At 71.6% G+C, this 57,671-nt stretch carries 47 protein-coding genes (1 of these 47 running past the window's edge); 34 read left to right on the top strand and 13 right to left on the bottom strand.

Features of this window, described 5'->3' with window-relative positions; all coding sequences use genetic code 11:
- Positions 1-154 precede the first annotated feature (154 nt).
- The 3 genes from rplM to glmM are packed head-to-tail and all read left to right on the top strand — an operon-like array spanning position 155 to position 2,510.
- Positions 155-601: a 50S ribosomal protein L13 gene (rplM, locus tag ASG05_RS08220; RefSeq protein ID WP_056259687.1), complete on the top strand. Its 447-nt coding sequence runs from the start codon at positions 155-157 to the stop codon at positions 599-601.
- Between the two features lie 32 nt (positions 602-633).
- A complete protein-coding gene (gene rpsI, locus ASG05_RS08215) occupies positions 634-1,119 on the top strand; it encodes a 30S ribosomal protein S9 (protein ID WP_082059799.1) in 486 nt (161 codons plus the stop codon).
- A gap of 29 nt (positions 1,120-1,148) precedes the next feature.
- Positions 1,149-2,510: a phosphoglucosamine mutase gene (gene glmM / locus ASG05_RS08210; RefSeq protein ID WP_056259686.1), complete on the top strand. Its 1,362-nt coding sequence runs from the start codon at positions 1,149-1,151 to the stop codon at positions 2,508-2,510.
- A 157-nt stretch (positions 2,511-2,667) separates the two neighbouring features.
- Here the strand turns inward: glmM and coaA are convergent, their stop codons facing one another.
- Complete coding sequence (gene coaA, locus ASG05_RS08205) at positions 2,668-3,624, bottom strand: type I pantothenate kinase (RefSeq protein ID WP_056259684.1); 957 nt, start codon at positions 3,622-3,624, stop codon at positions 2,668-2,670.
- A gap of 83 nt (positions 3,625-3,707) precedes the next feature.
- On the opposite strand from coaA, the gene glmS reads away from it, so the two are divergent.
- The 10 genes from glmS to ASG05_RS08155 all read left to right on the top strand — a co-directional run bounded on the left by glmS (position 3,708) and on the right by ASG05_RS08155 (position 14,822).
- Positions 3,708-5,558 carry a glutamine--fructose-6-phosphate transaminase (isomerizing) gene (glmS, locus tag ASG05_RS08200; RefSeq protein WP_056259682.1) on the top strand — a complete coding sequence of 617 codons (1,851 nt, stop codon included), beginning with the start codon at positions 3,708-3,710 and terminating at the stop codon, positions 5,556-5,558.
- A 43-nt stretch (positions 5,559-5,601) separates the two neighbouring features.
- Positions 5,602-6,024, top strand: a complete 423-nt coding sequence (locus tag ASG05_RS08195; protein ID WP_056259680.1) for a holo-ACP synthase — start codon at positions 5,602-5,604, stop codon at positions 6,022-6,024.
- Positions 6,021-7,112 (top strand): alanine racemase, encoded by a 1,092-nt coding sequence (gene alr, locus ASG05_RS08190; protein WP_056259678.1) that lies wholly within the window; start codon positions 6,021-6,023, stop codon positions 7,110-7,112. The genes ASG05_RS08195 and alr (ASG05_RS08190) overlap by 4 nt, the downstream gene beginning before the upstream one ends.
- Positions 7,109-8,245 (top strand): alanine racemase, encoded by a 1,137-nt coding sequence (gene alr / locus ASG05_RS08185; protein WP_056259676.1) that lies wholly within the window; start codon positions 7,109-7,111, stop codon positions 8,243-8,245. Before alr (ASG05_RS08190) ends, alr (ASG05_RS08185) begins: the two co-directional genes overlap by 4 nt.
- Positions 8,246-8,337: 92 nt before the next feature.
- Positions 8,338-8,808, top strand: a complete 471-nt coding sequence (gene tsaE / locus ASG05_RS08180; RefSeq protein ID WP_056260748.1) for a tRNA (adenosine(37)-N6)-threonylcarbamoyltransferase complex ATPase subunit type 1 TsaE — start codon at positions 8,338-8,340, stop codon at positions 8,806-8,808.
- A gap of 241 nt (positions 8,809-9,049) precedes the next feature.
- Positions 9,050-10,447: a polysaccharide biosynthesis tyrosine autokinase gene (locus tag ASG05_RS08175; protein ID WP_162240642.1), complete on the top strand. Its 1,398-nt coding sequence runs from the start codon at positions 9,050-9,052 to the stop codon at positions 10,445-10,447.
- Entirely contained in the window at positions 10,444-11,640 is a 1,197-nt protein-coding gene (locus ASG05_RS08170; protein WP_082486558.1) for a glycosyltransferase family 4 protein, read from the top strand. The genes ASG05_RS08175 and ASG05_RS08170 overlap by 4 nt, the downstream gene beginning before the upstream one ends.
- Positions 11,637-13,205: a lipopolysaccharide biosynthesis protein gene (locus ASG05_RS08165; RefSeq protein ID WP_200936790.1), complete on the top strand. Its 1,569-nt coding sequence runs from the start codon at positions 11,637-11,639 to the stop codon at positions 13,203-13,205. The genes ASG05_RS08170 and ASG05_RS08165 overlap by 4 nt, the downstream gene beginning before the upstream one ends.
- Positions 13,202-14,209: a glycosyltransferase family 4 protein gene (locus ASG05_RS08160; RefSeq protein ID WP_157490139.1), complete on the top strand. Its 1,008-nt coding sequence runs from the start codon at positions 13,202-13,204 to the stop codon at positions 14,207-14,209. The genes ASG05_RS08165 and ASG05_RS08160 overlap by 4 nt, the downstream gene beginning before the upstream one ends.
- A gap of 145 nt (positions 14,210-14,354) precedes the next feature.
- A complete protein-coding gene (locus tag ASG05_RS08155; RefSeq protein WP_056259672.1) occupies positions 14,355-14,822 on the top strand; it encodes an ASCH domain-containing protein in 468 nt (155 codons plus the stop codon).
- A 78-nt stretch (positions 14,823-14,900) separates the two neighbouring features.
- Here ASG05_RS08155 and ASG05_RS08150 read toward each other — a convergent pair whose 3' ends face one another.
- A complete protein-coding gene (locus ASG05_RS08150) occupies positions 14,901-15,500 on the bottom strand; it encodes a hypothetical protein (protein ID WP_056259670.1) in 600 nt (199 codons plus the stop codon).
- Between the two features lie 131 nt (positions 15,501-15,631).
- Positions 15,632-16,570 carry a glycosyltransferase family 2 protein gene (locus ASG05_RS08145; RefSeq protein WP_157490138.1) on the bottom strand — a complete coding sequence of 313 codons (939 nt, stop codon included), beginning with the start codon at positions 16,568-16,570 and terminating at the stop codon, positions 15,632-15,634.
- 76 nt (positions 16,571-16,646) lie between these two features.
- On the opposite strand from ASG05_RS08145, the gene ASG05_RS08140 reads away from it, so the two are divergent.
- Positions 16,647-17,648, top strand: a complete 1,002-nt coding sequence (locus ASG05_RS08140) for a glycosyltransferase family 2 protein (RefSeq protein WP_235491439.1) — start codon at positions 16,647-16,649, stop codon at positions 17,646-17,648.
- Positions 17,649-17,650: 2 nt separating this feature from the next.
- Here the strand turns inward: ASG05_RS08140 and ASG05_RS08135 are convergent, their stop codons facing one another.
- The 3 genes from ASG05_RS08135 to ASG05_RS08125 all read right to left on the bottom strand — a co-directional run bounded on the left by ASG05_RS08135 (position 17,651) and on the right by ASG05_RS08125 (position 24,207).
- The gene (locus ASG05_RS08135) at positions 17,651-18,715 is read right to left on the bottom strand and encodes a glycosyltransferase (protein WP_056259667.1); all 1,065 of its coding nucleotides are present in this window, start codon (positions 18,713-18,715) and stop codon (positions 17,651-17,653) included.
- Positions 18,712-23,433, bottom strand: a complete 4,722-nt coding sequence (locus ASG05_RS08130; RefSeq protein ID WP_056259665.1) for a PKD domain-containing protein — start codon at positions 23,431-23,433, stop codon at positions 18,712-18,714. Before ASG05_RS08130 ends, ASG05_RS08135 begins: the two co-directional genes overlap by 4 nt.
- A gap of 114 nt (positions 23,434-23,547) precedes the next feature.
- On the bottom strand, positions 23,548-24,207 hold the full coding sequence (locus ASG05_RS08125; protein WP_056259662.1) for a hypothetical protein: 660 nt from the start codon (positions 24,205-24,207) through the stop codon (positions 23,548-23,550).
- Between the two features lie 165 nt (positions 24,208-24,372).
- On the opposite strand from ASG05_RS08125, the gene ASG05_RS08120 reads away from it, so the two are divergent.
- Positions 24,373-25,935: a glycosyltransferase family 39 protein gene (locus ASG05_RS08120; RefSeq protein WP_056259660.1), complete on the top strand. Its 1,563-nt coding sequence runs from the start codon at positions 24,373-24,375 to the stop codon at positions 25,933-25,935.
- Here the strand turns inward: ASG05_RS08120 and ASG05_RS08115 are convergent.
- Complete coding sequence (locus ASG05_RS08115; protein WP_056259658.1) at positions 25,883-27,184, bottom strand: hypothetical protein; 1,302 nt, start codon at positions 27,182-27,184, stop codon at positions 25,883-25,885. The genes ASG05_RS08120 and ASG05_RS08115 overlap by 53 nt on opposite strands.
- A 251-nt stretch (positions 27,185-27,435) precedes the next feature.
- On the opposite strand from ASG05_RS08115, the gene ASG05_RS08110 reads away from it, so the two are divergent.
- The 6 genes from ASG05_RS08110 to ASG05_RS16725 all read left to right on the top strand — a co-directional run bounded on the left by ASG05_RS08110 (position 27,436) and on the right by ASG05_RS16725 (position 34,121).
- Positions 27,436-29,937, top strand: a complete 2,502-nt coding sequence (locus ASG05_RS08110) for a nitrous oxide reductase family maturation protein NosD (RefSeq protein WP_157490137.1) — start codon at positions 27,436-27,438, stop codon at positions 29,935-29,937.
- 88 nt (positions 29,938-30,025) lie between these two features.
- Positions 30,026-30,700, top strand: a complete 675-nt coding sequence (tsaB, locus tag ASG05_RS08105) for a tRNA (adenosine(37)-N6)-threonylcarbamoyltransferase complex dimerization subunit type 1 TsaB (RefSeq protein ID WP_056259655.1) — start codon at positions 30,026-30,028, stop codon at positions 30,698-30,700.
- On the top strand, positions 30,697-31,236 hold the full coding sequence (gene rimI, locus ASG05_RS08100) for a ribosomal protein S18-alanine N-acetyltransferase (protein WP_056259652.1): 540 nt from the start codon (positions 30,697-30,699) through the stop codon (positions 31,234-31,236). The genes tsaB and rimI overlap by 4 nt, the downstream gene beginning before the upstream one ends.
- Positions 31,233-32,294, top strand: a complete 1,062-nt coding sequence (gene tsaD / locus ASG05_RS08095) for a tRNA (adenosine(37)-N6)-threonylcarbamoyltransferase complex transferase subunit TsaD (protein ID WP_056259651.1) — start codon at positions 31,233-31,235, stop codon at positions 32,292-32,294. The genes rimI and tsaD overlap by 4 nt, the downstream gene beginning before the upstream one ends.
- A 147-nt stretch (positions 32,295-32,441) precedes the next feature.
- Complete coding sequence (locus ASG05_RS08090; RefSeq protein WP_056259649.1) at positions 32,442-32,864, top strand: DUF4190 domain-containing protein; 423 nt, start codon at positions 32,442-32,444, stop codon at positions 32,862-32,864.
- 180 nt (positions 32,865-33,044) lie between these two features.
- A complete protein-coding gene (locus ASG05_RS16725) occupies positions 33,045-34,121 on the top strand; it encodes a DUF4190 domain-containing protein (RefSeq protein ID WP_056259646.1) in 1,077 nt (358 codons plus the stop codon).
- A gap of 127 nt (positions 34,122-34,248) precedes the next feature.
- Here ASG05_RS16725 and ASG05_RS08080 read toward each other — a convergent pair whose 3' ends face one another.
- Complete coding sequence (locus tag ASG05_RS08080; RefSeq protein ID WP_056259643.1) at positions 34,249-35,442, bottom strand: class I SAM-dependent methyltransferase; 1,194 nt, start codon at positions 35,440-35,442, stop codon at positions 34,249-34,251.
- 144 nt (positions 35,443-35,586) lie between these two features.
- On the opposite strand from ASG05_RS08080, the gene groES reads away from it, so the two are divergent.
- The 3 genes from groES to ASG05_RS08065 all read left to right on the top strand — a co-directional run bounded on the left by groES (position 35,587) and on the right by ASG05_RS08065 (position 38,552).
- The gene (groES, locus tag ASG05_RS08075; RefSeq protein WP_043595988.1) at positions 35,587-35,883 is read left to right on the top strand and encodes a co-chaperone GroES; all 297 of its coding nucleotides are present in this window, start codon (positions 35,587-35,589) and stop codon (positions 35,881-35,883) included.
- Between the two features lie 197 nt (positions 35,884-36,080).
- Positions 36,081-37,061: an EamA family transporter RarD gene (gene rarD / locus ASG05_RS08070; protein ID WP_082486557.1), complete on the top strand. Its 981-nt coding sequence runs from the start codon at positions 36,081-36,083 to the stop codon at positions 37,059-37,061.
- A 162-nt stretch (positions 37,062-37,223) separates the two neighbouring features.
- Positions 37,224-38,552, top strand: coding sequence for an ABC transporter substrate-binding protein (locus ASG05_RS08065; protein ID WP_056259642.1), 1,329 nt, complete (start codon positions 37,224-37,226; stop codon positions 38,550-38,552).
- 470 nt (positions 38,553-39,022) lie between these two features.
- Here ASG05_RS08065 and ASG05_RS08060 read toward each other — a convergent pair whose 3' ends face one another.
- The 4 genes from ASG05_RS08060 to ASG05_RS08045 form a co-directional block, all read right to left on the bottom strand.
- On the bottom strand, positions 39,023-39,745 hold the full coding sequence (locus tag ASG05_RS08060; RefSeq protein ID WP_056260740.1) for an ABC transporter ATP-binding protein: 723 nt from the start codon (positions 39,743-39,745) through the stop codon (positions 39,023-39,025).
- 80 nt (positions 39,746-39,825) lie between these two features.
- Positions 39,826-40,905 carry an ABC transporter ATP-binding protein gene (locus ASG05_RS08055; RefSeq protein ID WP_200936820.1) on the bottom strand — a complete coding sequence of 360 codons (1,080 nt, stop codon included), beginning with the start codon at positions 40,903-40,905 and terminating at the stop codon, positions 39,826-39,828.
- A gap of 79 nt (positions 40,906-40,984) precedes the next feature.
- Positions 40,985-41,968: a branched-chain amino acid ABC transporter permease gene (locus tag ASG05_RS08050; protein WP_056259640.1), complete on the bottom strand. Its 984-nt coding sequence runs from the start codon at positions 41,966-41,968 to the stop codon at positions 40,985-40,987.
- A gap of 12 nt (positions 41,969-41,980) precedes the next feature.
- Complete coding sequence (locus ASG05_RS08045) at positions 41,981-43,339, bottom strand: branched-chain amino acid ABC transporter permease (RefSeq protein WP_056259639.1); 1,359 nt, start codon at positions 43,337-43,339, stop codon at positions 41,981-41,983.
- Between the two features lie 360 nt (positions 43,340-43,699).
- On the opposite strand from ASG05_RS08045, the gene guaB reads away from it, so the two are divergent.
- The 8 genes from guaB (at position 43,700) to guaA (ending at position 53,734) form a co-directional block, all read left to right on the top strand.
- Positions 43,700-45,202, top strand: coding sequence for an IMP dehydrogenase (gene guaB / locus ASG05_RS08040; RefSeq protein WP_056259637.1), 1,503 nt, complete (start codon positions 43,700-43,702; stop codon positions 45,200-45,202).
- Between the two features lie 46 nt (positions 45,203-45,248).
- Positions 45,249-46,370: a GuaB3 family IMP dehydrogenase-related protein gene (locus ASG05_RS08035; protein ID WP_056259635.1), complete on the top strand. Its 1,122-nt coding sequence runs from the start codon at positions 45,249-45,251 to the stop codon at positions 46,368-46,370.
- A 61-nt stretch (positions 46,371-46,431) separates the two neighbouring features.
- Positions 46,432-48,291, top strand: a complete 1,860-nt coding sequence (locus tag ASG05_RS08030; protein ID WP_082486686.1) for a glycerol-3-phosphate dehydrogenase/oxidase — start codon at positions 46,432-46,434, stop codon at positions 48,289-48,291.
- 200 nt (positions 48,292-48,491) lie between these two features.
- Positions 48,492-49,022 carry a cation:proton antiporter regulatory subunit gene (locus ASG05_RS08025; RefSeq protein WP_043595745.1) on the top strand — a complete coding sequence of 177 codons (531 nt, stop codon included), beginning with the start codon at positions 48,492-48,494 and terminating at the stop codon, positions 49,020-49,022.
- Positions 49,023-49,027: 5 nt separating this feature from the next.
- The gene (locus ASG05_RS08020; protein ID WP_056259633.1) at positions 49,028-50,566 is read left to right on the top strand and encodes a cation:proton antiporter; all 1,539 of its coding nucleotides are present in this window, start codon (positions 49,028-49,030) and stop codon (positions 50,564-50,566) included.
- A gap of 130 nt (positions 50,567-50,696) precedes the next feature.
- Positions 50,697-51,548, top strand: a complete 852-nt coding sequence (locus ASG05_RS08015) for an SURF1 family protein (protein ID WP_056259631.1) — start codon at positions 50,697-50,699, stop codon at positions 51,546-51,548.
- A 99-nt stretch (positions 51,549-51,647) separates the two neighbouring features.
- Positions 51,648-52,088, top strand: a complete 441-nt coding sequence (locus ASG05_RS08010; RefSeq protein ID WP_056259629.1) for a DUF3817 domain-containing protein — start codon at positions 51,648-51,650, stop codon at positions 52,086-52,088.
- Positions 52,089-52,180: 92 nt separating this feature from the next.
- Positions 52,181-53,734: a glutamine-hydrolyzing GMP synthase gene (gene guaA, locus ASG05_RS08005; protein WP_054147442.1), complete on the top strand. Its 1,554-nt coding sequence runs from the start codon at positions 52,181-52,183 to the stop codon at positions 53,732-53,734.
- Positions 53,735-54,031: 297 nt separating this feature from the next.
- Here guaA and ASG05_RS08000 read toward each other — a convergent pair whose 3' ends face one another.
- Positions 54,032-54,868, bottom strand: coding sequence for a Bax inhibitor-1/YccA family protein (locus ASG05_RS08000; protein ID WP_056259628.1), 837 nt, complete (start codon positions 54,866-54,868; stop codon positions 54,032-54,034).
- A gap of 275 nt (positions 54,869-55,143) precedes the next feature.
- On the opposite strand from ASG05_RS08000, the gene ASG05_RS07995 reads away from it, so the two are divergent.
- Both ASG05_RS07995 and ASG05_RS07990 read left to right on the top strand, forming a co-directional pair.
- The gene (locus ASG05_RS07995) at positions 55,144-56,136 is read left to right on the top strand and encodes a glycerophosphodiester phosphodiesterase family protein (protein ID WP_056259627.1); all 993 of its coding nucleotides are present in this window, start codon (positions 55,144-55,146) and stop codon (positions 56,134-56,136) included.
- 80 nt (positions 56,137-56,216) lie between these two features.
- Positions 56,217-57,671, top strand: partial view of an ATP-dependent helicase gene (locus ASG05_RS07990; RefSeq protein WP_056259626.1) — the 5' portion only. The gene runs 966 nt beyond the window's last position; 1,455 of the gene's 2,421 nt are visible here — the first part of the coding sequence; its start codon is at positions 56,217-56,219; its stop codon lies off the right edge, out of view.

Raw genomic sequence — 57,671 nt, 5'->3', positions numbered from 1 at the left:
CGTCGGGTAACGTGAACCCTTGGTGTCTGCGCAACTGCGCGCTTTCGCCCGAAGTTGAGCCCTCCACCTGACTCGTTCTCATCGCCTCTGCGGTGACAACGGCAACGGAGCGGGATTCACGAACCTCTCACCTCGACCAGGAAGCAGCACTACTGTGACGCGCACTTTCTCCCCCAAGCCGGCTGACGTCCAGCCGAACTGGCTGATCATCGACGCCGACGACGTCGTGCTCGGCCGCCTCGCGAGCCACGTGGCAGCCCTGCTGCGCGGCAAGCACAAGCCGACCTTCGCCCCCCACATGGACATGGGCGACTTCGTCATCGTCATCAACGCCGACAAGGTGGCCCTCACCGGCTCCAAGCTGGCCGAGAAGCTCTACTACCGTCACTCGGGCTACCCGGGCGGCATCACGGCCACCACGTACTCCGAGATGGTCGAGAAGCACCCCACCCGTGCGGTCGAGAAGGCCATCCGTGGCATGCTGCCGAAGAACTCGCTGGGCCGTGCCCAGATCAAGAAGCTGAAGGTGTACGCGGGTGCCGAGCACCCCCACGCTGCTCAGCAGCCCACGGTTTACACCCTCGACCAGGTCGCCCAGTAGCGTCCGCCTTCAGACTTAAGGACCCCCACACAGTGGCTCAGATCGCAGATTCCATCGACCAGGCTCCCGAGAGCTTCACCACCGAGAGCTCGGCCCCCGAGGCCGCCGCGACGCCCCGCCCCGTGCTGAGCGTCGGCGGTTCCGCCGTCGGTCGTCGCAAGGAGGCCATCGCTCGTGCGCGCCTCACGCCCGGCTCCGGCACGATCGTCGTGAACGGTCGCACCCTCGAGGACTACTTCCCCAACAAGCTGCACCAGCAGCTGATCAACGACCCGTTCAAGGTCCTCGACCTGCTCGGCTCGTACGACGTGGCCGTCAAGGTCACCGGTGGCGGCCCCTCGGGCCAGGCCGGTGCACTCCGTCTCGCCATCGCCCGTGCGCTGAACGAGATCGACCGCGAGAACAACCGCGCCACCCTCAAGAAGGCCGGCTTCCTCACCCGCGACGCCCGCGTCATCGAGCGCAAGAAGGCCGGTCTCAAGAAGGCCCGCAAGGCCTCGCAGTTCTCGAAGCGCTAACCAGCACCACACACGAGGCAGGTCTCGCGATGACGCGTTTGTTCGGTACCGACGGTGTCAGAGGCCTCGCCAACCGTGAGTTGACCGCCGCGCTCGCCCTGGGGCTCTCCCAGGCGAGCGCGGTGGTGCTCACGAAGGGGCATCACGCCGATGCCCGTCGCGCCGAAGGGCGGCGACCCGTCGCCGTCGTGGCGCGCGACCCCCGCATCTCGGGCGAGTTCCTCACCGCGGCCGTGTGTGCCGGGTTGGCCAGCTCGGGCGTCGACGTGCTCGACGCCGGGGTCATCCCGACGCCCGCCGCGGCGTTCCTGGTCGACGACATCGGTGCCGACTTCGGCGTCATGATCAGCGCCTCGCACAACCCGGCCCCCGACAACGGCATCAAGTTCTTCGCCTTCGGCGGGACGAAGCTGCCCGACGAGGTCGAGGACCGCATCGAAGCGGCCATGGCCGACCCGCAGCTCATGCCCATCGGCGGCGACGTCGGTCGCATCCGTCGGTTCGCCGACGCCGAGGACCGCTACGTCCTGCACCTGCTCGGTGCCCTGCCCAACCGGCTCGACGGCATCCACGTCGTGCTCGACTGCGCGCACGGCGCGGCCGCGGCCGTGTCGCCCGAGGTGTTCACCGACGCCGGCGCCACCGTCACGCTGATCGGCGCCGACCCCGACGGCGTGAACATCAACGACGGCGTGGGGTCGACCCACCTCGACAACCTGGCGAAGGCCGTCCTCGAGCACGGAGCCGACGTCGGCATCGCGCACGACGGCGACGCCGACCGCTGCCTCGCCGTCGACGCCACGGGCGCCGTGGTCGACGGCGACCAGATCATGGCCATCCTCGCCGTGGCCCAGAAAGGGCGAGGCGCGCTCGTCGACGACACGCTCGTGGCCACCGTCATGAGCAACCTCGGCCTCATCCGGGCGATGGCCGAGCACGGCATCACGGTCCGCCAGACCAAGGTCGGCGACCGCTACGTGCTCGAGGACATGAACGAGCACGGCTTCACCCTCGGCGGCGAACAGTCCGGCCACATCGTCTTCGCCGACTACGCCACCACCGGCGACGGCATCCTCACCGGGCTCTCGCTCGTCGCCCGCATGGCCGCGACCGGCAAGGGCCTGGCCGAGCTCGCCTCGGTCATGACGGTGTTCCCGCAGATCATGATCAACGTGCGCGACGTCGACCGGTCACGCGCCGCCTCCGACGAGGGCGTGGCCGAGGCCGTCCGACGCTTCGAGGCCGAACTCGGCGACTCGGGCCGCGTGCTGCTGCGCCCCTCGGGCACCGAGCCCGTCGTCCGCGTCATGGTCGAGGCCGCCGACCAGGCGACCGCCGACCGCGTGGCGCACGCCCTGGCCGACGTCGTCCGCGAGCGACTCGCGCTCTGAGCGTCTGAGCGTCCGGGCGTCTGAGTCTTCGAGTCTCTGAGCCGCTGCCTCCGGGCGGACGGGGCGCGACGCGAGGGCGACGTGACCCGCGCCTCTCGACGTGACCCGCGCCTCCTGACCCGACCCGCGCCTCCTGGCCTCGGCCGGAGGCGCCGGGTCAGATCTTGCGCAGAAGGACCGAGCTGACCTTGTGGTCGGCGGCCTTGCGCAGCACGAGCGTGGCACGCGAGCGCGTCGGCAGCACGTTCTCGACCAGGTTGGGCTCGTTGACCGACTTCCAGATGCCCGAGGCGAACGACCGGGCCTCGGCTTCGTCCATGTCGGCGAAGCGGTGGAAGAACGAGCGCTCTTGTGTGAAGGCGCCCTTCTGCAGCGCCAGGAACCGCTCGACGAACCAGCTCTCGATGTCGGAGGTGCGGGCGTCGACGTAGACGGTGAAGTCGAACAGGTCGCTGAGGGCGAGGCGCCCGGCCACCGCGGGCTGCAGCACGTTCAGCCCCTCGACGATGAGGATGTCGGGCCGGCGGACCACGACCTCGGCACTCGGCATGATGTCGTAGCTCGTGTGCGAGTAGAAGGGTGCGCGCACCTCTTCGGCCCCGCTCTTGACCTGCGACACGAAGCGCAGCAGGTGCCGGCGGTCGTACGACTCGGGGAACCCCTTGCGGCTCATGATGCCGCGACGCTCGAGTTCGGCGTTCGGGTAGAGGAACCCGTCGGTGGTCACCAGCTCGACCCGCGGGGTGTCGTCCCACCGGCTCAGCAGCTCACGGAGGAGGCGCGCGACGGTGGACTTGCCGACCGCCACCGACCCGGCGACCCCGATCACGAACGGCGTGCGCTGCGCCCGTTCGCCGAGGAAGTCGCTGGTCGCCCGGTGCAGGTTGCGCGCGCCCGCGGCGTAGAGGTTGAGCAGGCGGCTGAGGGGGACGTAGACGTCCTGCACCTCGCGCATGTCGAGCCGGTCGCCGAGCCCACGCAGCTGGACGATCTCGGTCTCGGTCAGCGGCAGGCGGGTGGTGGGCGCGAGATCGGCCCAGGCGTCGCGCCCGATCTCGACGAAGGGGCTCGCGTGCACGGTGGAGGGCGCGGTCGTCGGGGTGGCTTCGGCCATGCGGACGAGGCTACCGGCTCGGGGTGGTGACGCGTCGGCACGGCCCGCCGGGCTCACGGACGACAGCCTCTAAGATCGAGCCCATGTGTGGAATCGTGGGATACGTCGGAACGGGTGACAAGAGCATCGAGGTGCTGCTGGGCGGCCTCAAGCGACTCGAGTACCGCGGGTACGACTCGGCCGGCGTCGCCGTCATCGACGCGGCGGGGAGCCTGGGCACCCGCAAGAAGGCCGGCAAGCTGCGGATGCTGGTCGACGACCTCGAGGCGACGCCCCTGACCGACGGCACGACCGGCATCGGCCACACCCGCTGGGCGACGCACGGCGGCCCGACGGACGCGAACGCGCACCCCCACCTCGCCGACGGCGGCAAGCTGGCCCTCATCCACAACGGCATCATCGAGAACTTCTCCGAGCTCAAGGCCGAGCTGCTCGCCGAGGGCGTCGAGTTCCTCAGCGAGACCGACTCCGAGGTCGCCGCCCACCTCGTCGCCCGGGCCTACCGTGCCACGGGTGACCTGACCGAGGCCCTGCGCACGGTCGTCAACACCCTCGACGGCGCCTTCACGCTGCTCGTCGTGCACGCGGACCAGCCCGGCGTCGTCGTCGGCGCCCGCCGCAACTCGCCCCTGGTGATCGGCCTGGGCGACGGCGAGAACTTCCTCGGCAGCGACGTCGCGGCCTTCGTGGCCCACACCCGCCGGGCCATGTCGATCGGTCAGGACCAGCTGGTGACGATCCGACCGGATTCGGTCGAGGTCGTCGACTTCACCGGTGCCTCCGTCGAGACGACCGAGTTCGAGGTCGACTGGGACGCCTCGGCGGCCGAGAAGGGCGGCTGGTCCAGCTTCATGGCCAAAGAGATCAGCGAAGAACCCGAGGCCGTCGCCAAGACGTTGCTCGGCCGCACCACCGACGGGGCGGTCACGCTGACCGAGCTCGACGGCGTGCGCGATCGCCTGCTGACCGTCGACCGCGTCATCGTGATCGCCTGCGGCACGGCCGCGTACGCCGGCATCCTCGGCAAGTACGCCATCGAGCAGTGGGCCCGCGTCCCCGTCGAGGTCGAGCTGGCCCACGAGTTCCGGTACCGCGACCCGGTGCTCGACGAGAAGACCCTCGTCGTGTCGATCAGCCAGTCGGGCGAGACGATGGACACCCTGATGGCCGTCAAGTACGCCCGAGAGCGGGGCGCCCAGGTGCTGTCGATCTGCAACACGCAGGGGTCGACCATCCCGCGTGAGTCCGACGCCGTCCTGTACACGCACGCCGGCCCCGAGGTCGCCGTGGCCTCCACCAAGGCCTTCGTCGCCCAGGGCACCGCGCTGTTCCTGCTCGGCCTGCACCTGGCGACGCTGCGCGGGACGCTGAGCGCCGACGAGGTCGCCGAGCAGGTCGCCGACCTGCTCGAGATCCCCGGCAAGATCGAGCAGGTCCTCGAGTCCTCCGAACGCATCAAGACCCTCGCGGGCTGGATGGCCGACACCCGGTCGGTGCTGTTCCTCGGCCGTCACGTCGGCTACCCCATCGCCCTCGAGGGCGCCCTCAAGCTGAAGGAGCTCGCGTACATCCACGCCGAGGGCTTCGCGGCGGGCGAGCTCAAGCACGGTCCCATCGCGCTGATCGAGCCCGGCCAGATCGTCTTCGTCATCGTGCCGAGCCCCCGCGACCCGCGATCGCTGCACCCCAAGGTCGTCTCGAACATCCAAGAGATCCGCGCCCGCGGTGCCCGCGTCATCGCGATCGCCGAAGAGGGCGACGCCGCGGTGTTGCCGTTCGCCGACGAGGTGCTGCACATCCCCCTGGCCGCGCCGCTCTTCGAGCCGCTGCTGTCGGTCGTGCCCCTGCACGTCTTCGGCATGGAGCTCGCGGCGGCCAAGGGCCTCGACGTCGACCAGCCGCGCAACCTGGCCAAGTCGGTCACCGTCGAGTAGCCAGAGCCGTGCACCCGCGACAGCGCAGCGAGCGGACGCCGACGTGATCGTCGGCATCGGCGTCGACGTCGTCGACCTCGAGCGCTTCGGCCGCACGCTCGACCGCACGCCGGCGCTCGCCGCGCGGCTGTTCCGCGAGGGCGAACTCGTGCTGCGGGACGGCAGCCCCCGGGGCCGCCCCTCGCTCGCGGCGCGGTTCGCCGCCAAGGAGGCGCTCATCAAGTCCCTGGGCGGCTCCACCGGGGTCAGCTGGCACGACGTCGTCGTCGTCTCGGACGACGAGGGCGCGCCGTCGCTCGTGCTCGGCGGGGGAGCACGTGCGCTGGCCGACTCGCGGGGCGTCTCGCGCCTCCACCTCTCGCTCAGCCACGACGGCGGCGTCGCCGTGGCGTACGTGGTCGCCGAGGGCGTCGACCTCCCGCCCGGCCGCCTCGGCGGTCCGCACCACGAAGGGGCAGACCGATGACGCACGACGTCACCATCACCGTCGACACCACGGCCCTGCGCCACAACGTCCGGGTGCTGCGCGAGGCCGTCGCGCCCGCGGCCGTCATGGCGGTGGTCAAGGCGAACGCCTACGGGCACGGAGCCGTCGAGTGCGCACGCGTCTTCGTCGAGGCGGGCGTCGACTGGCTCGGCGTGGCCGACCTGGCCGAGGCGGTGGCCCTGCGCCGGGCCGGGGTCGAGGCCCCGGTGCTCGCCTGGCTGCACGCGCCCGGCGAGGACTTCGTCGAGGCCGCGGCGCTCGGCGTCACCCCGGCGGTGTCGAGCGTCGACCAGCTCGAGGCGGCCGTGGCGGCCGGCGTCCGCGCCGTGCACCTCGCGATCGACACGGGGCTCAGCCGCAACGGCGCCGTCGAGTCCGAGTGGCCCGAGCTCTTCGACCGGGCCGCCCGGCACTCCGCCACGGTACCGGTGGAGGGCCTGATGACCCACGTGTCGAACACCTCGGCCGAAGAGGACGGCCTGCAGACGGCCCGGTTCGCCCAGGCCTCGCAGATGCTCGACGAACGAGGGGTCCGACCCCCGCTGCTGCACGTCGCCGCCTCGGCGGCCGCGCTCGACTACGCGGGGTCGCGCGCGACCATGGTGCGCCTCGGCCTCGCGAGCTACGGTCTGAGCCCTTACCCCGACCGCACCTCGGCCGACCTCGGCCTGCGTCCGGCCATGACGGTCACGGCACCGGTGACCACCGTCAAGCGCATCCCGGCCGGCGAGGGCGTGTCGTACGGCTACCTCTTCCGCCCCGAACGCGACACGTCGATCGCGATCGTCCCGGTCGGGTACGCGGACGGCATCGACCGGGCCGCGAGCGAGCGGGCGTCCGTCACGATCGGTCGCCGCACCTACCGGGTCCGCGGTCGGATCGCGATGAACGCCCTCGTGATCGACGTGGGCGACGACCCGGTCGAGGTCGGCGACGAGGTCGTCCTGTTCGGCGACCCGGCGCTCGGGCGCCGATCCGCGGCCGACTGGGCCGAGGCGATCGACGGCATCACCTACGAGGTCGTCGCCTGCCTCGCCGCCGGCCTGGACCGGAGGTACACCGCATGACCGCCGCGACGCCGCTGCGCCGGGCGACCGTCGACCTCGCCGCGTACCGGGCGAACCTCGAGTCGCTGATCGCCCGCCTCGACCCGGTCGAGATCCTCGCCATCGTGAAGGCCGACGCCTACTCGCACGGGGCGGACGTGCTCGTGCCCGAGGCGGTCGCGGCCGGCATCCGCTGGTTCGGCACCGTCGAGTTGGCACCGGCCCTGCGCTTGCGACGCCTGGGCATCGGAGACGGGGCGTCGTTCTTCGCCTGGCAGCTCAGCCCGTCCGACGACCTCGAGGCCGCCGTCGACCTGGGCGTCGACCTCGGCGTCTCGACCCACGACCAGCTCGAGGCCGTCGCCGACGCCGCGCGGTCCCGCGACGGCGTCGCCCTCGTGCACCTGACCATCGACACGGGGCTGCACCGTGAGGGCTGCCTGCCCTCGGACTGGGCGGGCTTCGTCACCCGGGCGGTCGCCCTCCGCGACGAGGGCGTCGTCCGGCTGCGCGGCATCTTCTCGCACGTCAGCGAGACGAGCGAAGCCGACGACCAGGCCGCCGCGCGCGTGTTCGAGCGTGCCGTCGCCGACGCCGAGGCGCTCGGGGCGACGGTCGAGAAGCGTCACATGTCGTCGAGCTCGGCCGCGCTCGAGCACCCCGAGAGGCGCTTCGACATGGTCCGCATGGGGTCGAACGGCCTGGGCATCCCCGTCACCGAGGGCGTGACCGCCGCCGACCGGGGGTTGCGCCCGGTGATGACCCTCTCGGCCTCGGTCGTGAAGGTCAAGCGGATCGCCGCGGGCACCGGGGTGTCGTACGACCACACCTTCCGCGCACCGACCGACACGACGCTCGCGCTCGTGCCCCTGGGGTACGCCGACTGCGTGAGCCGCCGGGCCCAGGGCGCCGTCCACGTCGTCGTGGCCGGCGCACCCCGCCCGATCGTGGGGCGGGTCGCGATGGACCAGTTCTTGGTCGACATGGGCGACGACCCGGTCGAGGTCGGCGACGAGGCCGTGCTCTTCGGCCCGGGCGACCGGGGCGAGATGACCATCGGCGAGTGGGCCGACGCGACCGGCACCATCCCCGAAGAGGTGGCCTGCCGCATCGGTGCGCGGGTGCCGCGCGTCTACGTCGGCGGACGCCCGTGACGACGCCGGGCGAGACGGGCGACCCGGCCGAGACGGGCGCATCGGGCGAGACGGGTGCACCGGCCGAGCTGGCCGTCGTCGACGCCGACGCCATGGAGGCGCTGGGTCGCGAGCTCTCCGCCCTGCTGCGGGCGGGCGACCTGCTGGTGCTGACCGGCCCGCTCGGTGCCGGCAAGACGACCCTGACCCGGGGCCTCGGTGCCGGCCTCGAGGTGCGCGGCCAGGTCGCGAGCCCGACGTTCGTCCTGGCCAGGACGCACCCGACCGCGTCCGGCGTCCCGCTCGTGCACGTCGACGCGTACCGGTTGTCGTCCGAGGCCGAGCTGGACGACCTCGACCTCGACTACGAGGGCTCGATCGTCGTCGTCGAGTGGGGCGCCGGCCTGCTCGACGGGGCGTCCGACTCGTGGCTCGACGTCGTGATCGACCGCCCGACGGGTGCCCGGGCGGACGAGGCACCGGGCGATCCGGCCGACCTCGCCGATCCGCCCGACGAGCCCCGGCGCGTGGCGATCACCCCGCACGGCCCGCGCTGGGCCGGCGTCGCCCTGCCGACCGGCTGAACGCGGCCCGCCCCCGGGCACCGGGTCGGGCTCCACCCGTCACGACGGTGACGAGCGGCGACGGGCGTCGGCAGGCGGCGACGGGCGGCGACGGGCGGCGAGGAGCGGAGACGGGCGAGAGCGGGTGAGAGCGGGTGATCGCGGGCCCGAGCACGACGGCGCACCCCCGGCCGGGGGTCGTGGCCCCGCACGCGCTGCGGGTATGCTCGCCAGGTTCGGCAACTCAACCCGGGAGTGTCAGTTGGATCCTCAGCACTACTGGCGCGCGCTCGTGAAGAGCTGGCCCGTCATCGTCGTCCTCGCGCTGCTGGGCGGTGCGGCCGGCTACGGCTACGCCCAGACGCGTCCCGACAGCTTCCAGGCCACGAGCAGCGTCTTCGTGTCGGCGGCCGAGGGTTCCGATCCGAACGAGCTGCTGCAGGGGTCGTCGTACACCCAGAACCTCGTGCAGAGCTACACCCGGCTGGCCACCTCGTCGATCGTCCTCGATCCCGTCGTCTCGGACCTCGGCCTCGACGTGACGGCCGTGCAGCTGGCCCGTCAGATCACCGCCGAGAACCCGCTCAACACCGTCATCGTCGACGTCACGGTGGTCGACGGCGACCGTCAGCGCGCAGCGGACATCGCCAACGCCGTGACCCGGTCGCTCAGCGCCGAGGCCCGGTCGCTGTCGCCCGAGAGCGCGGCCGGCCTGTCGACCGTCAGCCTCGCCCCCATCGCCGAGGCCACCCCGCCGAACTCGGCGGTCGGCCCGAACCGGCGCCTCATCGCCCTGACGGGTCTCGCGCTCGGTCTCGCGCTCGGCGTCGTCCTCGCCCTCGTCCGGTCGGTCGTCGACACGCGTCTGCGCAGCACAGCCGACGTCGACGAGCTGCGCCTCGCCCCGGTGCTCGGCACGGTGGGCCGCCGCCGGCGCGGCAGCCTCGCGTTCGCCGACGAGCCCCAGGGGGCCACGGCGGACGACTTCCGGCGCATCCGGGCGCAACTGCAGTTCTCGGACGTCGACTCCGTCGCCCGCACCATCGCCGTGTCGTCGATCAGCGCGGACGACCGCGAGACCCGCGCGGCCGTGACCCTCGACCTCGCGCTCGCCTACGCCGAACGCGGGCAGTCCGTCCTCGTCGTCGACGCGGACCTGCGCGGCGGCGGACTCGCCGACCTCGCGGCCGTGTCGGACGAGGTCGGCCTGACCGACGTCGTCGTGGGTCGCGTCGAGTTCGAGGACGCCGTCACCCCGTGGCGCGACCGGGTCGACGTCATCGCCACGGGCGAGGTGCCCCCGAACCCGAGCCCGTTGCTCAGCTCGAAGTCGATGGCGCTCTTCGTCGAGTCCGCGCGCGAACGCTACGACGTCGTCGTGGTCGCCGCCCCCGGCGTGCTCACCTCGTCCGACGCCCTCGAGCTCGGACGACTGACCGACGGCGTCGTGCTCGTCGCCACCATGGGGCACTCGTCCCGCGGCCAGCTCCTCCAGGCGGTTCGGGCGCTCACCGGCGTCCAGGTGCCCGTCATCGGCGTCATCCTCGACGGCGTCACCGAGGGCGGGCACCGTTCGGGTGCCCAGCGCTCGGTCGGCACGTCGACCAAGTCCGTCACCTCCGGGCGCCCGGCCGTCCGTCGGGGCATCGACGCACCGTGACCCCGCCCCGGTCGTCCCGACGGCGTGCCCCGCGCCTCCCGGCCGTCCGGTTGTACGAGTCGCTGCGGACCGCCCACCTCGAACGCGCCCACGAGCTCGCCCCGGCGAGCATCGTCTACCGGGTCACGCGCTACGACTTCGACGCCGCGCTCGCCGAGGGGCTCGACCTCGTGCCGGCCGGCCCGGTTCGTGCGGCGTGGCTCGTGGCCCGCTCCGAGGTCGAGACCCTCGAGGTCAACGAGCCGCTGATGACCTCGAGCCTGCCCGCCACGGCCCTCGTGCTGGCCGCCCTCGCGGTGCGACGCCGGCTCACGGGGCGTCCGACGACCGTCGTGAGCTACCTGATCGGCAACGCCGACCCGTTCACCGTGGCGACCGCGCCGCGGCTGCGCACCCGGCTCCGCCGGCGGGGCGAACGCGTGCTCGCGCGGGCGGTCTGGCGTCGACTCGACCGGGTGGTCTACGGGACGGACGCGGCGCGCGAGACGTACACGCGCCTCCTCGGGGGCCCTCGGTCCGGCGCGGCCGTGACCACGGTGCCCGCGCTGCCCACCCGACACCCCCAGGCCCGGGGCGGCGGCGTTCGACCGCCCGCGGTCACCTTCCTCGGGTCGTTCGTCGAGCGCAAGGGGCTGCGCGTGCTCGCGGCGGCGTGGCCGCTCGTCGTCGCGGCCCGCCCCGACGCGACGCTGGCCCTGCTCGGCAAGGGCGCCCTCGAGCAGGAGGCGCGGGCCCTGTCGGTCGCGCAGCCCTCGGTCACCGTCGAGGTCGACCCGCCGCGCCGGCGCATCCACTCGGTGCTCGACGACTCGCGCGTGCTCGTGCTCTGGTCGCAACCCAGCCCGACCTGGCGCGAGCAGGTGGGGCTGCCGATCGTCGAGGGGCTGTCGCACGGCTGCACCGTGGTGACGACGACCGAGACGGGGCTCGCCGACTGGCTGACCCGTCACGGCCACGTCGTCGCCGCCGACGCCGCCTCGCCCGAGGTGCTCGCCGCCGCGATCGTCGAGGCGCTCGACGCCGCCCGGCCGGCCGACGAGGTGTTGGCCGACCTGCCGGCGCGTGACGGACGGCTCGAGGCGGACGACCGCCTGTTCGGCCGTGACGGCGAGGCGTCCGCGCCCGCGTCCGCACCCGGTGCCACGGCCGACGGCGCCGGCACGGGCGGTCCGCGCGACGGGGCGCGCTCGTGACCCGGGCGGCCACGGGCTCGGCGGGTCGGCCGAAGCGGGGCGGTGCGATGGCCGCCGTCGGCTCGACCGCCGCCATGAAGGTGGTCGTGATGGGCCTGTCGGGCGTGCTCGGCATCATCACGAGCCGCATGATCATCCAGAACTTCGGCACCGACGCCTACGCGCAGTACGGCCTGCTCTCCACCTTCCCGACCCTGCTGCCGTTCGCCGACCTCGGCATCGCCGCGATCGTGATCAACGCCGTGGCCGGCTCGTCGTCGGTCCGCACCGACGACTTCGTCAAGCGGTCGATCGTCACCGCGTTCCGGGTGCTGCTCGTGTCGGGCGGCATCATGGTCGCGGTCGCCCTGATCATCACCCTCGCCGGCTGGTGGCCCGTGCTGCTCGGCGAGGGGTTGCTGCCCGACGGCGGCTCGCTCGCGGCCGGGCTCTGCCTCGCGGTGTTCGGCCTGGTGATCCCGCTGACGGTGGGCCAGCGCATCCTCGTGGGCCTCAAGAAGACGAGCACGCAGGTCGCCAGCCAGGCGGTCGTGGCACCGTTCATGCTGCTCGCCATCGGCTCGGCCGTCATGTTCAGCGTGCCGGTCGGCAGCTACCTCGCCGTCATCTCGTACGTCGCGAACAGCCTCGTGTCGGTGATCTGCCTCATCGTGGCTGCCCGGGCACTGTCGCCGCAGATCGGCTCGGCCGTGAAGCTCGTGCCGCGCGTCCGCAGCTACCGCGGCGTGCCGGCGCTCGGCCTCGCCTGGCCGATGCTCGTGCAGATGATCGCCCTGCCGGTCGCGATGCAGACCGGCCGCCTGCTGCTCAGCCACCTGGCCGGGCCGGACGAGCTCGCCCAGTACAACCTCGCCTCGCAGCTCTTCGGCATCGTGCTGCAGACCGTGGCCGCGGCGGGCATCGCCCTCTGGCCGGTCTACGCGGCGGCACGCTCCGCCGGGCGGGTCGAGTCGCCGACCGTGCCGACGCTCTGGTTCTTGCTCGGCGGCCTCGTGCTCGGCACGGGGCTCGCCGTGCTCAGCCCGTTCCTGGCCCGCTTCGTGTCGGGCGGTGCGATCACCCTCGACGGCTGGATGCTCGTCGGCTTCGTCGTGTTCGTCGGCCTTCAGGCGGCGAAGTACCCGGTCGGCATGTACATGACCGACAAGACCGGACTGGTCTTCCAGGTGCTGCCGATCGTGCTGATGGTGCCGCTCAACCTCGGGCTCTCGTGGTGGTTCATCGGGCTCGTCGGCGCGGCGGGCCCGGTGCTCGGGTCGGCGATCTCGGTGGCCGTCTGTCAGCTCGTGCCGAACCTCTGGTACGTGTCGCGCGACCTCGGACGGCGCCGGGCCGAGGCGGCCTCGGGTGCCGCGGTCGACCAGTCGGCCGCCGGCGACGGCGGTGACGGAGCCGCGGCAGCCGCCGGCCTGGACGTCGACGAGCAGCGCGGCGACGAGACGGCGACCGACCAGGCGATCGCCGAGCGGGCGGTGGCGGAGCGAGCCGCCGACGAGCGCGCCGGTGCCGACCACCGTGCCGGTGACGACCACCGTGCCGGCGACGACGAGAAGGAGGCGCGGTGATCGAGGTCCTCTTCGCCCACGAACGCGACGTGGCCGGCTGGGCCGCCGACCACGCGGCCGGACGGCGCCCCGGCCTCTGGCCGTACGGCCTCGAGGCGCTGCGCGACACGGACCAGGAGGCGCGCATCGCCTCGGTGCCCGAACCCGGCCGCCTGCAGGTGCTGAGGGACCGCGTGGTGCCGCGCCGCGCCTCCTCGTCCGGGGTGCCGTCCGACGACGTCGGGGTGACCTGGGACGAGAACGTGGCACGGCGGATGCTGTTGACGCGGCCGCACGAGCGGATGTACACCGGGGTGATCTGGGTCACCGACCGGGTCGACCGCGGGCAGGACGTCGGACGCATGCGCGACGTGCTGCGCCGGATGAGCGGGCTCTGGGTGATCAGCCGGGGTCAGGTCGAGCCGCTGCGACGGTTCGTCGGCGAGGACGGTCCGCCGGTCGGGTTCTTCACCTTCGGGGTCGACGAGCAGTTCTTCGCGGCACGACCGTGGCCCGAGCGCCCCCTGGTGCTGAGCATCGGCGGCGACCGAGACCGCGACCCGGCGACGCTCTTCGCGGCGCTGCGGCAGGTTCACGCCGAGCGTCCGGACGTCGAGCTGGTCGTGCAGACGACGAGCGACGCGGAGCCCCCGGAGGGCGTGACCGTGGTGCCCCACGTGTCGCACCGCGAGCTGGCCGAGCTGTACGCCCGGGCGTCGGTCGTGGCCGTGGCGACGCGCGACAACCTGCACGCGTCGGGCATGACGGTCAGCCTCGAGGCGATGGCCACGGGTCGGCCCGTCGTGATGACGAGCACCCCGGGCATCGAGGACTACGTCGTGCACGAGCGCACCGGGCTGCTGGCGCCGGTGGGGGACCCGTCGGCGCTCGCCGGGCACGTGCTGCGGCTGCTCGGCGACGAGGCCGAGGCGCGCGCGTTCGGCGCGGCGGGGCGGGCCCTCGTCGAGGAGCGCCTGACGACGCGGCACCTGGCGGCGTCGCTGGCGGAGTTCGTCGGCGGCTGAGCCCGACAGGGCTGAGCACGCCAGCCAGTTCCCTATCCGGGCGCGTTCGTCGAACACGGTCCGTCGAGGACGACCGCGCGCGTCGATCACGCCCGTGTCAGGCCGTCTGCTTGGCGGTCCACGGACCGTCTGCTTGGCTCTCGACATGACCGAAGACCTGCCGCTCGTCGAGTTCGCGTTCCCCGGCCCGTTGCGCGACCGGATCGTCGCGGCCGTCGAGGCCGGCGTCAAGACGGCCACCAGTTCGCTGCTGCGTGAGTACGAGCGGGCGGGTGAGCCGCTGCCCCGCGACGGCCAGCGAGGGGTGATGGTGGACTCGGAGGGGCGGCGGCGGTCGGTGCTGGAGACCACCGGGGTCGAGTCGGTCGCGCTCCGCGACGTGCCCCTCGCGCACGCACTCGCCGAGGGAGAGGGCTACGAGTCGGTGGACGACTGGCGAGCGGGGCACGTCCGCTTCTGGTCGTCGCCCGAGATGCGCGCCGAGCTCGGCGAGGGCTTCGGCGTCGACGACTCGACCGTGGTCGTCCTCGAGCGCTTCCGCGTCGTGCCCCCGTCGGGCGACGAGGGCGTCGTCGCCGGGCCGACGGCGTCGTCGCCTGACGCCGCGGGGTGATCGCGGCCCGGGCGTGGCGTCCGGTGCCGACGCGCTCTCGTGGGTGCGCCTCCTTCGTCGTCGTCCGGCCTCAATCCGTCACTCGTCGGGCAGGGCCAACTGCGAGCCGCCGCGTCCCTCGCGCGGCGGGGCCGAACGGGCGGATCGCGGCGGGGCCGGTGGCAGCGCCAGCGCGCGGTGTCGTGCGGCGTCGGCCCGAGCCAAGGCGGTCACGGCGACCAGGCACGTCGTCGCCTGGAGCAGGCCCAGGAGCGCCGGCAGCACGAGCAGCGTCAGCTGGTCGTCGGACGGCAGCCCCGAGACGACGAGCGCGGCCCAGGCGAGGAGCCAGGCTGCGGGCAGCCAGACGGTTCGGCTCACGGCAGCCACGGACGTGCCGATCAGCCGTCCGGCCGCCGCGACGACCTCGTCGCGGTCCTCGGGCTCGATCTCGGGCGGGCGCGCGCTGAACTGACGCTCGATGCGCTCACTCCGGCGCCAGTCCCCGAGCGGGGCCCCTGGTGGGGGAGCGGCCGAGCGGTCGACCACCGGGCAGAGCGTCGCGACCAGGCAGCCCAGGGCGGCCGCGAAGAGCACGATCGCGACGACGTCGAGGGCGGGCGTCCCGTCGAAGAGGACCCAGAGCGCGTCGGCGACGACGAGGAAGGCCCCGAGGGTCGTGGCGGCGAGCCCGCTCACGAGCGTCCTGCGGCGCACCCTGCCGGGGTCGAGGAACTCCGCCCGGCGCGCCCTGTGGACGCTCCAGCCGCGCCGCACCGCCCCCACGTGCCCCAGCGGACGATCCCTCGGGTCTGCCCTTGATAAATTTATCAACGAGCTCCCGCGGCACGCCGGCGCAGCTCGGCCGCGACGATGCGGCGTCCCTCGAGCACGGCCCGCAGGCCGACGAGCAGCGTCCCCGGCGACCGCGTGAACTGGCGCCTGCCGCCCTGCAGCAGCACCTCCCACGCGATGCGCGGGGTGAGCCGCCGCCACCGGCGCAGGTCGTCGTCGCCGAGGTGCTTCGCGGCGAAGAGCAGCCGGTTGCGGATGTTGTACCGGTAGTACCCCGCCGACTTCGCCTGCCCCGACCGGTCGGCCCCGCCGGCGGTCTGCGTGCCGCCCTCGGCGTGGACGACGGTGACGTCGTCGAGCAGCCGCAGCGCGCCTCCTGCGCTGACGACGCGGCGCGACAGGTCGACGTCCTCCCAGTACAGGAAGTAGTCGTCGTCGAAGCCGCCGCAGCGCTGCCAGAGCTCGTCGCTCAGCACGAGGCAGGCGCCGCTCAGCCACTCCTCGACGCGGGCACCGGGCTCGCGTCGACGCCGCGACCGGATGCGTCCGTCGTCGAGGTACAGGTCGCTGCCGGCCGACCAGAGGCTGCCGTCGGGGCGCAGCACCGTCGGGGCGCTCATCGTCAGAGGTTCGGACGAGGAGGCGCGGTGCAGCGCCGCGAGTGCGGTCGCGTCGGCCACCGCGTCCGGGTTGAGCAGCACGTGGTGGCGCGCTCCGGCCTCGCGGGCCCGGGCGACGCCGAGGTTGACGCCGGTGCCGAACCCCTCGTTCTCGTCGGGGGCCACGAGCAGCCAGCCCTCGCCGGCCGCCAGCTCGCTCACGCGGGCGCGTTCGCCCGCCCCCGACCAGTTGTCGACGACGACGACGACGAGGCCGTCGACCGCCCGCGAGACGGGGGCGAGGTTCTGCCTCAGCAACTCGGTCGAGCCGTAGTTGACGACGACCACCGACAGCCCCGCGAGCGACTCACCCACGGTTCGTCCCCCGCCCACCCGCAGGAGGCGCGGTGCGCGGACCGACGCCCGTCACCGACCTGACATGCTGGGGGCCGTGACGACCGACCCGACCGCACCGCGCCTCCTGACGATCGCCGTGCTGACCTTCCGCCGGCCCCGCGACCTCGACGCCGTGCTGCCGCTGCTCGTCGAACAGGCCCGCGGCGTGCGCGCGCTCGGCGTCGAGGCGCGGGTGCTCGTGGTCGACAACGACGCCGGCGGGTCGGGGCGAGAGCGCGTCGAGGCGGCGGCGCTCGCGGCGGCCGACCCGACGCACGCCGACGGGCCCGTCAGCGTCGACTACGTCGTCGAGGCCACGCCCGGCATCGCCTCGGCCCGCAACCGGGCCCTGGTCGAGAGCGGCGAGAGCGACCTGCTGGTCTTCATCGACGACGACGAGCGACCGTCCGAGCCGTGGCTCGCGGCCTTGCTCGCACTGCAGGCCGAGACCGGCGCCGCGGCCGTCGTCGGACCCGTGCGCAGCGAGTACGAGGTCGAGCCCGAGCCGTTCATCGTCGAGGGGCGCTTCTTCGTCCGACGACGGCTGGCCACCGGCACGCCCGTCGACGTCGCCGCCACCAACAACCTGCTGCTCGACCTGGCCGCGGTGCGCCGCCGGGGGCTCGCCTTCGACGTGGCGCTCGGGCAGGTCGGCGGCGAGGACACCCTCTTCACCCGCAGCCTCGTCGCGGGTGGCGGCACGATCCTCTGGTGCGCCGAGGCGGTCGTCACCGACGTCGTGCCGGCTGCCCGCGTGACGCGGCGCTGGGTCGTGCAGCGGGCCTACAGCAGCGGCAACGGCTGGAGCCTCACCTCGGTGATGCTGTCCGCGCGAGGGGCCTCGCGACTGGTCACGCGCCTCCGGCTCTCGGTGAAGGGCGGCGTGCGCGTCGCCGGCGGGCTGGGCCGCTACGCGGTCGGCACCGTGACGCGGCCGCTCGGTCGACGGGCGCTGGGCCAGCGCGCCCGCGGCATCCGCACGATGGCCCGCGGCGCCGGCATGGTGGCGGGTGCGTGGGGCGCGGCGTACCGCGAGTACGGCCGCGGCGACGCCTGACCTCACGAGCGGGCCCGTCGGCCGCTGCCCGAGGCCCGACCGCGCACGGCGGCGATCGCCCGTCGGTACGCGGCGACGTGTGCCTCGCCGGCCCGGTCCCAGTCGCGGGCCGACAGGTCGGGGCGGGCGTCCTCCGACAGCCGTGACGCCGCCTCGAGCGCACGCTCGACGTCGCCGGACCCGAGCTCGTCGGAGTACTGACGCACCCAGTCGGCCCCGACCTCGTCGGCCAGGCGCGCGTTGACCTCGTTGGCCGGCACGAGCACCGGGCGGCCGAGCGACAGGGCCGTGAGGACGCCGCCCGAGTTGTGCATCTCGCGGTACGGCAGCACGACGAGCTCAGCCCGTCGCACGGTGTCGATCAGGGCCTCGTCGTCGAGGAACCTCAGGTCGAGGCTGACCCGGGGGTCGTCGGCCGCGAGCTCCTCGAGCCCCTTCGCCAGTTCGGGCGTCGAGGGCTTGCCGGCGGCGTGCAGGCGTCGGTCGTCGCCGCGCACCCCGCGGAAGGCGCGGACGAGGCCGTCGACGCCCTTGTAGCGACGGATGAACCCGAAGTACGAGACCCGACCGGTCTCGCGGGCCGGCCACGGCCAGCGCGAGAACCAGTCGACGTAGTGGCCGTGGGGGATGAGCGCCCCGAGTGCGTCGGGGTGCTCGGGCGTCTCGTCGTTCAGGCGCACCCAGAGCGTGGTGCGTCGTTCGATCCAGCGCAGCAGCACCCGCTCGCGGCGCGAGATGCCGCTCGGCAGCTCGAGGTTGTGCTCGGTGCGGACGATCGGCGTGCGGGTCGCCGCCAGCTTCGCGACCAGGGCGACGGTCAGCGCCTGGCGCAGGAGCGCCTTGAGTGGGCTGCGGCCCGAGACCAGGATCTCGGGCCAGTGCACGTGGAACACGTCGTAGCGGCCGAGCAGCGCGCCCTTCCAGCTGAAGGTGCGCACCTCGACCCCGGGCACCGCGCCGACGGCGTCCCGGAGCATCACGAGGTAGGGGTTCGTCGTCGGCCGCGGTCGAGGGAACGACTGCTGGACGACGAGCCCGCTCGGGAGCTCCGGGACGGCGCCGGTCACGGCTTGAAGACGCTCAGGTCGTCGAACGAGACCGTCTGCGGGGCGTTGGTGGTGCTGCCCGAGGCGTAGGCGCCGAGGGCGACCCAGCCGGGTGCCTGCAGCCCCGCGAAGGTGTCGGTGGTCGACACGGTCCAGGCCGTCGGCTCGGCGGTCCCGTCCGCCCAGACCTTGGCGCGGATCGTCGTCGTGCCCGAGCCGCTCACCTCGAGCCGCACGTTGAGCTTCGCCCCGGGGGCGACCGTACCGGGCACGAGCGTCTCACCCACGAGGTTGACGCCGGTGGCCGAACCCTTGAAGGCGGTCAGGGCGACGACGGCGCGCCCGTCGGAGCGGTAGCGCAGGGTCGCGCGGTACTCCGAGTTCGTGGCGACCTTGCGGCCGGTCACGTAGACGAAGGTGCCGCCACCGGTGGCCACCTTGTCGAGGCTCACGCTGGTGCGCAGATCGGCGTCGGTCGTGCTGACGCCGGTCAGGGCCATCGAGGTGTTGTAGCCCGCTGCTCCGAGGAACTGCGTGCCGACGCCGCCGGTCACCGCGTACTGCGACGCGCTGCCCGTGCGGGCCCAGGTGCCACCGACCTCTGCCGTGCCCCAGCCACCCGTCACCGAACGGCCGAAGCCGTCCTTGACCGCGGCCGTGACCACGGGAGGCGCGGTGACGGTCACCGTCGAGGTGCGCGTGCCCGTGGCTCCCTTGTCGTCGGTGACGACGAGGGTCACGGTGTACGTGCCGCCCGTGGCGTAGTCGTGCTTCGCCGTGCTGCCGGTCGCCGTGCCGCCGTCGCCGAAGTCCCAGGCGTACGAGGCGACGGTGCCGTCGGCGTCGGTCGAGGCCCGCCCGTCGGTGGTCACCGACAGCTTGTCGGTCGCCGTGGTGAACGTGGCCGTGGGGGCCGCGTTCGGGACCGGCGCGACCGTGACGGTGCCCGTCGAGGTGCCGGTGGCGCCCTTGTCGTCGGTCACCGTGAGGGTCACGGTGTACGTGCCGGCCGCGGCGTAGGCGTGCGAGGCCTTGGCGCCGGTGGCCGTGCCGCCGTCGCCGAAGGTCCAGGCGTAACCGGCCACGGTGCCGTCCGCGTCGGTCGAGGCCGTCGCGTCGGTCGTCACCGCGAGGCCCGACGTGGCGCTGGTGAACGACGCCGTCGGGGCGACGTTCGCCGGCGGTGCCGGTGCGACGGTGACGGTGCCGGTCGAGGTGCCGGTGGCGCCCTCACCGTCGGTCACCGTGAGCGTGACGGTGTACGTGCCCGCCGTGGCGTAGGTGTGGTTCGCGGTCGAGCCGGTCACCGCCGCCGTGCCGTCACCGAAGTCCCAGCGGTACGAGGCGACCGTGCCGTCGGCGTCCGCCGAGGCCCGGCCGTCGACCGCGACGGCCAGGTGGTCGACGCTCGAGGTGAACGATGCGGTGGGCGCTGCGTTCACGCGGGGCGGCGTCACCGTCACGGTGGCGGTCGTCGTGCCCACGGCACCACGGTCGTCCGTCACGGTCAGCGTGACCGTGTAGGTGCCGCCGGCGGCGTAGGTGTGCGTGGGCTTGGCTCCCGGCGTCACGGCGGAGCCGTCACCGAAGTCCCAGGCGTACGAGGCGATCGAGCCGTCGCCGTCGGCCGAGGTGCTGCCGTCGAAGGCGACGCCGAGGCCGGTGGGCGCCGACGAGAAGGCTGCCGTGGGTGCGGCGTTCGGCTTGTCGGCACCGAGCGCGTAGTGCTGGGCGATCGTCGCGGCGTCGAGCGGGCGGGCGTAGACGGCCGCCTCGTCGAGGCTCCCGGCCCAGTAGCCCGAGCCCGAGTTCCACGAGCTGTCGCCGCCGAGGCGCCAGTACCCGCGGTACCCGTCCGAGGCAGTGGACGGGTTCGAGCCGACCTGTGCGCCGTCGACGTAGAGCTTCATGCCCCCGGAGCCCTGGGTGGCCACCACGTGGTGCCAGCGGCCGTCGTTGTAGCTCGCCGTGCTGCTCGCGAGGTTCATCTGCCCGGTCCAGTTGCCGAACTGCAGGCGACCGTCCTGTTCCATGTAGACGTGGCGGTCGAAGTTGCCGCTGTACCCGGTCTGCTGGTTGCCGAGCCCGATCAGCTTGCCGCCCGAGGTCGTGGTCGTGTTGAACCAGGTCTCGAGCGTGTAGTTGTTGGGGCTGTCGTACGAGGTGTTCGTCGAGATCCCGCCGGACGAGCCGTCGAAGGTCGCCGAGCGGCCCGATCCCGAGGCGACCGCGGGGGCGCCACCGGTGGTGACCCCTCCGCTGACGAGGCCGTCGGTGCCGACCGGCGACGCGTCGGCCGCGACCGCCTGGCCGTCGCCGTCGAGGCGGAAGTACACCTCGGGGTCGTCCTGGAACACCCGGGCGCCGTAGGCGTCGGCCGGGGCCTTGGGCAGCTTGCTGGTGCGCCCGGAGGCCACCCACTGACCGTCGACCTGTTTCGGGCTCAGCGCGCCGGGGTAGACCGACACGTCGTCGATGTCGCCCTGGAAGTACGGGGCGCCGTCCCAGTTGTTGTCGCCGCCGATCCGCCAGTAGCCGGTGTAGGCCTGGGCGCCGGTCGTGCCGGTGTCGGTCGCGATCTTCTTGCCGTCGACGTAGAACGACTGGCCGGCCGAGCTGAGCGTTCCGACCACCTGGTGCCACTGACCGTCGTTCAACGCGGTCGGGCTCGTGATGACGCGGCTGGCGTTCGGGTACACGCCGAACGACACGCGGCCCCGGGGGTCCATGTAGAGGTGGCGGTCGTACGAGTTCGAGTTGCCGGTGCGGTTGCTGCCGAAGCCGACGATCTTGCCGCCGGTGGTCGACGTGGTGCGGAACCAGGCCTCGACCGAGAAGGTCTGCGGGCCGTCGATGGCCGAGGCCGTCGACGAGAGGCCGGTCTCGGTGCCCGAGAAGGTGCTCGCACCGTCCGAGTCCGAGACGGTCTGGCCGGTGGTGCCACGCGTCACGCCCGCCTGAGCCTGCTGGTCGTCGTAGCCGACCCAGTCGTAGACCGTCGAGCCGCTCTTCTCGCCGAGGCGCCAGAGCGAGGTGGCGCCGTCGGCGGCGACCTGCTTGGCGTACGGCGAGACCTTGTCGGCGGTCACCGTGACGTTGACGCCGTCACCGATCACCGTGTTGCCGAGGGGGTCGGTGGCTCGGACGCGGTAGCTGTGGGTGCTGCCCGGCACGAGGTCCTTGTCGACGAAGCCGAGCGCGGGGCGCTTCCAGAAGGTCGACGAGGTGGCCGTCGTGTAGACGGGGTTCGTGAGGTCGCCGTCGCGGTACACCGCGTACGTCAGGTTCGCGTTGTCCCTGTCCCAGTTGGACTGCCAGCTGACGCGAACCGTGCCGGACGACAGCGAGACGAGGTTCGGGGTGAAGAGCGCGCCCGACGCCTCGGGGCCCGTCTTGTTCGGGGCGATGCTCGAGACGGCGAAGCGGACGAGGCCGTTCTGCGCCTTGCCGTTGACCGACGGGAACTCCCCGCCGTAGACCACGTACTTGTCGTTGGCCGCGACGCTCCAGGGGCCCTGGCTCAGGCCGGTGTAGGTGCCGGTCGCGAAGTCGGGGAACCAGTGGAGGATGCTCGGGGCGGGGGTGCCGGCGAAGTTGTAGTAGTTGCCGTAGGGGTCGTTGCCGACCGTGCCGGTCGCCGAGTCGCTGAAGGCCATGGCGCGCTGGAAGGTCCACGGTTCGGTCTGCGGCTGGCCTCCGATGTTGCCGCAGTAGTGCGGGTGGCCGGCGACGAAGACCGCGGTGCTGTTGGCGGCCACCGAGTAGGTGTCGCCGTGGCAGTCCTCGACCCAGGCGAGGTCGCCGTTCCAGGTGGACTTGAAGGCGCCCTCGAGGCGTCCGCCGCCACCGAAGGTGTAGCCCGAGCCGTAGAACCCGTTGGCCGTGGCGCTCAGGCTGTAGATCGCCGCCTGACCGCCGCCGTTGCGGACGACGTCGTTGGCCTGGAGGGGCAGGTTCGCCGCCGAGGTCGAATCGACCATCGCGAGCCCGTATCCGGGCTGTGACGATCCGTTGACCGAGCTGAACGATCCGCCGAGCACGATCTTGGACCCGTCGGGGCTGGCGACCAGGCCGAGCACGTCGCCACCGGCGATCTGCGGGGCCCACGGCAGGTTGGTGCCGTTGGAGGCGGTGACCGCGGCGGCCTTGGTGCGGGTGTCCTTGCCGATGCTCGAGAACACGCCGGCGATGTAGACGTTCGGCCCGACGGCGGCGATGGCGTTGACCGTCGCGTTCGTTCCCGGGTTCCAGCTCGTGACGAGCGCACCGGTGGTGGGGTCGAGTGCCGCGAGGCGGTACTTGTTCACACCGTTCACCTTGGTGAACGCACCGCCGATGTAGAGGCGCTTGCCGTCAGGCGAGGCCGCGAGTGCCTTGACCTGGCCGTCGATCACGGGGGCGAAGGTCGTCGAGAGCGCGCCGGTCGTGATGTCGTAGGCGAGCAGGTAGCTGCGCGGCACCTCGTTGACGCCCGCGGGGGAGCCGGCCGGGCGTGCCTTCGTGAACTTGCCCGCGGCGTAGACCGTGTTGCCCACGATGACCTGCGAGAAGACCGAGCCGTCGATCTGGGGCGCGGGGAGCGGGTCGGCGGTCACGGTCGCCGGGGTCGACGGCGACGTCGGGTCGGTGGGGGCGGAGTCGGCCGTGGCGGGCTGCACTCCGACCAGGACGGACAGGAGCACGGCGGACGCAGCGACGATCGCGGGCAGGCGAAGGCGCGACGAGACGGTTCTTCCCATGGGGAGGCCTCATTCGGGTCGGGTAAGTGACACCGGCATTCGGGTACCGATGGCTTGACGACTATAAGGTCCCCCCTAGGGGGGACATTGGCCCCCGTTCTGGGTACAGGAGTACTACGAGGTCGACCCCTCGAAGACGACGACGGGCACGTCGACGGCGTAGTCGACGGTCAGGCGCAGGTCGTCCTGGGCGTCCGCGGGCACCGCGAAGACGTAGACCCCGGTCGCCGTGGCCCCGGCGTCGACGCTGGCCGGGAACGAAGAAGTCCCGGTCGAGAACGTGTTCGCGGGCGTGCGGTCCGACCCGTAGGCCAGGTTCACGACGACGGTCGACAGGTCGACGGGGTCGCCCGACGAGTTGTCCACCTCGAGTTCGGCACGCACGGCCGGCCCGCTCACCTCGCCGGGCAGGGTGGCCTCTCCGTCGACCCCGTCGAGGCTTTTCACCCGGACCGTCACCCCGTCCACGACGGTGGGCGACTCGTCGAGGCCGACGGGTGGTGCCTCGGGTGTGTCGGGGCCCGCCGCAGGAGGCGCGGTGTCGGTCGGCACCGCCGACGCGCCGGTCGAGGACGCGGCGTCCGAGGGGGAGTCCGATCCCGTCGCCGTCCCGGTGGCTCCGGGTCCGTCGTCCTCGCCGCCGGTGACCGCCGGCACGATCACGAGGGCGACGAGCAGGGCGAGCACGACCACGCCGACGCCGCCGACGATCACGAGGCGACGACGGGAGCGCGGGGTGGTCGGGTCGGTGGGCGTCTGGTCGTCTGACGACATGGCGTCTCCTCGGTCGGGTGGGCCCGTCCCGCCGGACGCCGGCGGGGTCCAGGGCCGCTGCTAGCATGCCAGCACTCCGGGCCACCCGCACCCGACCCGTCGGCCCGGTCGCCCTCTCCCTCGCCCGAGGCGACGGCCCGCGGTCGGCCAGGCGTGAGGACGGCCATGACCACCACCACCCCGACGACGACCCGACCGGCCGGGACCGCGGCGTCCTCGCGTCGGTCGCGCGCCTCCTCGGCCGCCGTCCCGCTCGCGTGGGGCCTGGCGGGCACGGCCGTGGCGCTGGTGGGCTCGTCGACCGTGTCGCTCTGGACCGACGAGGCCGCCACGATCTCGGCCGCCACGCGGTCGCTGCCCGAACTGTGGGCGCTGGTGCAGCGGATCGACGCCGTGCACGCCGCCTACTACCTCGTGATGCACCTGTGGACGAGCGTCGCCGGCATCTCGCCGTTCGCCCTGCGGCTGCCGAGCGCGGTGGCCGTCGGCGCCTCGGTGGTCGGCGTGCACCGTCTGCTCGTCGTGCTCGGCCGACGAGACGCGGCGGTGCTCGGCGCCGTGGTGGCGATCGTCCTGCCCCGCATCACCTGGATGGGCGTCGAGGCGCGGTCGTTCGGTCCGAGCGCGGCCTTCGCCGTCTGGGCGACCGTGCTGCTCGTGGTGGCCCTGCGCCGGGGAGGCGCGGCTCGGTGGATCGGGTACGCCGCCCTCCTGGGGGTCGGCACGGCCCTCAACATCTACGTCGCCCTGCTCGCGGTCGCCCACGCGGTCACGGTCGTCCTCGCGCGGGACGTCGCCGTCCGACGACGTCTCGCCTGGCTGGTCGCGGCCGCGGGCGGCGGCCTCGCGGCGTCGCCCGTGGTGCTGCTCGCGGCGGGTCAGCAGGGTCAGCTCGGGGACAACCGGCTCGGCCTCGTGCAGATCGCGCGCGGCGTGGTCGTGAACCAGTGGTTCCTCGGCGGGACCCCGACCCGCGTGACGTCGACCGCCTCGCCGACCGAGCCCTGGGCGCTGGCCTCGCTCGCCCTGGCCGTGGTCGGCTGGGTCCTGATCGTGATCGCGGTGGTGGCCGGCCGTCACCGCGGCGGGAGCGACGCCCTGCGGGTGCTCGTGCCCGTCCTCGTCGTGCCCACGGTGATCGTCGTGGCGTACAGCCTGGCGGTCAGCCCGCTGTACAACCCGCGGTACTTCACCTTCGCCGCCCCCGCCTGCGCCGCCCTCGTCGGACTCGGCGTCGCCGCCCTCCGCCGTCGGACGACCCGGGTGGTCGTCGTCGTCGTCGTCGTCGCGCTCTGCGCTCCGATCTACGTCTCGCAGCGGCAGGTGACGGGCAAGAGCGGCACGGACTGGGCCGAGGCCGCCGCGGTGGTCGACGCATCGGCGTCTCCGGGCGACGGGGTGTACTTCGCTCCCCTGGGTGACGAGGTGGCGACGGTGGTCGACCGGACCACGAGCAACGTCGCGGTGGCCTACCCTGACGCCTTCGAGGATCTGGTGGACGTCACCCGCAGGACCGGACCGGCTGCTCAGGACTCCCTTCGGGGCACCGCGTGGCCACTCGAGTCCCCGCGCACCCGGCTGGCCCAGGTCGACCGAGTCTGGGTCGTCTCTCCGTCCGACGCACCGACCGGAGCGGCCGACGCCGAGGTGCTCGAACGCGCGGGCTTCACACCTGTCAGTCGGTGGGCCGGAACGATGACCATCGTCGAACGATGGGACCGCCCGTGAACCTCTCGACGGGCACGAATGCGAGCGCGAGCGCGATCACGAGTGTCGGGAACGCGCTGTAGAACGGTGCGAAGAAGAGGTTCCAGGTGCTCTGGGCTGCGGTGAACAAGAGGATGCCGCTCGCCGTGCCTTCCGCGATGCGACGGATGACGCCCACTGCGAGGAGGACCAGCACAGCGGTCACGAGCGCCAGCCCGACGATGCCGGACTGGGCCCAGAGGTCGCCGAAGACCGAGTGCAACTCGAAGTGGCCGCCGAACATGAACCGTTCGACGTAGCCGTTGTCGGGTTGGTACCCGATGCCGTTCATGCCCTCTTTCGCGAGGCGGATGTCGTCCGGTGTCGGCACCGAGCCTGCCCCGAACCCCCAGGGATGGTGCTGCATCAACGCACCGGTCGCGGCGAGCTCGGGCCGGCCGCCGAGGATGAGCGAGCCTGAGCCGCGGAGTTGCTCGATGCTGCGGGTCTGCGTCGCGAGTCCCAGGTAACCGTCGAGGATGAGGGCCTGGCCGAGCTGGAAGACGACGACGCCCAGGGCCCCCAGCCCGACCAAGACCGCCACGGGCGAGGGGCGTCGGTGTGGGCGCACGATCGCCACTTGGGCGAACACGAGCAGGGCAGCGAGCAGCAGGAGCCCGAAGGCGGACCGGAAGTCGCTGAGGGCCGCGACGATCGTCAGGGCGACCAGGACGGCCAACTCCCAACGTCGGCCGAAGCGCGCGGCCAAGGCCAGTGCTATGACCGTCACAGGCAACGCGAAGCCGAACTTCCAGGGATTGCTCGCGAAGAGAGGTGTGTCGGGGGTGAACCCCAGAGCGAGCCCGATGCCGAACCAGAGGACGGCGCGTTCGGGTGTCAACGCCTCCTGGGCCCAGAGGAAGAGCCCGACGCTGAGGAGGGTCCCCAGCAGGATGACGGTCATCGGCAGGGCCGCCGAACTCGAGAGCTCGTGGTCGCTCGTGTTGGCGACGCCGAGCCAGATCCCGGCGGCCGTCGCCGCGAGCCCGAGGGACATGAACGGGACGCCCCAGCGATGACGCCGCAAGGCCCCCCACCACACGGGCGACAGGACTGCGGCCACGACGAAGCCAGCCTGGAGGCCCTGCGGCAACGTCAGGCGAGCACCGAGGACCACGAGCGAGGCCGCGGCGAGAACGCGGACCCACGTACGCGCGTCGCCGCGACCGGTCCGGCGCGGTGCCCCGAAGTCGGCCGTCCTGGCCGCCGGGCCGACCCTGAGCTCAGTCATGCGTGAACTCTAAGCGACGCATGAGGTCTCCTCGACCCCGGTCCGGGTGCCCCCCGGACGGTTGCCACCCGAGCGGGAGCCACCACGACGGGGGCTGACGGAGGGTTGCGGAGTGAGCGTGAATGTAACAAGATCACGTCTTGTCCTCGGAAGGACCCGATCCGCCTCTTCCGATCGGATTTCCGCAAGCCCCCGTCCTGGGGGTGCCGCGACGCGATCATCAGTACTCCACCTCGACGAAAGGAGCGCCGATGTCCAGCGCCCCCACGCCCCGGCTCGACCCGCCCACCCGTTCACGTCCGGTGGTGGGCGCACTGGTGACCGCCGTGGCCTGCCTCGCGGCCGTCCTCGTGCCGGCCACCAGCGCCTCCGCCGCTCCGACGACCGTCGCGGTCGACACGGCGTCACGCACGGCGACCGGTGGCTGGGGTTCGGCCGAGGAGGGCGGAGCGTGGACGACCTGGGCGAGCCCCTCGGCGGCCTTCTCGGTCGGCGACGGCGTCTCCAAGATCACAGGGCTCAAGCCCGGTGGGTCCGCGACGGCCACCCTGAAGTCGGTTTCGGCCCAGGACGTCGAGGTTCGTCAGAGCATCACGCTGCCGACGACCCCGGCGTCCCTCTACCAGGGTTGGGAACTCCGTCGGCAGACGGACGGTTCCACGTACCGGGGTCGCCTCGAGCTGGGGACCTCGGGCAAGGCCGTGCTCGCGATGAGCCGGGTGTGGAAGGGCAAGGAGAGCCCGATGGGAAAGACCGTGCTGCCGTCGTCGGTGACGACGGGCTCCACGGTCGCCGTGGCGTTCCGCGCGGTGGGCGCCACGACCGTCACCTTCCAGGGCAAGGCCTGGGTCCGCGGCGCGACGGAGCCCGACTGGCAGGTCTCGGTCCAGGACTCCTCTTCGACGCGCGTAGCTGCTCCTGGCGTCGTCGGAATCTGGCAGTACGCCTCCGGTGGCAACAAGGGAGCTGTCGAGACGCGATTCGACGACCTCTCCGTGACGACCTCGCCCCAGACGGCAGCGCCCGTTCCCGTTCCCGTCCCGGTGCCGACACCCACCACCCCCACTCCTGAGCCGGCTCCCACGACCCCGGTGACCGAGACGCCTGAGCCGACGGCTCCGGTGACGTCGCCGTCGAGTTCGCAGGGCTCGGCACCCGTCGGCGGCACGTCGTACGCCGTCCCGGCGGGTGCGATCATCGTCGCCCCCGGCGGCAACGACTCGGCGGCAGGCACGCAGTCGGCCCCGCTCCGCACCCTCGCCGCAGCCGTCGCGAAGGCCCCCTCGGGCGGGACCGTCGTGCTGCGCGCCGGTTCGTACAACGAGAGCGTCGTCGTGCCGTTCCAGAAGAAGCTGACGATCCAGTCGTTCCCTCGTGAGGCCGTCTGGCTCGACGGCTCCGTGCCCGTCTCGTCGTGGCAGCGCGCCGGCTCCGGTTGGAGCACGCCCTGGTCGTCCTTCCCGAGCAACACGATGGACAACGTCGCGGACAACCCCCGCTTCGTCTCCGCCGCGTTCCCGTTGGCGGCGCGACCGGACCAGCTCTTCTACGACGGCGTGCAACTGACGCAGGTCGCCCCGGACCGTCTGGCACCAGGAACGTTCGCGGCCGATCCGGCTTCCGGCCGCATCCTGCTCGGCAGCGACCCGTCCGGTCATGCCGTGCGGATCAGCAACAAGGGTCAGGCCATCTGGGTCCAGTCCCCCGACTCGACCATCCGAGGCCTCGGCGTCCGAGGTTACGCGACTCCGTACGCCGACCGTGGTGCGATCCGACTCGGCAACACGGGCGGCACCGCCGAGAACCTGGTCATCCAGGACAACGCCATGATCGGCATCAACCTCGAGAACAACGGCGGCCGCCTGCAGCACCTGACGGTCGAGCGCAGCGGCCTGCTCGGCGTCGGCACGAACGCCTCGTACGACCTCGAGCTCACCGACTCGGTGATCCGCCAGAACAACTGGCAGCGCTTCAAGGAGGCTCCGGTGTCGGGCGGGGTCAAGATCACCCGGTCGCGCGGCGTCACGGTCACGAACAACGACATCAGCCGCAACTACAGCTCGGGTCTCTGGCTCGACGAGTCGGTCTACGACAGCAAGATCACGGGCAACACGGTCGACGGCAACGAGTGGACGGGCATCCAGCTCGAGCTCTCGAGCAAGGCCGTGGTGGCCGACAACGTGATCACCGGGGGCAAGGCCGGGCTGCAGATCTTCAACACCGACGACGTCCGCGTCTACAACAACTCGATCGGCGGCTTCAGTCAGTTCGGCGTCAAGATCACGCAGGACGAGCGTCGGCAGGCGACGGCCTCGACGGGCCAGGACCGCCGTCGTCCTCTTCCCGACCCGACCATGAGCTGGGTGACCGGCAAGATCACCGTGGCCAACAACGCCTTCGGCAGCGGCGGTTCCTACCAAGTGTTCGTCCTCGACGGCAAGACGAACCGCTCGGCGGACTCGATGGGCATCTCGTTCACCGGCAACGCGTTCAACCAGCGTCGCACGACAGCTCAGGCGACATTGGTCGGCTGGGGAGGCGGCGACAACAAGACGGTCACCAGGTTGGACAGCGTGGCGGCGCTGTCGGCCAAGAACTCGTCATGGCGCAACGTCGAGACGTCGTCGGTCCTCGACCTCGGTGGCATGACGGGCCTGCTCGCGTCGTCGCTCGGCATCGTCTCGACCCTGCCGTCCGACATCGCGGCCCTGATCGGCCAGCCCGGCTCGGCCCGGCGCATCGGCGCCTTCTGATCGACGTGACGGAGCCCGGCCCCGGCCGGGCTCCGTCACCCCTCCGGAGGCGCGGGTCGGCCCCCCGACACCGCCTACGATTGACCCCGTGATCCTGGCCATCGACACCTCAGCCGGTTCGTCCGTCGCCGTCGTCGACCGCGACGGCGGGGTCCTCGCCGCACGCACGGTCGCCGACACCCGGCGCCACGCCGAGGTGATCGGCAGCCTGATCGACGAGGCCCTCCGCGAGGCGGGCGTCGCCCCGTCCGACCTCTCGGCCGTGGTCGCCGGTCGCGGCCCCGGCCCCTTCACGGGCCTCCGCGTCGGCATCGCCGCCGCCCGGGCGTTCGCCTTCGGGGCAGGCGTCCCCTGCCTGTCGGTCGGCAGCCACGACGCGGTCGCGTTCGAGCGCCTCTCGGCCGAGGCCGGTCGTCCGGTCACCACGGCCGGTGGCCGACTCGACTCGCCCCTCGTCGTCGTCACCGACGCCCGGCGCCGCGAGGTGGCGTTCAGCGCGTGGTCGGGTCTCGACGACGACGGCCTGCCCGTGCTCGCGGCCGGCCCCGCCCTCACGAAGCCGGCCGACCTCGACGAGGCGACCGGCGCCTCCTCGTCCTGGCCCCGCACCGACCCCGACGCGACGGCGGTCTCGGCGGCGGCCCTGGGCATGCTGGCCGAGCGGCTCTTCGAGCACGGTCGCGCCTTCGCCGAGGCCGAGCCGCTCTACCTCCGCGAGCCCGACGTGACCCCGTCGGCCGGCCCGAAGCCGGTGACGCGATGAGCGTCCTGCTGCGCACGGCCACCCTCGACGACCTCGACGGCATCATGGCGATCGAGACCACGACGTTCGCGAACGACGCCTGGTCGCGTGCGAGCATGACCCACGAGCTGACGGCGCCCGGTGGTCGTTACCTCGTGGCCACGGCCGAGGGCGACGACGCCACGGTCGTCGGATACGCCGGCATGCTGGCGCCGGAGGGGGCCCGCGAGGCCGACGTCCAGACCATCGCCGTGCTCGCCGAACACCGGGGCCGGGGCCTCGGCCGCGCGATGCTGACGCAGCTGCTCGGCGAGGCGCGGCAGGCCGGCGTGCACGAGGTGTTCCTCGAGGTGCGGGCCGACAACCCCGGGGCCCAGCACCTCTACGAGTCGCTCGGGTTCGAGCCGATCGCCGTCCGGAAGCGCTACTACATGCCCGACGGTGTCGACGCGGTCGTCATGAGGCTCACCGTGCCCGCCGCGGTCACCGAGACCGTTCCGACCCGGGCCGAGCCGTTCGGCGACGCCCCCCTCGACCGGCAGGACGACCGACCGTGACCGCCACCCGCGAACCGCTCGTGCTCGGCATCGAGACCAGCTGCGACGAGACCGGCATCGGCATCGTGCGGGGTCGGACGCTGCTGGCCAACGTCATCTCGTCGTCGATGGACGAGCACGCCCGCTACGGCGGCGTCGTGCCCGAGGTCGCCGCCCGTGCTCACCTCGAGGCCCTCGAGCCCGCCCTCGCCGCGGCGCTCGCAGAGGCCGACGTCACGGTGGCCGAGCTCGACGCGATCGCCGTCACCAGCGGGCCGGGGCTCGCCGGCGCGCTCATGGTCGGGGTCGGCGCGGCGAAGGCCCTGGCGCTCGCCGCCGGCAAGCCGCTCTACGCCGTGAACCACCTCGTCGGGCACGTCGGGGCCGACGTGCTGCGCGAGGACGGCAGCGAGCTCGAGCTGCCGACGATCGCGCTGCTCGTGTCGGGTGGACACACCTCGCTGTTGCACGTGCGCGACCTGGTCGACGACGTCGAGCTGCTCGGTGAGACCATCGACGACGCCGCGGGCGAGGCCTTCGACAAGGTCGCCCGCCTGCTCGGCCTGCCCTACCCGGGCGGCCCCCAGATCGACCGGGTCGCCGAGGGCGGCGACCCGCGGGCCATCCGGTTCCCGCGCGGGCTCACCCTGCCGAAAGACCTCGCGAAGCACCGCTACGACTTCTCGTTCTCGGGGCTGAAGACGGCCGTCGCCCGGTGGGTCGAGCAGCGTCGCAGCGAAGGAGGCGCGGTGCCGGTCGCCGACGTCGCCGCCAGCTTCCGAGAGGCGGTCGCCGACGTCCTGCTGACCAAGGCGCTCGCGGCCTGCGCCGACCGTGGCGTGCCGCGTCTGCTGCTCGGCGGGGGAGTCGTCGCGAACGCCCGCGTCCGGCAGCTCGCGGCCGAGCGCTGTGCGGCCGCCGGCGTGGAGCTGCGCGTGCCGCCGCTCTCGCTCTGCACCGACAACGGCGCGATGATCGCCGCGCTGGGCGCCGAGCTGGTCTCGCGCGGCCGGGCGCCGTCGCCGCTCGACTTCGGGGCCGACTCGACCCTGCCCGTGACGACGGTGCAGGCCGTCTGACGCCGGGCCGGGCGGTCGCCCTCGGGGTCGGCCCGCACCGCGGCGGGCCGAGGGGACCCGGTCGTCGGGGGGCCGTCGCCGCTAGCATGCAAGGGCTCGACCGACCGCGGCCGTCACCGGCCGAACCTCAGCAGAAGGACGTCACCGATGACCGACCCCCACTCCACGCCCCAGGGCCAGCCCTCGTCGCAGAACCCCTACCAGGGTCAGCCGCCGGCGTACCAGGGGCAGCAGCCGGCCCATCAAGGTCAGCCCTACGGTGGGCAGCCCGCCTACCAGGGCCAGAACGGCGCCCCCGGGCAGCGCAACACCCTCGCGCTCGTCTCGATGATCCTCGGCATCGCGGGCTTCGTCACCGCCATCACCTCGATCGGCGCGATCGTCACCGGCCACATGGCGTTGAGCCAGATCAAGAAGCGCGGTGAAGAGGGCCGCGGCATGGCGTTGACGGGGCTCATCCTCGGGTACGTCGTCGTCGCCCTCACGATCATCGGCATCATCCTGATCGTCGCCGTCTTCGGGGCGATCGCCAGCAACCCCGACCTCTACGACGGCAGCTACAACTCTTAGGCCCGGGCGGCGCCGACGGCGTCGTCTCCCAGGGGCCGCTCATCGGCGGCCTCGCTAGCATGACGGGGTCCGCACCGGACGGTGCGGGCCCTTTCGTGTCTCTCGGACGCGACCGGCACGACCGTCGCCGCGCCGACCGACCGACGACACGACCGACCCACCGCTCGCGAAAGGCAGCTCATGGCCACCGACGACACCACCCCCGAGAAGCCCTCTTCGGCACCGACCGCGCCCTCGGCCCCCACGCCTCCCCCGGCGCCCGGCGCGCCGCCGGTGCGTCCGACCGAGGGCGACCGGAGCGCGGCCGCCGCGTCGCCGCCCCTGCCGCCCACCGCCTTCCCCGGGGCGCCGTCGCAGCCGCCTGCGTCGTCGCCGTATGCCGGGGCCGGTGCGCCGCCGACGGGCTCGGCTCCGTACGGGGCCCCTCAGGGGGCGTCCGCACCCCACTCGCGTCCCGAGCGGTCCCTCCCGGGGCAGGTCCCGCCGGGTGCTCCGCAGCCGCCCCGGCCGCCGTACGCGCAACCCGGCACGCAGTCGCAGGCCGCGTACGGTCAGCCTGCCGGGTACGGCCAGCAGCAGGGCTACGGCCAGCAGTCGGGCTACGGCCAGCAGCAGGGCCAAGGCCAGCAGCAGGGCTACGGCCAGCAGCAGGGCACCGCCGGACAGGCACCCGGTCAGCCGCCGTACGGCCAGCAGCACTACGGGCAGCAGGCCCAGGGCCAGCAGCCCTACGGCCAGCAGTCCTCCGGCCAGCAGCCTCAGAGTCAGCAGGCGTACGGCCAGCAGCCTCAGAGTCAGCAGGCGTACGGCCAGCAGCCCCAAGGGCAGCAGGCGTACGGCCAGCAGCCCTACGGCCAGCAGCCTCAGGCCCAGCAGCCTTCCGGGCAGCAGTCGTACGGCCAGCAGCCGTACGGCGGCACTCCGTACGGCCAGCAGCCCTACGGCTCGCCCTATCCGCCCTACGCCTCGGCCGGTGCAGCCCAGCCCCCGCGCCTGCTCAGCCTGCTGTCGATGATCGGATCGATCGCCGGCCTCGTGCTGGCCCCGTTCACCTTCGGCCTCTCGATCGTCGCCTCGATCGCCGGTGTCGTCCTCGGGCACCTCGGCATGTCGCGCGAGCGTCACGCCCGCGGGCTCTGGTTGACCGGGCTCATCGTCGGCTACGCCGGGGTGGTCCTGATCGTCCTGAGCTGGATCGTCTTCGGCTTCTGGATCGCCGGCCTCTCGTCGGGTTCGGACTACTACGGCGGCTACTGACCGCTGACCCCACGAAGGAGTCATCGATCGGGCAGAGCCCGTCGTCCCGGCGACGACGGACGACGGCTCGTCCCCACCCGTCCGTCTCGGCGAACGACCACGAGTGTGTCCACCCGCGCCCGCGGCGTCACACCAGGCGTTCGCAGAGCAGCGCGGTGTGTCGTCCGGCGACGCGGGTCAGCACGAGCGTCGCCGACCCGGTGCCCTGCAACGACAGGCGCTTGCGGAACGTCGCGGGGTCGACGTCGACCCCGCGCTTCTTGATCTCGAGGCGGCCGATGCCGCGGGCGCGCAGTTCGCGCTTCAGCGTGCGTTCGTCGAGCGGAAAGGTCTCGACGACCCGGAAACCCTGGGCGAAGGGAGTCTCGACCCGTGCCTCCGTCGTCAGCCAGGCGATGTCGCGACTGATCATGCGGGCGCCGATCGACCGGGCCAGGTCGCCGATCAGGCGGGCCCTGATGACGGCGCCGTCGGGCTCGTAGAGGTACTCGCCGAGGTCGCCGGCGTCGACGTCGTCGGAGTCGGCCGCCGCCGTCAGCTCCGACGCCCCGGAGGCGCCGATCACCAGGGCGGACCGGCCCACTCCCGGCCGCGCCAGTGGCCCGAACCACACCCCCACCTCGACCACGTCGCGGTCGACCGAGATCCACTGGCACTCGGCGTCGGTCGGCAGCAGCTCGCGGTCGACGCCCGGGCCGAGCTTCACGCCGGTCGGCAGGCGGTCGGCGAACCCGAACGCGACGTCGAGGCCGGGCGACCAGTCGGCCGGGTCGGCGAGACGCTTCGTGGCGCTGTGCCCGGAGGTGCGCCGGGCCGGGTCGAGGAACACGCCCTCGACGCCCCCGAGGTCGGTCGTCTCGGCGTCGCCCTGCTCGACCCGCGACGACGACCACGGCGCGAGGTTGTACGAGGCGACGGCGGCGGTCACCTCGTCACGGTCGACCGCGAGCACGTCGAGGTCGAGGGCGGCGAAGGCGAGCGCGTCACCGCCGATGCCGCAGCCGAGGTCGGCCACGCTGCCGAGGCCTGCGGCGGCGTAGCGTCCGGCGTGCCGGGCGGCGACCGGGAGGCGCGTGGCCTGTTCGAGGCCCGCCTCGGTGAACAGCATGCGGCTCGCGAACTCGCCGAACTTGGCGACCGCCCGGCCTCTGAGCCTCGCCTGGGTCAGCACGGCCGACACGAGGGCGGGGGAGTGCCCCTGCTTGCGCAGCGCGGCCACGGTGCCCACCACGTCGTCGCCGGAGCCGCCACCGGCCGGAAGCGAGTCGAGCAGCCGGAGCCCCTCGGGCGAGAGGACTTCGAGCAGCTCGGAAGAATCCATGTCGTCCAGTGTGACGCACGCGGACCGTCCCGCTGGCACTCGGATTGACCGAGTGCCAGTCTCGTCCTACAGTTGTTCTGGCACTCGCCCCCGGCAAGTGCCAGCCCCCATGTTTTCGTCGCACCGAGAAAGAAGAGGTCACCCGTGTCGGTCAGCATCAAGCCGCTCGAAGATCGCATCGTCATTCGTCAGGTCGAAGCCGAGCAGACCACTGCTTCGGGCCTCGTGATCCCCGACACCGCCAAGGAGAAGCCCCAAGAGGGTGAAGTGGTGGCGGTCGGCCCGGGCCGCATCGACGACAACGGCAACCGCGTGCCGCTCGACGTCGCCACCGGCGACAAGGTCATCTACAGCAAGTACGGCGGAACCGAGGTGAAGTACGGCGGAGAAGACCTGCTCGTGCTCTCGGCTCGCGACGTCCTGGCGGTCATCGTCCGCTAGCGCTCCGGCACGGCTCCGGCCGTGCCTCGCGACCCCGGTCGCCGTCCCGAAGGCCCCTGCCCCGGCAGGGGCCTTCGTCGCGTCCGCGGCGTGCCGCCCGGTGACCGCTCGTCCCCAGGCGTGATCGTCCGTCGATCGATCCACCGTGGCAGCACCACGCGTTCCGTGCAGGGGGTGCAGCCACCTAGAGTCACCAGGTGACCTCGACCCGCGCCTCCTCGTCCCCCGCCGCCCCGACCCCGGGGCTCGGCGTCGCCGGGGCCGGTGGCGCGGGGCTCGCCTACGCGCTGGGCGCCTACGGGCTCTGGGGCGTGCTGCCCGTCTACTTCCTGTTGCTGGCGCCGGCGGGCCCGTTCGAGATCGTCGCCTGGCGGGTGCTCTTCTCGCTCGTCTTCTGCGGGGTGCTGCTCGTCACGACCGGTGCCCTGCGGTCGTTCGTCGCACTGCTGCGCCAGCCCCGCGTCGTGGGCACCATGGGGTTGGCCGGCGCGTTCATCGTCGTCAACTGGACGGTCTTCATCTCGGCGACCCTCAGCGGTCACGTGGTCGAGGCCGCCCTCGGGTACTTCATCAACCCCATCGTGACGGTGCTGCTCGGCGTGGTCGTGCTGCGCGAACGCCTGCGCACGACCCAGTGGGTGGCCGTGGGGCTGAGTGCCGTCGCCGTCCTGGTGATCGCCGTCGGCGCCGGGCGCCCACCGGTCATCTCGCTCGTGCTCGCGTTCTCGTTCGGGCTCTACGGGCTGGTCAAGAAGCAGGTCGGCGGTCGCGTCGACGCGGTCGGCGGGCTCACGCTCGAGACGCTGTGGATCGCACCGTTCGCGGCCGCCACCCTGATCGTCCTGCACGTGACGGGCCTGGGCGGCGGCGTCGTGCTCGGCACCGTCGGCGTGGGGCACACGATCGCCACGATCGGCACCGGCGTCATCACCGCGGTGCCCCTGTTGTTGTTCGCCTCGGCGACCCGTCGGCTGCCCCTGACCACCGTGGGCCTGACCCAGTACGTCGCCCCCGTGCTGCAGTTCGTCGTGGGTGTCGTCGTGCTCGGCGAGCACATGTCCCTCACGCGGTGGGTCGGCTTCGCGATCGTCTGGGTGGCGTCGATCGTGCTCACCGTCGACATGGTGCGCACGGGGCGGCGCGCACGGCGTCCGCTCGCCGTCGCTCCGACGGCGTAGAAGCGACCTTCTCTCGCAAAGTCACGAATGGCTAACGAAACGTCACTTTGACGCCGAGAACACACGCCAGAAACATTCGACCCCTAGTTTCGGACCAATCGCGGCAGGTTCGACCGCCACCGGTCGGGCTGCACTGCCGCTGTCCACGAAAGGGTTCCACGGATGATCCGATCCAGCACCGCCCTCCGAGCACTGGCACTCGCCGGCGCAGCCTCCGTGCTGCTCGCTGCCTGTTCGACGGCCTCCCCCTCCGACGACGCCTCGTCGTCGGCGTCCTCGTCGGCCAAGACCGACCCGGCAGCGAGCTGCGAGGCCGGCACGCCGAGCACCGACCCGTTCGCGATCGGCACGATGCTGCCCCTGACGGGCACCCTCGCCTACCTCGGCCCGCCCGCCATCGCCGGCGCGAACCAGGCCATCACCGACATCAACGCCGCCGGTGGCGTCCTCGACCAGCCGGCCGAGATCTCGACCAGCACCGACTCGGGCGACAGCAACGACATGACCGTGTCGAGCAACGCCGCGACGCAGCTGATCGACGCCGACGTGCCCGTCGTGCTCGGTGCCGAGTCCTCGAGCGTCACGCTCAACGTGGTCGACCAGCTCACCAGCAACTGCATCGTCGAGATCTCGCCCGCCAACACGGCCAGCTCGCTCAGCGGCTACTCGTCGTACTACTACCGCACCGCTCCGCCGGACTCGGTGCAGGGCTCGGCGCTCGGCCAGCAGATCACCGCCGACGGCAACGCCAACGTGGCCTTCCTCGTCTTCAACGACACCTACGGCACGGGCCTCCGTGACTCGACGCAGGAGTCCATCGAGAGCTCGGGCGGCACCGTCGTCTACGGCGGCTCCGGTGAGGGCCAGGAGTTCCCCCCCGGTCAGACCACCTTCTCGTCCGAGGTCTCGGCAGCCATCGCCGCCGACCCCGACGCGATCGTGATCCTCGCCTTCGACGAGACCAAGTCCATCGTCCCCGAGCTGGTCGCCCAGGGCTGGGACATGAGCAAGGTCTACATGTCGGACGGCAACACGGCCGACTACAGCGCCGACTTCGAGCCCGGCACGCTGGAAGGCGCCAAGGGCACGATTCCCGGTGCCGACGCCAGCGCGGACTTCAAGGCCGAGCTCGCCGCCGGCTACCAGCAGAGCGAGGGCCAGGCGCTGGCCGACTACTCGTACGCTGCCGAGTCGTACGACGCCGTCATCCTGACCGCCCTCGCGGCCCAGGCCGGTGGCGGCACCGACGCCGGGACGATCCAGGCCAACATGGCTGCGGTCTCCGGCGCGAACGGCGGCACCGAGTGCACCACGTACGCGGACTGCAAGACCGCGCTCGACGCCGGTGACGACATCCACTACACCGGCCCCTCGGGCATCGGACCGTTCAACGACGACAACGACCCGTCGTCCGCCTCGATCGGCGTCTACACCTTCGACGCCGACAACAAGCCCGTCTACCAGACCGGCATCGAGGGTTCGGTCGGCTAGTCCCACCACCTGCACCATCCGAGGGCCCGGCACGAGACATCGTGCCGGGCCCTTCGGCGTGCCCGCTGCCCTGGGCCCCGCGCCGCGCCCGTGCGAGCCGCCCCGCGCCTGTCCGCCCCACCCCGCGCCTCGTCGCACCGCGTTTCGTGCACCGCACCGCGTCGAGACCGGGTGCGTTGCACGAAACGCGGTGCGCAACTCCGACGCCTCGACGCGCCCGACGCACCCGACGCCCTGATGGTGCGCCGCGCCTCCTCGTCCCCGGGGTGAGCCGGCCGTGGCCGTCGCGCGCCTTTCCGCACCGCGTTTCGTGCACCGCACCGCGTCGAGACCGGGTGCGCTGCACGAAACGCGGTGCGCAGCTCCGACGCACCCGACGCCCGCGACGCCCCCGTGACCGCGCCGGGCGCACGCACGAGGCCCCGACCGTGCCGGAGCACGATCGGGGCCTCAGGGCGGCGCAGGGGGCGTCAGGCGCCCTCGACGTCCTTCGCCAGGGTGCCGAGGTACAGCTCGATGACCTTGGGGTCGTCGGCGAGCTCGCGGCCGGTGCCCGAGTAGGCGTTGCGGCCCTGGTCGAGCACGTAGCCGCGGTCGCAGATCTGCAGGCAGCGGCGGGCGTTCTGCTCGACCATGATCACCGAGACGCCGGCCTTGTTGATGCGACGGGTGCGGATGAACGTCTCGTCCTGGCGCACGGGCGACAGGCCGGCGGACGGCTCGTCGAGCAGCAGCACCTTCGGGTCCATCATCAGGGCGCGGGCCATGGCGACCGACTGGCGCTCGCCGCCCGAGAGCGACCCGGCACGCTGGCCGCGACGGTCGGCGAGCACGGGGAAGAGGTCGTAGATGACCTCGAGGCGCTCGGCGAACTTCTTGGGCCGCAGGAACATGCCCATCTGCAGGTTTTCCTCGATGGTCAGCGAGGGGAACACGTTGTTGGTCTGCGGCACGAAGCCGACGCCCGCCTCGACCAGCTTGTTGGCCTTGAGGTTCGTGATGTCGGTGCCACCGAGGGTGACCGAGCCCGAGTGGATCCTGACCTGGCCGAAGAGCGCCTTGAGCAGCGTCGACTTGCCGGCGCCGTTCGGGCCGATGATGCCGATCAGCTCGCCGGGGTAGCAGACCAGGTCGCACCCGTTGAGGATGTTCACGCCCGGCAGGTAGCCCGCGACGAGGTCGGTCGCGTTCATGACCGGCTCGACGCCGGCGAACTTCTCGGTGCCCGGGTGCTTGGGGGCCGTGGTGGCGCCCGCGCCGTCCTGTGCGGTGCTCATCGCTTGTCTCCGCTCTGCCGTCCGTCGGACAGCTGGTCGTCGGCCGCGTTCGTGGCCTGCGGGGTAGAGGGGTCGGGGTGGCCGGGCAGGTCGCGTCCCGCGACGCCTCCCGCGGACGAGGAGGCGCTGGTCGCCTCGGCCGCGCGCGCCGCGTCCTCGCGCGCCACCTCCTCCTCGAGCTGTTCGAGCGTGGCGTCGTCGAGCAGCGAGTCGTCGCCCAGGTCGGTGTCGTGGTGCGCGCCGAGGTAGGCGTCGATGACGGCCTGGTCGTCCATGACGGTGTCGGCCGGGCCCTCGGCCACGATGCGACCCTCGGCCATGACGATCACCCAGTCCGAGATGTGGCGGACCATGTGCATGTCGTGCTCGACGAAGAGCACCGTGGTGCCGTCGTCGCGCAGGCTCTGGATGTGCCCGAGCAGCGACTGCGTCAGCGCCGGGTTCACGCCGGCCATCGGCTCGTCGAGCATGATCATGGCCGGGTCGCTCATCAGGGCGCGGGCCATCTCGAGCAGCTTGCGCTGACCGCCCGACAGGCTGCCGGCGAAGTCGTCCTTCTTCTCGAGCAGCTTGAACCGGGCGAGGAGGTCCTCGGCCTTCGCCTCGATCTCGCGCTCGCGCTTGCGCCAGAGCGGCGCGACGATCGCGACGAAGAAGTTCTCGCCGGGCTGGTCCTTCGCGCCGAGCAGCATGTTCTGCATGACGGTCAGGCGCGAGAGGGCCTTGGTGAGCTGGAAGGTGCGCACCATGCCCGAGCGGGCGACCTTGGCGGCGCCGACGTTGCCCATGGCCTTGCCCTCGAAGACCCACTTCGCGACGCCTGCGCCGCTGCGCTTGAACGCCGTGGGGGCCGACGAGGCCTTGTCGAAGCCGGTCAGCAGGTTGAAGAACGTCGTCTTGCCGGCACCGTTCGGGCCGATGAGCGCCGTGATGGCGCCGCGCTGCACCTCGACGTGCCCGACGTCGACGGCGGTCATGCCGCCGAAGCGACGCACGACGTTGTCGACCGTCAGGATGGGGTCCGGCTTCGCCGAGCCCGGGGTCTTCTCGACGGTGGCGAGCTTCGAGCGCAGCACCGTGCGGTCGTAGTCGTAGCCCTCGCGGTGGGGCCGCGTGCTGCCGCTGGGGGTGGTGCCCGTGGTGGTGCTCGAGGTGTCAGACACTGAACGCCAACTCCTTCTTCTTTCCGAGGATGCCCTGTGGCCTGAAGATGATCAGCAGCATCAGGGCGATGCCGACGAGGACGTACGAGAACTGCTCGGCCTGCTGGCCGTTCATGATGCTCGACGGGATGAAGTCGCCGGCGAGGGTGCGCACCAGCAGGCGGGTCACGAAGAACAGGATCGCTCCCAGCACCGGGCCGAAGACGGTGGCCGCGCCACCGAGCAACAGGGCCGTCCAGATGAAGAAGGTCATCGACCGCCCCATGCTGTCCGGCTGCACCGAGCTCGGCAGCACGTAGATGATGCCGGCGAGCGACCCCATCAGCGCACCGAGCACGAGCGCCTGCATCTTGTACGAGTAGACGTTCTTGCCGAGGCTGCGGACGGCGTCCTCGTCCTCGCGGATGCCCTTGAGCACGCGGCCCCACGGGCTCCGGCTGAGCAGGAACACCAGCAGGCAGAGCAGGGCGACGATGCTCCAGCCGACGATGCGGATCCACCAGCCGCTCACGCCGTTGTTGTCGTACGTGAACCAGAGGATGGTGGTCTGGCCGTCGGGCAGCGGCGAGAGGGCGGTGAACGCCTCGCGGTACGAGGCGCCCGGGATGCCGTTGGAGCCACCGGTCGTGTCGGTCAAGATGCTCGACCGGCCGACGTACCGGATGATCTCGGCCGAACAGATCGTGACGATGGCGAGGTAGTCGCCTCGCAGCTTCAGGGTCGGCACGCCGAGGATCAGCGCGAAGACGAGCGAGCAGACCAGGGCGATGATGACCGCCAGGCCGAGCGGCAATCCGTTGCTGATCGAGATGGCGAAGCCGTAGGCGCCGAGCAGCAGGAAGGCTGCCTGGCCCATGTTGATCAGGCCGGTGAAGCCGAAGTGGATGTTCAGGCCGATCGCCGCGATGGCGAAGGCGGCCGTCGTGGGCGCGAGGGCCTCGGCGCTCAGCGCCCGCAGGAGTTCGATGAAGTACATGGTCGTTGCCCCTTAGCCCACTCGTTCTTTTCGCCCGAAGATGCCCTGTGGCCTGAACACGAGGATCAGGATCAGGATCAGCAGCGCCGTCGCGTACTTGAAGTCGCCGGGCAGCCAGATGTTGGTCAGCTCGACGACGATGCCGATGATCAGCGAGCCGACGAGGGCTCCGAAGGCGGTGCCGAGCCCGCCCAGCGTGACGGCGGCGAAGATCAGCAGCAGGATCTGCAGGCCGGTCATCCAGTTGACGCCGTTGAGCACGAGGCCGAGCATGACGCCCGACAGGCCGGCGAGGCCGGCGGCCAGCGTCCAGACCAGGCGGATGATGCGGTCGACGTCGATGCCCGACGCCGCGGCCAGGGCCGGGTTGTCCGAGACCGCGCGGGTGGCACGGCCGGTGCGGGTCTTCAGCAGGAACAACCCGGTGCCGACGAGCACGACGACCGAGATGGCCATGGCGACGTACGACTGCACGGTCAGCGTGATGCCGAGGAAGGTCACGGTCGACGGGTTGTCGCGGTCGATGCGGACGGTGCCGGCGCCGTAGAAGTACTGGAACGCGTACTGCAGCGCGATCGAGAGGCCGATGGTGACGATCATGAGCTGCGTCAGGCTGAGCCGCCGCTTGCGCAGGGGCTTCCAGATCGCGAGGTCCTGCAGGTAGCCGGTCGCCGCACAGATGACGGTGCTGAGCACGGCGGCGAGGATCAGCGGCACCCCGATCGAGGTGAACGAGTACGCCAGCAGGCCACCGAGGGTCACCTGCTCACCGTGCGAGAAGCTGCTGAGGCCGGTCGTGCCGTAGATCAGCGAGAGGCCGATGGCCGCCAGGGCGAGCAGCAGGCCGAGGCGGATGCCCGAGGCGAACTGCTGGGCGAAGCGGTCCCAGTTGAAGCTCGAGGCGGTGGCGTCGCCGGTGACGGCGCCCTCCTCGGCGGTCAGGGCGAACAACGCGCTCGCCGAAGCCCCGAGGTTGACGTTCACGGTGCGCTCGGCGTTGTCGGCGTTGACCAGGAACTGGCCGTCGGGCAGCGACTCGGTGTCGACCGTGACGCTGTAGGGGCCTGCCTCGGTCACGGCGATGCTCCAGCGACCGGTGTCGTCGGTGGTACCCGTCTCCTCGAAGTCGCTCGCCCCGGTGGCCACGACGTCGACGCCCGCGGCGGGCTCACCCTCGCTGTCGCGGATGGTGCCCTGGATGCAGCCGGTCGTGGGGCTGGTGGCGCAGGCGGCCTGCGCGGCCTGGGCCGACGTGGGGGCGACGGTCGCGGCGGCGAACGTGGCCATGAGCCCGAGCAGCACGGCGGAGGCCGTCACGATCAGGGACTGCCGCAGCCGGGGCCGCGACGCGATGGTCGTCGAGAGTCTCACAAAACCTCCTGGTGGGAAGCGCCCCGTCGAGATTCGGGCGGTCTCGTTCTGCTCCCGGGGCGTCGTCGTCGCTGACAGTAACTCCGCCGTGTGTCGAGCATGTTTCAGGTGCAAGACGGAGTGGAGTCGGTACAGAATCCCCCATGACGAGCGAGAATCACGAATCTTCCGTGTGTCGGATCGATAACGGTGCCGGTTCGTTGCGTCGGCCGGGGGTCGCACCGCGCCTCCTCGCCGTCCCGGCGGGACGCCGGAGGCAGGAATGCAGGAGGCGCGGGCTGGGTTAATATCGACTACCGGACTCGACGGCGAACCGGTGCCAACCCACCCACCCTCATCTCGCTCCTTCGAAGGGGACTCATGGACCAGCCGGACCCGTTCGGATTCATCGGACTCACCTACGACGACGTCATGCTCCTGCCGGGCCGCACCGACGTCATCCCCAGCGAGACCGACACCTCGTCGCAGCTCACCAAACGCATCCGGGTCGCGGTGCCGCTGCTCTCGGCCGCGATGGACACCGTCACCGAGTCGCGCATGGCCATCGCCATGGCACGCCAGGGCGGCATCGGCATCATCCACCGCAACCTCTCGATCGCCGACCAGGCCGCGCACGTCGACAAGGTCAAGCGCAGCGAGTCCGGCATGATCACCAACCCCGTCACGACGACGCCCGACGCCACGGTGGCCGAGGTCGACGCGCTGTGCGGGCAGTACCGCGTCTCGGGCCTGCCGGTCGTCGAGGGCGACGGCACCTTGGTCGGCATCATCACCAACCGCGACATGCGCTTCGTGTCGCCGTTCGAGATGTCGACCACGCTCGTCCGCGACGTCATGACGAAGGCGCCGCTGATCACCGCGCCCGAGGGCGTCGACCCCGACTCGGCGATCGCCATCTTCGCCCAGCACAAGATCGAGAAGCTGCCCCTGGTCGACGAGGCCGGTCACCTGCGCGGCCTCATCACCGTCAAGGACTTCGACAAGAGCGAGAAGTACCCCGACGCCACCAAGGACGACGAGGGCCGCCTGCGGGTCGGCGCCGCGATCGGCTTCTTCGGTGACGCGTGGGAGCGCGCCTGCGCCCTCCGCGACGCCGGCGTCGACGTGCTCGTCGTCGACACCGCCAACGGCGAGAGCTCGGGCGAGCTCGACATGATCCGCCGCATCAAGGCCGACCCGAGCTTCGCGCACGTCGACGTGATCGGCGGCAACGTCGCCACCCGCAGCGGCGCGCAGGCGCTCGTCGACGCCGGTGCCGACGCCATCAAGGTCGGCGTGGGCCCTGGCTCGATCTGCACCACCCGCGTGGTCGCCGGCGTGGGCGTGCCCCAGGTGACGGCGGTCTACGAGGCGTCGCTGGCGGCCCGAGAGGCCGGCGTGCCGGTCATCGCCGACGGCGGGTTGCAGTACTCGGGCGACATCGCCAAGGCCCTCGTGGCCGGCGCCGACACCGTCATGCTCGGCTCGCTGCTCGCGGGCTGCGACGAGAGCCCGGGCGACCTGGTCTTCGTGAACGGCAAGCAGTTCAAGAACTACCGCGGCATGGGGTCGCTCGGCGCGATGCAGACCCGGGGCAAGAACACCTCGTACTCGAAGGACCGCTACTTCCAGGCCGACGTCCCGAGCGACGACAAGCTCATCCCCGAGGGCGTCGAGGGCCAAGTGCCCTACCGCGGCGCGCTGAACAACGTGGTCTACCAGCTCAGCGGCGGCCTCCGTCAGTCGATGTTCTACGTCGGCGGGCGCACCGTGGCCGAGCTCAAGGCGAACGGCAAGTTCGTCCGCATCACCGCGGCCGGCCTGAAGGAGAGCCACCCGCACGACCTGCAGATGGTCGTCGAGGCCCCCAACTACCGCCGCTGATCCACCGGGCCGGGGGTGCGACCCCCGGCTCCGGTAGGGTGGCACGGTGACTGAGGTAGAGATCGGCGTCTCCAAGCGAGCCCGCCGCGCGTACGCGTTCGACGACATCGCCATTGTTCCGAGCCGGCGCACGCGCGACCCCCGAGACGTCTCGGTCGGCTGGTCGATCGACGCGTTCCAGTTCGAGTCGCCGGTCATCGCCGCGCCGATGGACTCCGTCGTCAGTCCGGCCACGGCCATCCGCATCGGTCAGCTCGGCGGCCTCGGCGTCCTCGACCTCGAGGGCGTCTGGACGCGCTACGACGACCCCGAAGAGGTCCTGGCCGAGATCCGCGAGCTCTCCGACGACGAGTCGGTCGCCCGCATGCAAGAGATCTACAGCGAGCCGATCAAGCCCGAGCTCGTGCGCGACCGCCTCGCCGAGATCCGCGCGGCCGGCGTGACCGTCGCCGGTGCCCTCAGCCCCCAGCGCACCCAAGACCTGTACCAGACGGTCGTCGACGCCGGCGTCGACCTCTTCGTCATCCGCGGCACGACGGTCAGCGCCGAGCACGTCTCGAAGAGCAGCGAGCCGCTGAACCTCAAGAAGTTCATCTACGAGCTCGACGTCCCCGTCATCGTCGGCGGTGCGTCGACCTACACCGCCGCCCTGCACCTGATGCGCACGGGTGCCGCGGGCGTCCTCGTCGGGTTCGGGGGCGGCGCCGCCAGCACGACCCGCGCCTCCTTGGGCATCCACGCTCCGATGGCGAGCGCCGTGGCCGACGTCGCCGGCGCACGCCGCGACTACCTCGACGAGTCGGGCGGGCGCTACGTGCACGTCATCGCCGACGGGGGCCTCGGCACCTCGGGCGACCTGGTCAAGGCGATCGCCTGTGGTGCCGACGCCGTCATGCTCGGCGCGGCGCTGGCCCGGGCCGACGACGTGCCCGGCGGCGGCTACCACTGGGGCGCCGAGGCGCACCACCCCGAGTTGCCCCGCGGTCGCCGCATGCAGGTCGGCACCATCGGCTCGCTCGAGAAGATCCTCTACGGCCCGGCGACGACGGTCGACGGCACGTCGAACATCATGGGCGCCCTGCGGCGTTCGATGGCGACCACCGGCTACAGCGACCTGAAGGAGTTCCAGCGGGTCGAAGTGGTTGTGGCCCCCTACCAGCCCCACTAGCGTTTGATGAGGTGGTCCGGTCGAGAGGCCGGGCCGACCGAATCCAACGATGGAGGCTCGCATGGCCAAGTCCGCGTCCGTTTCGCTCTCCTCGAAGCTCGGCCCCGACGAACGGGCCGCAGCAGTCGAGGCGTTGAAGACGAAAGAACTCGACATCCTCGTCATCGGCGGTGGCATCGTCGGGGCGGGGTCCGCGCTCGACGCCGTGACCCGCGGGTTGAGCGTCGGCATCGTCGAGGCCCGCGACTGGGGTTCGGGCACGTCGAGCCGCTCGTCGAAGCTCGTCCACGGCGGCATCCGCTACCTCGAGCAGCTGAACTTCCGGCTCGTCCGCGAGGCCCTCATCGAACGCGGCCTGCTGCTGCAGCGTCTCGCACCGCACCTGGTCAAGCCCGTGCGGTTCCTCTACCCGCTGAGCAAGCCGGTCTACGAGCGCTTCTACATCGGCGCCGGCATGGCGCTGTACGACATCTTCAGCTGGACCGGCGGTCGCCCGCCCGGCGTGCCCCACCACCGCCACCTGAGCAAGACGCAGGTGCTCCGTGCGATCCCGAGCCTGTCGAAGGACGCCGTCGTCGGCGGCCTCACCTACTACGACGCGCAGGTCGACGACGCCCGCTACGTGTCGTCGCTCGTCCGCACCGCGTCGAGCTACGGCGCCCACGCCGCGAGCCGCATCCGCGTCGAGGGCTTCGTCAAGGTCGGCGAGCGGGTCGTCGGCGTGAAGGCCCACGACTACCAGACCGGCGAGCACTTCGAGATCCGGGCGAAGCAGGTCGTCAACGCGACCGGCGTCTGGACCGACGACACCCAGGCCATGGTCGGCGAGCGGGGCCAGTTCAAGGTGCGGGCGTCGAAGGGCGTGCACCTGGTGGTGCCGCGCGACCGCATCCACTCCGACATGGGCATGATCTTCCGCACCGAGAAGAGCGTCCTGTTCGTCATCCCGTGGGGCCGCCACTGGCTGGTCGGCACGACCGACACCGACTGGGACCTCGACAAGGCCCACCCCGCGGCGACGGCGGCCGACATCGACTACATCCTCGAGCACGTGAACAAGGTCATGGCGGTGCCCCTCACCCGGGCCGACGTCGAGGGCGTCTACGCCGGCCTCCGTCCGCTGCTCGCCGGTGAGAGCGACCAGACGTCGAAGCTCTCGCGAGAGCACATCGTCGCGCACACCGTGCCGGGGCTCGTCGTCGTGGCGGGCGGCAAGTGGACCACCTACCGGGTCATGGCCGAGGACGCCATCGACGAGGCGGTCGCGGCCCTCGACGGTCGCACGCCCGAGAGCACGACGATGGAGATCCCGCTGCTCGGCGCCGAGGGCTACCACGCGGCCTGGAACAAGCGAGGCAAGATCGCCAAGGCGTTCGGCGTGCACAAGGTGCGCATCGAGCACCTGCTGAACCGTTACGGCACGCTGACCGACGAGGTGCTCGACCTCATCCGCGACGACCCCTCGCTCGCCGAGCCGCTGCCCGGGGCCGACGACTACATCCGGGCCGAGGTCGTCTACGCCGCCAGCCACGAGAGCGCCCTGCACCTCGAAGACGTGCTCGCCCGCCGCACCCGCATCTCGATCGAGGCCTGGGACCGCGGCGAGTCCGCGGCGCCGGTCGCCGCCAAGCTGATGGCCGACGTGCTCGGCTGGAGCGACGACGAGGCCGAGGCCGAGGTCGCGAACTACCTGAAGCGCGTCGCGGCCGAGCGGGCCAGCCAGCTCGAGCCCGACGACGAGTCGGCCGACCGCGTGCGCCTCGAGGCGCCCGACATCACCTTCGGCTTCGACGAGGACGACATGGTCGTCGCGGGGGCCGACCAGGGAGGCGCGCCCAAGCCGGGCGAGAAGGTCACCGAGCCGGCGGGCACGCCGGGTGACGACACGTCGGCGAGCAGCCCGGGCGGTCGCCAGGGCTGACGTCGCGGTCGCTCACGCGACCACCCGCAGGAGGCGCGGTGCCGGGCTCCCGGCACCGCGCCTCCCTGCGTCCGCCGTCCGAGAACGTGGGAACACCTGTGGACGGTGACGGGTTGTCCCCAGCACGAGCAGCCCGGCTGCCGCGGCCGACCCCGCCGCTAAGCTGAGACGACTGCCCCCGAGTCCACTGGAGACGAACCATGGTTGACGTGCGTCGAGTCAAGCTCCCCGGCGTGGGTGTGCTGCACACCTTCATCACCGACGACGGCGGCAAGTGCGGCGTCATCACGCACCGCTCGGGTCACAGCGACCTCATCACGTTCAGCGACGACGTCGACGGCGACCACGTCAAGAAAGTCTCGCTGCGCCTCAGCGAAGACGAGGCGCACACGCTCGCCGAGCTGCTCGGCGGCACGCGCATCACCGAGTCGCTGTCGGCGCTCGACCAGATCCCCGGCCTCAGCATCGACTGGTTCACGGTCGACTACGACGACCACATCGCCGGCCAGCCGCTCGGCGACCTCGGCGCCAAGGGCGTCGTGGGCCTCACGGTGGTCGCGGTGGTCCGTGGTGACGCCGCCAACCCCGCCCCGTCGGGCGACTTCAAGGTGTTCCCCGGCGACACGCTCGTCGTGGCCGGTTCGCCCGAGAAGGTCGCAAAGGCGTTCTCGTTCTACCGCACCGGCGAACTGAAGCACCGCTCGCCGGTCGACGCGCCGCCCGGGGGCTAGGCCCGATGCACCTGGGTGAAGAGCTGATCGTCCTCGGCATCCTGCTGCTGATCGCCTACGTGCTCGGTCGTGCCGGCAAGCTGATCGGGCTGCCGTCGATCCCGATCTACATGATCGTCGGCCTGCTCGCCAGCACGAACACAGGCTGGTTCCCGCTCAGCTTCGAGTCCGACAACATCGAGTTGATCGCGATCTTCGGGCTGATCCTGCTGCTGTTCAACCTCGGGCTCGAGTTCGATCAAGACGAGTTCTTCTCGAACGCCGGGCGTCTGATCGTCTCGGGCGGCAGCTACATCGCCATCAACATGGGCGTCGGCCTGGTCTTCGGCTTCATGCTCGGCTGGGGCACGCGTGAGGCGCTGATCATCGCGGGCATGACGGCGACGTCGTCGAGCGCGATCGTCACCAAGCTGCTGATCGAGCTGAACCGCCTGGCCAACCGCGAGACGCCGATGATCCTCGGCGTCACGGTCGTCGAAGACATCTTCATCGCCATCTACCTCGCGATCGTCTCGGTCGTCCTCAGCGGCGAGACCGACCCCGGGCCGGTGATCCTGAAGCTCGGCATCGCCTTCGCGTTCCTCGTCGTGATGTTCGGCGTGGCCCGGTGGGGTGGTCGGGTCGTGTCGAGGCTCATGCGCACCCGCGACGACGAACTCTTTACGGTGCTGTTCTTCGGCCTCGCCGTGCTCTTCGCCGGCCTCGGCGAGGTGCTCGGCGTCACCGACGCGATCGGTGCCTTCCTCATCGGCCTGATCATCGGGGCGACGAAGTTCCGCAACCGGGTCGAGCAGTTCGCCCTGCCCATGCGTGACGTCTTCGGGGCGTTCTTCTTCCTGAACTTCGGCCTCGGGCTCAACCCGGCGCTCTTCCCGAGCGTGCTCGGGCCGGTCGCGATCGCGGTCGGCATGACGGTGCTGCTCAACGTCGGCGCGGGCCAGTTCGTCGCCTGGCTCAACAAGCTGGGGCCGCAGGCGGGCATCAACACCACGGTCATCCTGGTCAACCGGGGCGAGTTCGCGTTGATCCTCGCGACGCTCTCAGCCGGAGCAGGGCTCGACGAGCGGTTGCAGCCGTTCGCGGGGCTCTACGTGCTCATCATGGCCGTGCTCGGGCCCGTCCTCGCGTCCAACAGCGAGCGCATCGGTTCGCTGCTGCTGCGGTCGCGGAAGAAGGCCGAGCGGGCCGAGGCCGAGGCGCGCCGTGTCGAACGCGAGGCGCGCAGCGGCGACGAGATCGCCCTGATGGAGGCCGCGCTCGCGGGCGACGACCTCGACCAGACCGAGGTCACCGAGGACGACGACGAGCGTGAGGCCGAGCGGGTGCGCGCGGGCGCGGCGCGGGCCGCCGCCGGGCGGCCCGGCTCGACGCGCGCGGGACGCGAGGGTGACGCGGACGGCGACGGCGACGCCGATCGCGACGGCGACGACGACGACCTGGACGACCTCGACGCGATGGACGCCGACGAGGCCCGGCTCTGGGCCGAGCAGGCCGGCCAGCAGAGCGACCAGCGAGCGGCGCGCCAGCGCGACCCTGAGTACTGAGACCCGACCCCGTCCCCGTCCCCGTTCCCGTCCGCTCGTCGTCCCCATCCGCTCGTCGTCACGATCCCGTCGTCTCGATCCGCCCGACGTCCCAGCGAGCTCGTCGACGACGAGAGGTACGATCACCGACGTGACCCAGACCGAGCAGCGCCCCGCCCTCCTCGGAGTCGACGGCGATCCGCTGCCCGAGACGATGTGGCAGGTCGCCCGCCGCCCGCGGTGGATCGCCCTGCTCGGGCTCGCGCTCGTGGTCGCGGCGATCTTCGCCTGGCTCGGCCACTGGCAGATCGAGCGCAGCGTCGAGAGCGTGCAGGTGGTCAACCCCGAGACCGAGACCACCAAGGTGCTCTCGTCGGTGGCCACGCCGCAGACTCCGTTCGCCGACTCGCTGGGTGCCCAGCGGGTGTCGGTCACGGGCGAGTTCGACCCCGACGACTTCGCCGTCGTCGGCGACCGGGTCAACGGTGGCGAGACCGGCTACTGGCTGATCGGACGCTTCGTCGACGACGCGAACGGTGCCTCGCTGCCGGTGGGCCTCGGCTGGTCGGCCACGCGAGACGGGGCCGAGGCCGCCGAGTCCGCGGTCGCCGCCACGTCGACCGTCACGGTCGAGGGCCGGTACTTCCCGTCCGAGTCGCCGACCGAGAGCGACTTCGAGAGCGGCGCGCAGACCGTCGTCTCGGTGGCGGCCCTGATCAACGAGTGGCCCGGCTTCGACGGCCAGGTCTACGGCGGCTACGTCGTCTCCGATGACGCGCCCCGGTCGCTCGACGCCATCGACTCGGCCCCGCCCGCCTCCGACGTCCAGTTCAACTGGCTCAACGTCTTCTACGCGATCGAGTGGGTCGTCTTCGCCGGCTTCGCCGTCTTCCTGTGGTTCCGACTCGTGCGCGACGCCTTCGAGCGAGAGCACGAAGAGGCCGAGGAGGCGCGGGCCGAGGCGGACGCGCGCGGCGCGACCCAGCCGACCCGCGCCTCCTGATCCCGTCGCGCCGAGGTCCAGGCCGGGCGGTGCGCGGCGTCCCTCGACGTCGACAGGTGCCGTCGTGGTGCGTCGGTGGGCGCGGCTAGAATCGAGCCCATGCCCCTGAAGCCCCGGCAACGCGACATCCCGAAGATCCCGGGTGCCGTCAGGTTCTACAAGATCTCGGCGTACGTCACCGGCGTCATGCTGTTGCTGCTCATCTTCGAGATGCTCTTCAAGTACACGCCGCTGCAGCTCGAGATGCAGCTCGGCGGTCAGGGCGGGTTCCTCGTGCCGGTCGACTCGACCACCGGCTTCAACCTGTCGACCGCGATCCTCATCGCGCACGGCTGGCTGTACGTCGTCTACCTCTTCGCCGACTTCCGCCTCTGGAGCCTCATGAGGTGGCCGTTCTCGCGGTTCTTCCTCATCGCGCTCGGCGGCGTCGTACCCCTGCTCTCGTTCTTCGTCGAGAGCCACATGACCAAGCTCGCGACGCGGCAGTACGACGCGCTGACCGCCGAGACCACCCCCACGACCGAGGGAGCCCCCGCGTGACCGACGCACCCGAGACCGCCGAGGAGTCGGCGACGACCGCCGCCACGGCCCCCGCACCGGCCGACCGCGCGCCCGAGACCGCGCAGAGCCCCGTGCTCGTGGTCGACTTCGGCGCCCAGTACGCGCAGCTGATCGCCCGCCGCGTGCGCGAGGCCAACGTCTACAGCGAGATCGTGCCGCACACGATCACCGCAGCAGAGATCGCCGAGAAGAACCCGGTCGGCATCGTGCTGAGCGGTGGGCCGTCGAGCGTCTACGAAGAGGGTGCGCCGAGCATCGACGCGGGCATCTTCGACCTCGACATCCCCGTGCTGGGCATCTGCTACGGCTTCCAGGCGATGGCCAAGGCGCTCGGCGGAGAGGTCTCGCAGACCGGTCAGCGCGAGTACGGTGCGACCGACGTCACGCTCGCCGAGGGCGACAGCACCCTGCTCTCGGGCCAGCCCACCTCGCAGACCACCTGGATGAGCCACGGCGACTCGGTGTCGAAGGCCCCCGAGGGCTTCGACGTGCTCGCCTCGAGCGCGTCGACCCCGGTCGCCGCGTTCTCGAGCGACGCCCGCAAGCTCTACGGCGTGCAGTGGCACCCCGAGGTCAAGCACTCGTCGTACGGCCAGGCCGTGCTCGAGAACTTCCTGCACCGCGCCGCCGGCATCCCCGCCGACTGGAACAGCGGCAACGTCATCGCCGAGCAGGTCGCCCGCATCCGCGAGCAGGTCGGCGACGCACGCGTCATCTGCGGCCTCTCGGGCGGCGTCGACTCGGCCGTCGCGGCGGCGATCGTGCACGAGGCCGTCGGCGACCAGCTGATCTGCGTCTTCGTCGACCACGGCCTGCTGCGCGCCGACGAGCGTCGCCAGGTCGAAGAGGACTACGTCGCCTCGACCGGCGTGCGGCTCGTCACGATCGACGCCGAGCAGCAGTTCCTCGACGCCCTCGCCGGGGTCACCGACCCCGAGCAGAAGCGCAAGATCATCGGCCGCGAGTTCATCCGCAGCTTCGAGGCGGCCGCCGAGGCACTCGTGCTCGAGGCCGCGGCCGAGGGCGACTCGGCGGTGAAGTTCCTCGTGCAGGGCACGCTCTACCCCGACGTCGTCGAGAGCGGTGGCGGCACGGGCACGGCGAACATCAAGAGCCACCACAACGTGGGCGGCCTGCCCGAAGACCTGCAGTTCGAGCTCGTCGAGCCGCTGCGCACCCTCTTCAAAGACGAGGTCCGTGCCATCGGTCGCGAGCTCGGCCTGCCCGAGGTCATCGTCGGTCGTCAGCCGTTCCCCGGCCCCGGGCTCGGCATCCGCATCGTCGGCGAGGTGACGCACGAACGTCTCGAGCTGCTGCGTGCCGCCGATGCGATCGCCCGCGCCGAGCTGACGGCCGCCGGCCTCGACGACGAGATCTGGCAGTGCCCCGTGGTGTTGCTCGCCGACGTGCGCTCGGTGGGCGTGCAGGGCGACGGTCGCACCTACGGTCACCCGATCGTGCTGCGCCCGGTGTCGTCCGAAGACGCGATGACCGCCGACTGGACGCGCCTGCCGTACGACGTGCTGGCCCGCATCTCGAACCGCATCACGAACGAGGTGGACGGCGTCAACCGCGTCGTGCTCGACGTCACCTCGAAGCCCCCGGGAACGATCGAATGGGAGTGACGCGGAGCGTCACTCTGGCGGCGCTCTGCGCCGTCAGTGCCCACCAGTAGCCGCGAACGTGGAGTGAGGGAGACCTCCCGCGAAGCGCAGTGAGGCGAAGCCCCCTCCGGCAGACATCTGCCCGGGGGGGCTTCGTCGTGTCCGAGAGCTTGTCGTCGACTGAGCAGAACAAGCTTCTCATCCGCGCAGGAAGAGCATCTTCTGCCCAAAGGTCGGTCGCCCCTCACACGCAGAAGCGGGGCTCGTTCCTCTCGGAACGAGCCCCGCTTCGGGGTGGTGCTGGTGTCGCCGTGGTGGCTAGTCGCTGCCGCGCAGGATGGCGATCATGCGCAGGATCTCGACGTACAGCCAGATGACCGTCATGACGATGCCGAAGGCGGCCGACCAGCCGTAGATGCGGGGTGCGCCGCGCTCGACGCCGGTCTTGATCTGGTCGAAGTCGAGGACCAGCGAGTACGCGGCCATGAGGACGACCAGGACGCCCAGGAAGAAGCCGAGCGGGATGCCGAAGATCTCGACCGACCCACGCAGGCCCCAGGGGTTGCTGTTGGCGCCGAAGGCCATCAGGCCGAGGTTGAGCAGCGAGAAGACGGCGTAGCCGACCATGCCGATCAGGAAGATCTTGGTGGCCTTGGCCGACGCGCGGATCTTGCCGCTCTTGAAGAGCAGCAGGGTCGTGACGAAGACGGCCGCCGTGCCGAGCAGGGCCTGCGTGACGATGCCGTCGAACTGCGACTCGTAGATCGACGAGATGCCACCGACGAACAGACCCTGCGCTGCCGAGTAGGCCAGCACGAGACCGGGCGACGGCTTCTTCTTGAAGATGTTGACGAGCGCGAGGACGAAGCCGGCGATCGCGCCGACGATGGCCAGGGCCGGGACGAACCAGCCCACGGCGGCGAAGACGAGGACGACGCCGAACGCGAGCAACGTCTTGTTGATCGTGTCTTCGTACGTCATGCGGTCGGTCTGCGTGGGGCCGGCGGCGGGCTGCGAGTAGAGCTGCTGCAGCTGCTCGGCCGTCATGCCGTTGTACTCGACCGGCTGGGCTGCGCCCTGCTGCTGACGGATGACGGGCCCGCCGTTCTTCGAGAAGGCCGGCGACTGACTGAAGCCGGGATTCGAGAATGCCAAGGGGTTCCTCTTCTTGATCGCTAGGGATGTGTGGACCGCCCGCGCAGGTGCACGAGGGCTGTTCCGTACACACGAGGCTAACCGTGCCGTGCAACGAATGGCTGAAGATCTGCCTGATGAGAGCCGCATTCTCGCAGGGCGAACATGCATGGCGTGCAGTCTTTTGCGTCTGCGGTGGGTGCGACGCCTCGTCCCCAGGGGCCGCGCCTCCTCGGCCGTCCACCAGGAGCCGGGCGGCTCGGGTCGCGCACGGACGGGCGGGTTAGCGTGACCGGGTGTCCACCTCGCCTCTCGTCATCGCCCACCGCGGCGCCAGCGGCCACCGTCCCGAGCACGGCGACGACGCCTACCGGCTCGCGATCGAGCTCGGGGCCGACGCCATCGAGCCCGACCTGGTCGCGTCGAGTGACGGCGTCCTCGTGCTGCGGCACGAGAACGAGATCTCGGGCACGACCGACGTCGCCGACCACGACGAGTTCCGGCACCGGCGCACCACCAAGACCGTCGACGGCACCCAGGTCACGGGCTGGTTCACCGAGGACTTCACCTGGGACGAGCTCAGCACCCTGCGCATCCGAGAGAGGCTGCCCGAGCTGCGGCCCGAGAGCGCGGCGCACGACGGTGAGGGGCGCATCCAGCGGTTGGGCGACCTGCTCGACCTGCTGGACGCCGCCGATCGGCCGGTCGGCCTCGTCGCCGAGGTCAAGCACGCCACCTACTTCGACTCCATCGGGCTGCCGCTGGGCGAGCTGCTCGCCGACGAGCTGCGGCAGCGGCGGTGGGTCGACGACCCCCGGTTGACCATCGAGTCGTTCGAGCAGACCGTGCTCGGTCGGCTCGCCGACCAGCGTCTCGGGGCCCGACTCGTCTACCTGCTCGAGAAGGCCGGGACGGCAGCCGACCTCGTCGCGGCGGGGCGCGCCTCCGTGGGGTACCGCGACCAGCTGCACGCCGAGTCCCTCGAATCGTTCGTCGACGCGGGGTTGCACGGCGTCAGCCTCGACAAGCACACGCTCGTCGACGCCCGCGGGGCGACCGACGGCCGGGTCGTCGACCGGGCGCACGCGGCCGGGCTCGACGTCTTCACCTGGACGCTCCGGGCCGAGAACGCGTTCTTGGCGCGCGCGAACCGCGGCCCCGGCGGCAAGGCCGCTTTCGGCGACTGGCGGGCCGAGTTCACGTCGCTCATGGCGCTCGGCGTCGACGGAGTCTTCGCCGACCAGCCCGAGCTCGCCGAGGAGGCGCGGGTCGCCTTCGCGTCCCGCTGACCCCGCACGACGCCGCCCGTGGCCGTGGCCGACCTGCACCCCCTCACGATGTCGGTGGTCGCGCTTAGACTCGACGGGCCATGACGATCGTGCTCGAGCCCTCTGACGCTGCCGGCGGTTCCGGCGACCCCCTGACCGCCGGTCTCAACCCCCAGCAGAAAGAGGCGGTCGAGTACCGCGGGCAGTCGCTGCTGATCGTGGCCGGTGCCGGCTCGGGCAAGACGAGCGTGCTCACCCGCCGCATCGCCGGGCTGTTGGCGACTCGCGAGGCCTGGCCCAGCCAGATCCTCGCCATCACGTTCACCAACAAGGCCGCGGCCGAGATGCGCGAGCGCGTGGCCCACCTCGTGGGTCAGGCCGGCGAGGGCATGTGGATCAGCACGTTCCACTCGGCGTGCGTGCGCATCCTGCGGCGAGAGGCCGAGCAGTTCGGCTTCACCAAGAGCTTCACCATCTACGACTCGGCCGACTCGCGGGCGCTGCTCAAGCGCATCCTGAAAGAGCTCGACGCCGACCAGCTCGGCCTCACCGTCAGCATGGCGTCGGGCAAGATCTCGAAGCTCAAGAACGAGCTCAGCGACGTCGAGTCGTACTCGCGCCAGATCAACATGAACGACCCGCAAGAGGTCATGTTCCTCGAGATCTTCCGGCAGTACACCCGCGAGCTGCAGCGGGCCAACGCCTTCGACTTCGACGACCTCATCGCGCAGACCGTCTACCTGTTCCGTGCCTTCCCGCACGTGGCCGCGCAGTACCAGCGACGGTTCCGGCACATCCTGGTCGACGAGTACCAAGACACCAACCACGCGCAGTACTCGCTGATCCGCGAGCTGACCCGACCGGTGCAGGCCGACCTCGTCGACGAGCTCGAGCGGGGCGGCCAGTTCGTGCAGTCGATGCGCGACGGCGGCGGCGGCATCCCCGGGGCGTCGCTCACGGTGGTGGGCGACTCCGACCAGTCGATCTACGCGTTCCGCGGCGCCGACATCCGCAACATCGTCGAGTTCGAACGCGACTTCCCGAACTCGAAGGTCATCTTGCTCGAGCAGAACTACCGCTCGACGCAGAACATCCTCGACGCGGCCAACGCCGTCATCTCGAACAACTTCGACCGCCAGGCCAAGAACCTCTTCACCACGGTCGGCGCGGGCAGCAAGATCGTCGGGTTCACCGGCTACACCGGTCACGACGAGGCCCAGTTCGTCGCCGACGAGATCGCGGCGCTGCACGAGTCCGGCACCGACTACAAAGACATGGCCGTTTTCTACCGCACGAACTCGCAGACGCGTGCGCTCGAAGAGATCTTCATCCGCTCGGCCATCCCGTATCGCGTGCTCGGCGGCACCAAGTTCTACGAGCGCGCCGAGATCAAGGACGCCATGGCCTACCTGATCACGGTCGCCAACCCGGCCGACCCGCTGGCGCTCCGCCGCATCATGAACGTGCCCAAGCGCGGCATCGGACCGGCCACCGAGACCGCGATGCAGCGGTGGGCCGACACCAACGAGGCGCCGCTGCGTGACGCGATGCGCAAC

Origin of the sequence: Frigoribacterium sp. Leaf186 (assembly GCF_001423905.1) — a bacterium.
Lineage (GTDB): Bacteria > Actinomycetota > Actinomycetes > Actinomycetales > Microbacteriaceae > Frigoribacterium.
This window is presented reverse-complemented; position numbering and strand designations above follow the sequence as displayed.

Bases quoted from the DNA above. Each gene is read 5' to 3' on its own strand.
- ASG05_RS16725 (WP_056259646.1), top strand. From the start codon at position 33,045: ATGGCCACCGACGACACCACCCCCGAGAAGCCCTCTTCGGCACCGACC.
- ASG05_RS08020 (WP_056259633.1), top strand. From the start codon at position 49,028: ATGCACCTGGGTGAAGAGCTGATCGTCCTCGGCATCCTGCTGCTGATC.
- ASG05_RS08010 (WP_056259629.1), top strand. From the start codon at position 51,648: ATGCCCCTGAAGCCCCGGCAACGCGACATCCCGAAGATCCCGGGTGCC.
- coaA (WP_056259684.1), bottom strand. From the start codon at position 3,624: ATGGCCGAAGCCACCCCGACGACCGCGCCCTCCACCGTGCACGCGAGC.
- guaB (WP_056259637.1), top strand. From the start codon at position 43,700: ATGGACCAGCCGGACCCGTTCGGATTCATCGGACTCACCTACGACGAC.
- ASG05_RS08155 (WP_056259672.1), top strand. From the start codon at position 14,355: ATGACCGAAGACCTGCCGCTCGTCGAGTTCGCGTTCCCCGGCCCGTTG.
- alr (WP_056259678.1), top strand. From the start codon at position 6,021: ATGACGCACGACGTCACCATCACCGTCGACACCACGGCCCTGCGCCAC.
- alr (WP_056259676.1), top strand. From the start codon at position 7,109: ATGACCGCCGCGACGCCGCTGCGCCGGGCGACCGTCGACCTCGCCGCG.
- ASG05_RS08080 (WP_056259643.1), bottom strand. From the start codon at position 35,442: ATGGATTCTTCCGAGCTGCTCGAAGTCCTCTCGCCCGAGGGGCTCCGG.
- ASG05_RS08130 (WP_056259665.1), bottom strand. From the start codon at position 23,433: ATGGGAAGAACCGTCTCGTCGCGCCTTCGCCTGCCCGCGATCGTCGCT.
- ASG05_RS08025 (WP_043595745.1), top strand. From the start codon at position 48,492: ATGGTTGACGTGCGTCGAGTCAAGCTCCCCGGCGTGGGTGTGCTGCAC.
- ASG05_RS08065 (WP_056259642.1), top strand. From the start codon at position 37,224: ATGATCCGATCCAGCACCGCCCTCCGAGCACTGGCACTCGCCGGCGCA.
- glmM (WP_056259686.1), top strand. From the start codon at position 1,149: ATGACGCGTTTGTTCGGTACCGACGGTGTCAGAGGCCTCGCCAACCGT.
- ASG05_RS08050 (WP_056259640.1), bottom strand. From the start codon at position 41,968: ATGTACTTCATCGAACTCCTGCGGGCGCTGAGCGCCGAGGCCCTCGCG.
- ASG05_RS08115 (WP_056259658.1), bottom strand. From the start codon at position 27,184: ATGACTGAGCTCAGGGTCGGCCCGGCGGCCAGGACGGCCGACTTCGGG.
- ASG05_RS08110 (WP_157490137.1), top strand. From the start codon at position 27,436: ATGTCCAGCGCCCCCACGCCCCGGCTCGACCCGCCCACCCGTTCACGT.
- ASG05_RS08120 (WP_056259660.1), top strand. From the start codon at position 24,373: ATGACCACCACCACCCCGACGACGACCCGACCGGCCGGGACCGCGGCG.
- ASG05_RS08090 (WP_056259649.1), top strand. From the start codon at position 32,442: ATGACCGACCCCCACTCCACGCCCCAGGGCCAGCCCTCGTCGCAGAAC.
- ASG05_RS08125 (WP_056259662.1), bottom strand. From the start codon at position 24,207: ATGTCGTCAGACGACCAGACGCCCACCGACCCGACCACCCCGCGCTCC.
- tsaE (WP_056260748.1), top strand. From the start codon at position 8,338: ATGGAGGCGCTGGGTCGCGAGCTCTCCGCCCTGCTGCGGGCGGGCGAC.
- ASG05_RS08030 (WP_082486686.1), top strand. From the start codon at position 46,432: ATGGCCAAGTCCGCGTCCGTTTCGCTCTCCTCGAAGCTCGGCCCCGAC.
- glmS (WP_056259682.1), top strand. From the start codon at position 3,708: ATGTGTGGAATCGTGGGATACGTCGGAACGGGTGACAAGAGCATCGAG.
- rimI (WP_056259652.1), top strand. From the start codon at position 30,697: ATGAGCGTCCTGCTGCGCACGGCCACCCTCGACGACCTCGACGGCATC.
- ASG05_RS08060 (WP_056260740.1), bottom strand. From the start codon at position 39,745: ATGAACGCGACCGACCTCGTCGCGGGCTACCTGCCGGGCGTGAACATC.